Below are 57,671 nucleotides of genomic sequence, written 5' to 3' on the forward strand. Positions count from 1 at the left end.
CCAGTGGCAGTAAACTGTCCTACAGATGTCGCCGTATAAGAGTTATTGTATGCATTCAAACCACTTAAAACAACAGTGTTAGACCCTAAAACACTTTGTCCAAAAGCAGATATTGTACCGCTACCATCAATATTATTTCCTCTTACTTCAGAAAATCTAGTTAAATTATCCGGAGCCGAACCCAGCAATAATGCGCTTCCAACATTAAAACCTATGTATTGATCCTGCGTAGATGGATTTCTGAAACCGGTTTGAAAAGACCCTCTAAAATTATGCCTTCTACTCTGACCCCCTGAGTACACCAGAGAAACTCTTGGAGAAACATTACCATCGAAATTTTTTGATTTATCATAACGAATAGACCCTGTGAACTTCAATCTGTCGTCTACAAACTTTTTGGTCAACTGCGTGTAAGCTCCATATTCGTTGTAGTAAATTGGCCCATCGGCATCCGTATAAATTCTACCATAAGAATTCAGTTGATATTGTCTGTATGACCCTCCTAGTTGAATCTCGGCAAATTTTATAATATCTTTAAAGTTATAATTCGCATCTGAATGGTATATCTTCGAATTGTCTACCAATTTTGAACCTGAAAGCACACTCGCTTCATTTATTACTTTATTAAAAGCCGCTTTAAAATCAGATGTGCCAGGTAAAAACCTAGGCTTTCCAGCTGCTGGTGATAATGGAACATCTCCCGGAATAATATTATAATCTGAATAATTTCTAGCAATAAAATGTGCTTCTGTAGGGTTTTTACCAACTAAAGTAGATTGAACATAAGCATTCGCATATTGCCCAAACCACGTTTTATCATCTTTCCATTGTCTGTTCACATTAATCCCCGTAAAAAGCATGTCGTAGGAATCCCCTCCATCCTCATTAGTAGTATAACCTCTTACAAAAAAGTTTTTTCCTTTTATTTCTAATTTATGTTGTTGCATAAAAAAGTTATTCAAATAATACCTATTCGCCCCTTGGTAAACAGCATTTCCAAAACCAAATTTACTCTGCCAAATCACTTCTAAATTTTCACTACCAAAAGGCCTGTAATGAAGTGAAAAGTCAATTTTAGTATTACTTGCTTTATTATCTGTAAGGTCTGTTTCATTATAACCCGTTCTACTTACATTATAATTAGGAAGAATTCCATCAAAAGCAGCAAACTGAGAAGGTGTTATCACGCCTGCAGCTAACAATCCATCAGCAACGGCGTTTAGATTTGTAGAAACCTCATCTCCATAAACATTAATTCCATCATAATTAAAATGAGTTCTATCCCTACCCACATTGGTTTTATCATCATAGTTTGTCGCATACCAATCTGTCCCTTTCATATAAGTAAAATTGACTTTACCTGCTAATTTTGGACTGAAAGCATGTGCCATTCTTACACCATAATCCACATAATCATTTGTACCGGCAGCCTTTTGAACCGTCTGTCCATATTTAGCGTAAGCAGTAATTCCCTGACTTGTAAACGGGCTTTTACTATTCATGAATAGAATACCATTGAAAGCATTCGCCCCGTAAAGAGCAGAAGACGCGCCCGGCAACAACTCCACACTTTGAACATCAATTTCAGAAATACCAATCATATTTCCCAACACAAAATTCAACAATGGAGAAGAGTTATCCATCCCGTCTACCAATTGCATAAAACGCGTATTGGCTACCGTAGCAAAACCACGAGTATTGATGGATTTAAAAGACAAACTACTAGTATTCATTTGAACTTCTTTTAAGTTTTCTAAACCATCATAAAAACTTGGAGAGGCATTCTTTTTGATATCAGCAATTCCCATACGCTCAATAGTAACAGGAGATTCTAAAACTCGCTCTGGCGTTCTTGAAGCCGAAACTACTATTTCATCAAGTAATGTTTCCTCATCGCTTAGAACAATATTTACTTTCTGATTACTGGATGTAATATTGATTTTCTTCGAAACAAAACCAACACATGAAATTTCAATGACAAAAGGAGGTTTCATCGAGGAAGTCAAAGTAAACTTTCCGTCAGCGTCCGTTATTGCAGTAGCGGCAGTCACTCCAGCAATTTTAATATTAGCTCCAAAAACAGCCTGATTGCCACTATCTACAACCGAACCCGAAATCGAACTCTGAGCAAAACTTATGCTACAAAAAAACAAAGACAAAAAAAGCAAATAAATTCTCATGTGGTTAAATTTTATTGATTTACACCACCAAAATACAATTATTTTCGATATCAATAAAAAAACACAAAAAAAATTTAATTATCATCAGCTTTATTGAATTATTTTAACTTATTATTTATTTTGTATTATTGAATATATCCTTAAAAAGTTGTTAAAAAAATTAATATATATTATGCATACATATAATTTTCATGAGAAAAAAGAGATATATCGTAAAAATATGTTTTTTCGATTATTTCCATAAAAAAAGCGAGGCATAGCCTCGCTTTTCATTATTTATCTCAAAATCACTTATTCAACAGTAACCGACTTTGCTAAGTTACGCGGTTGATCTACATTACAACCTCTCATAACAGCAATATGATATGACAGCAATTGCAATGGAATCGTAGTAATCAACGGAGACAAGGCATCCGAAGTTTCCGGAATTTCAATAACATAATCCGCTAATTCACGAACCTGCATATCTCCTTTGGTAACCACAGCAATAATTCGCCCACTTCGAGATTTTATTTCCTGAATATTACTCACTATCTTATCATAATGCCCCTGTTTTGGCGCAATAATAATTACCGGCATTTGATCATCTATCAAAGCAATTGGACCATGCTTCATTTCTGCTGCCGGATATCCTTCTGCATGAATATAAGAGATCTCTTTTAACTTCAAAGCACCTTCAAGAGCCACCGGGAAATTATATCCTCTACCCAAATACAAACAATTTGGCGCATCTTTAAAAGTAGCTGCAATTTCTTTGGCTCGCTCATTGGTTTCCAAAGCCTCTTTTACCTTTTCAGGAATCAATTCAAGTTCTTGCAAATACCTATGGAAATCCGAATGAGACAAAGTCCCTTTGGCTTTTGCCAAACGCAATGCAATCATCGTCAATACTGTAATTTGAGTTGTGAAGGCTTTCGTAGAAGCAACCCCAATCTCAGGACCAGCATGCGTATATGCTCCCGCATGAGTTTCTCTAGAAATAGATGAACCCACGACATTACAAACACCAAAAACAAAAGCTCCGTTTTCTTTGGCTAACTTAATAGCAGCCATTGTATCTGCTGTTTCGCCAGACTGAGATATCGCAATCACAACGTCTTTACTGTTTATAATAGGATTTCTATATCTAAACTCCGAAGCATATTCTACTTCAACAGATATACGTGCAAACTCTTCAAATATATATTCCGCAACTAAACCGGCATGCCAAGACGTACCACAAGCAACTATAATAATTCGATCTGCATTAAGGAATTTTTCCAAATTATCCTCAACTCCAGCCATTTGAATAATTCCTTCATTAGCATGAAGTCTACCTCTATATGTATCTTTTATTACATTAGGTTGCTCATAAATCTCTTTTAACATAAAGTGATCGTAACCTCCTTTTTCAATCTGCTCCAAATTCATTTGAAGTTCCTGAATATAAGGATCAACCAAAGAATCATCTTTGATTTTTCTTACCTTCATCGCTTTATGTAATCTGACATTAGCCATCTCGCCGTCTTCTAAATAAACAGCATTAGACGTATATTCAATAAATGGAGAAGCATCAGAAGCAATAAAATATTCTCCCTCACCAATTCCAATTGCCAACGGACTTCCTAAACGAGCCGCCACAATTTCATCTGGATTTTTTTTGTCAAAAACAGCAATCGCATAAGCTCCTACTACTTGGTTAAGGGCAATTTGTACCGCCTTACCCAATTTTATATTTTCTTTCTTCTGTATCTCTTCGATAAGATTAACTAATACTTCCGTATCTGTATCTGATTGAAAAACATAACCTCTCTTGATTAGTTCTTCTTTCAGCGGCGCATAGTTTTCAATTATTCCGTTATGAATAATTACCAATTCACCAGAATTAGAAACATGTGGGTGGGAATTCACATCATTAGGCACTCCATGAGTAGCCCAACGCGTATGTCCGATTCCGATATTTCCATTAGTAGTAATTTCTTTAGCTGCTTTAGCTTCCAAATCCACAACCTTACCTTTGGTCTTACAAAGCTTTACGTCTTCACCATCATATATCATGACACCAGCACTATCGTAGCCTCTATATTCCAGTCTTTTTAATCCTTTTATTACAATAGGATAAGCCTCTCGGTGGCCTATATATCCAACAATTCCGCACATATATTAGTTAATTAGATTTCGTATAATACATTTCAAATTTCAGTCTTTTGGCATCCGGAACAGACTGCTTATTACTTCCATGAAGCACTGTTCCTAAAGGACTCATAACAGCAGACCTTGGTACCGCCAACAACGGAGAAGCAGCGTTCTTTAACTTATAGAAATTAACATCCGTAACATCCTCTGTAACTACAAGACCTAACTTTACATTTTTAGCTGTCTTATCTTTAATAAGATTTCTGACATGATTAGTAATTCTGATCTTATAAACTCCGTCCCCTGCCTTTGTGTTATCTAATAAGCCTCCAAATACAACTTGACCATTCTTGCTATTTGAACCTGTAGTCGCATCTGCATAAAAATCAACCAAAGGAGTATTATTGTCCAAATCATATAAGTAAACTCGCATTGGTTCCTTACTTTTTGACATTATCTCGTCAATATGAAAAACAAGATTAGCTTCATTGATCAACTTTCTGGTGCCTGATTGAGGATTACGCAAATCATCTAGCTCATCCGAAATACCATTAGGTCCGGTTAAATTCCCATTAGCATCATAGCCTTTCACATCTGTTTTGTTAAAAAGTTCAATAACAGCCATTGCTCCATCTCCACCTTTCAAATACAATGTCTTATCCCCATTTACATCATCTCCTTTATTTGGCGCAGCACCATAATCAACCCCATTAACAGTAAAATCATTACTCAACAAGCTCACCGTATTTCCGGTCATGTTAATAACGATTTCCTTTTCAACTTTGGTCGCGTCAGTATCTGAAGTATCTTCTTTGTACTTAATGGTAATTTTTCCTTTTTTAAAGTCCAGCATAGCTAAAGCTCCCGCATTACTACCTGACTTCTCTACTTTAAAATATAAACCTCTAAAATAATCTTTAAAAACTTCATTTGTAGCAAGCTTTCCTGAAGTTGCTGCATCTATTATTTTGGTTTTAAAAAAATTAGCGTTAAGATTCAAACGCATTCCAGGTGCAGTTCTGTTCACCGTTTCCTTACCATCAACCGTTGTAGTCACCTTATACTCAGCCGGACTGAAGAAAAATGCATTATTTTGAGCATCATCTGCAGCATCATTTAAAAGAACAGTCCCTTTCAAATTATCAAAATCAGTGTTTTGATCCGTGAAATACTTCTGAGCGTCTTGAAACCCTCCTACAGGATCCAAATTTCTCATAAAATATTTTGACTCATACACACTTAACTTAATCTTAGCATCCGCAGGTCCATAAATTGAATCCAATTCATAAACATGATCTCCTTTCTCATCAGTAGATTTCAAAGTACTGAAATAAGGAATCGTCAAAACAACACTTTCAATAACGGGATTCTTACCAATTGTTGGACTTAACGCCTCTAAAGTAAGCTGAGTAGCAAAATTAGCAGTAGTGGTTCCAAAATTAGCATTATCATAAATTCCCAAAGCATTAATGGGTAAATTATTTGATTGTACTGCTCCCGTTTTCTGACTGTAAGCCAAGACATCGTAAAATTCCTTATTCAGGTCAAAATGATTCTCGCCTAATAAATCACCACCAACTGAATTATAATCTTTATCACAGGAATATAAAAAAAGAACGCTCGCAACTATTAGAATTTTATTGATAAAAGAATTATTGCACATACTTAAAATAAAAGTTTAAAATTTATAGAACCTCGTTGTTATAAAAATTGCTATACGCTTCAGCGAACGCATCTTTTGGCACGAAAGGTAAAAAAGGTTTTCCTGAAGATTCTATATATTTTGTTAAACTTGAAGAAACACCGTTTGAAGCAATGATCACCGCATCAGAATGCTTAATGGTCGCCTTCATAATATTTTCAAAATTAGGCGTTTCAAGATCAGAAACAGCCTCTTCAGGAACGCCGTCCATCTTAACTTTATTGATCATCTCTGGATCTAAATTAGTATCGAAAGACTGACTGTAAACAGAGGTAACAATCTTAGTATCCGAAAAAAGAGCCTCATTTTTATAAAAATGCTTCATATATATTGGTAACATAGCCGCCATCCAACCATGAACATGTATAATATCCGGAACCCAGTTCAATTTCTTAACCGTTTCTACCACCCCTTTAGCGAAGAAAATAGCACGCTCGTCATTATCAGGATACATCACCCCTTCCTCATCAGCAAAAGTTGCTTTTCTTTTGAAATATTCATCATTATCAATAAAATAAACTTGAATTCTTTCCTTTGGAATGGAAGCTACTTTAATAATCAAAGGCATATCTAAGTCATTTACTACCAAATTCATCCCAGAAAGGCGAATCACTTCATGTAATTGATGTCTTCTTTCATTGATATTCCCATATCTTGGCATAAAAATTCTGATTTGGCCACCTTGATCATTAACCATCTTCGGAACATCGTAAGACATTAAAGAAACCTCATTTTCAGCCAAATAAGGCACCACTTCAGATGATACGTATAATATCCTCTTATCTTTCATATTATAATTTACTTAGTTTATTGGTAATAAAAACCACGCAAAATTACAAAAATTTATGCAGTTATTGACTAATATATTATGTTTGCACTTAATTTTAATAAAACGACCATGCCTATTTTCTATGGAAAAGTGGCTTTAATAGATTATTTAAAATCTATTAAAACCAAAAATTCCACTGTTGGATTTATCCCAACCATGGGTGCTCTGCATCAAGGACATCTCTCGTTGATGCAACAATCACTGGCAGAAAACGATTATACAGTAGTAAGTATTTTTGTAAATCCTACCCAGTTCAACAACCCCGAAGATCTGGAAAAATACCCCAGAACTTTAGAGCAAGACACCCAGAAAATAGCACAGCTAAACGATGCCATTATAGTGTACGCACCTTCAGTTGATGATATTTATGAAGGAAAAGTATTATCACAAGATTTTGACTTTGACGGATTAGAAAACCAAATGGAAGGAAAGTTCAGACCAGGGCATTTTAATGGCGTAGGCACCATCGTAAAACGTCTTTTTGAAATTGTAACTCCTACCAATGCTTATTTTGGGGAGAAAGATTTCCAACAGCTCCAAATTATAAAAAAGATGGTTCAAAAGAACAATCTCGAAGTCAACGTAATAGGCTGTCCAATCTTCAGAGAATCCAATGGTCTTGCGATGAGTTCCAGAAACGAACGTTTGACAGAACAACAAAAAAAACAAAGCAGTTTTATTTTCAAAACCTTAACCGAGGCAAAAGAAAAATTTCAAACTGACAGCCCAAAATCGGTAACGGAATGGGTTGAAGAATCCTTTGCCAAAAACCCCACTTTTGAACTAGAATACTTTCAAATCGCAGACGAAGCAACACTTACTCCTTGCACCACAAAAAATAAGGAACAAAAATACCGCGCTTTTATAGCCGTTTTTATCAATAACATCAGATTGATTGATACCATTTCATTAAATTAATTTACTTTTGTAGCATGCAAATTCAAGTTTTAAAATCCAAAATACACAGGGTAAAAGTTACCGGAGCCGATTTAAATTATATCGGCAGCATTACTATAGATGAAACCCTGCTAGAAGCTTCCAATATTATTGAAGGTGAAAAAGTTTCCATTGTAAACATCAATAATGGTGAACGATTTGAAACCTATGCTATAAAAGGTGAAAAAAATTCAGGTGAAATAACCCTGAACGGACCTGCGGCTAGAAAAGTACAAAAAGACGATATCATCATCATCATTTCATACGCTACGATTGATTTTGAAGAAGCAAAGACTTTTACTCCTTGGATTATTTTTCCAAATGAAAAAGACAATTCTTTAACTTAAACAACAATTATTCACCACCACTTTTGCGCTCAATTTACAGCTGTATTTTGAAGGTCATTTCTGTGTCTAATTTTTAATAAAGCAAGAATTCTATTCTCTTGATTCCCATCCTGAGTTTATAACTTCTTCTTTTTTATTAATTTAAAGTATTATATTGGTACTCTATTTACGACTATTCTATTTTTTCTAAAAAACTGAATTATGAAACAGACATTCTTACTACTTTTCTTTTCTATTTGCATGTTTTCACAAAACAAAACCGAATTATTCAATTCCAACAGATTAGGAGAAGCTCGAGAAATCACCATAAGTCTGCCCGCTTCATACGAAAACAATCCAACAAAAAAATACCCCATCCTTGTTTTACTCGATGGCAACTATTTATTCGATCCTTTTTATGGCGCGCTGAGTTACGGTGCTTATTGGGATGATTTACCCGAAACAATTATCATCGGAATCAATCAAAAAAACAGTCGAACAGAGGATTGCCAATACGACGACACCGAAGGCTTGCCTAGAGCAAAAGGAGCCGCTTTTTTTGAATTCATTGGCAGCGAATTATTGCCTTATATTGAAAAAAAATATCGTACGGCACCTTTTCGAATTATAGCGGGACACGACACAACTGCCGGTTTTTTAAACTTTTTTCTCTATAAAGAAAACCCGTTATTTAACGCCTATATTTCCTTAAGCCCGGAAATGGCTCCGGAAATGGAAACTCGTATTCCAGAAAAACTTTCTAAACTAAAGAAGCCAGTCTTCTATTATCAAGCTTCGGCCGATGGCGATATCAAACAACTTCGCGAACCCATAAAAGAACTTGATCAAAATTTAAAATCAATTTCTAACCCCTTAGTTGACTACAAATACGATGAGTTTAAAGACACTTCACATTATTCACTAATCTTGCACGCTATCCCAAATGCGCTTTATCAAATATTTGACAGCTACAAACCCATCTCTTCTGCTGAATTTTCGGAAAAAATTGTAGTGCTCCAAGAAGGATATGTAGATTATTTGATAAAAAAATACGCACTCTTATCCGATAAAATAGGTTTAAAACCCCTCATCAGATTAAATGATTTCAAAGCCATTGAAGCTGCTATCTTAAAAAACAAAGCGTATAGAGAATTGGATAAATTAGCCGAAATAGCCGATAAAAACTATCCAAAATCGATGCTTGCCTCTTATGAATTAGGTTTGATGTATGAAAAAATGGGCGACTCAAAAAGAGCCGCCGCCAAATACCAAAATGCCTCTCAATTAGAAGAAATTGGCGATCTCACTAAGGACATGATGTTCAATAAATATGAAGACATGAAAAGCTTAACCCCAAAAAAATAATGTCAAAAGTTAAAACTTCTTTTTTCTGCCAAAGCTGCGGAACCCAATATGCCAAATGGCAAGGACAATGCAATGCTTGTAAAGAATGGAATACCATTGCCGAAGAAATCATACAAAAACAAGAAAAAGTAGCTTGGAAAAGCGAGCCTTCCCCGAAGAATACAGCTCCAAAACCATTAAAAATAAACGAAATCGATTCGACTCAGGAAATCCGAATGGACACCACTGACGCCGAACTCAATCGTGTACTTGGAGGCGGAATCGTTCCTGGTTCTCTTACCCTTCTAGGCGGTGAACCCGGAATAGGAAAAAGTACGCTTTTACTACAAATTTCACTAAAACTACCCTACAAAACCTTATATGTTTCGGGTGAAGAAAGCCAGAAACAAATCAAAATGCGAGCGGAAAGAATTACGCCAACGAGTGATAATTGCTACATTTTGACCGAAACCAAAACCCAAAATATCTTCAAGCAAATTGAGGCTATCGAACCTGAAATCGTAATTATCGATTCGATTCAAACTTTACATACTGATTATATCGAATCAACTGCCGGGAGTATTTCTCAAATCAGGGAAACCACCGCTGAACTGATCAAATTTGCCAAAGAAACCAACATTCCCGTAATTCTTATTGGTCACATTACCAAAGACGGAAACATTGCCGGACCAAAAATTCTGGAACACATGGTCGATACGGTATTGCAATTTGAAGGCGATCGAAATCATGTCTATCGTATTTTGCGTTCCTTAAAAAACCGTTTTGGTTCCACTGCCGAAATTGGCATTTATGAAATGCTCGGTAGCGGCCTGCGTGAAGTTTCCAATCCTTCGGAAATTTTGATTTCACACAAGGACGAAGAATTATCCGGAACCGCAATTGCCAGCACACTCGAAGGCATGCGCCCGTTGATGATCGAAATTCAATCACTGGTAAGCACCGCCGTTTACGGAACGCCGCAACGCAGCACCACAGGTTATAATGCCAAAAGATTGAATATGATTCTGGCCGTATTAGAAAAAAGAGCCGGTTTTCGCTTGGGAGCCAAGGATGTTTTCCTGAACGTAACAGGCGGAATTTCTGTTGACGATCCCGCGATTGATTTGGCCGTTGTGGCCGCCATTTTATCTTCGAATGAAGATATTCCTGTAAACAAAGATTTTTGTTTTGCTGGCGAAGTAGGTCTTTCGGGAGAAATCCGTCCGGTAAACCGCGTGGATCAACGCATTCAAGAAGCGGAAAAACTAGGATTCTCTACTATTTTCGTATCCAAATACAACAAAATCGCCCTAAAAAACACCGGGATTAAAATTGAATTGGTTGCCAAAATCGAAGATGTGGCTACTATGCTTTTTGGTTGAAAAATTATTCAAATTCAAAAAAGGGAACCAATACACAAGTTCCAAAAAACATTAATTGCTGTAAATTAGTTATTTACATGTTAATTTCAATCCTACGTTAATTTATATTTTGTATTTTTATGATACGAATCTTTTCTTTCATTTAAAGCCTTTAAAAGTAAAAGTATCTGATAAAAATAACGGCTCGTCTCTATTCGTTTCATAGCTGTTTTTAGAGCATTAAAGCTAGATTAACATTCCATAATGATTTTTTCTTTTAAAATTTAAAATTGTCTAATATACTTAAACCATAAAAGATGAAAAAGCAAGCTGGCATTTGGATTGACTCCACAAAAGCAATCATTGTAACTTTGAATGGAGGAAAAGAAACCGTAACCGAAATTCAATCAGATTTAGAAAACCGCGTTTATCATGATAAAGAAGGCGATAAAGGCAGTTTTTTTGGAAATCAGCATATCGATTCCCAAAAAACATTTGACGAGAGGAAAAAACATCAAACCAACGCCTATCTGAAAGACGTTATTTCAAATGTACACGGAGCGGACGAGCTTTATATTTTTGGCCCGGCCGAAACTAAAACAAAATTGGAAAAAAAGATTAATGAAGACAAATCGACTATTGCGGGCAAACTAAAATCCGTTGAAACTGCCGATAACAACATGACTTCCAATCAAATCGTAGCCAAAGTAAAAAAATTCTACAATCAATAAACAGGCTAACCGCAGCAATAAACAAAGACCGCAATGAAAAACGTTGCGGTTTTGTATTTTAGTTAAAAATTAAGAAAACAGATTAGAACTTATTCCTCTAAATTTACTTCCTTAGCGACCGCTAAAAATGCCTTATAATTCATGGAAACCGGAAAACAGAAAATTATTTTACTTTTAAAAGTACTCGCGGCATTTCTCATAATCATAACAATTACTTTTTTCGGCTTTAGAGACTCCCTTTTAAGGCAAGCCATCGCAAGGCTTACAACTAAAATTGAACAGAAATACGACAGCGCTCTCAGCGTAAAAGAAGCCCGATTCGAAGGGATTTCCGGCCTGAGCCTTAACGAAATAACATTATCTCCTAAAAACGCCGACACCCTGTTCAGCATCCAAAAAATGAGAACTTCTGTTAATCTTTGGCACTTATTGCTTGGCGAGGTTCAATTAGGCACCTTAGAAATCAAAAACGGACTGGTACAGCTGACACAAAAAGGTGATGTAAAAAACTTTGCCGCTTTTCTAAAGAAAGACAACGAGCAACCAACAACCAATGACAAAAGAGATTATGCCGATTTTGCCTATAGGATTATTTCAAAAGCTTTGAATCTCGTCCCGACGGACATGAGCATCGAAAATCTGACTTTTAAACTCGATGACAACGGTAAAAAAGCGACGATTGACATCAAAAAATTGCAGCTTTTTGACAAAGAACTTGAAACTTCCATCAACGTACAAACCAATACTTTTGCACAACGATGGAAAATAAAGGGTTTTGCCGATCCCAGAAACAAGAAAGCAGACATCCGTTTTTTCAACATCGATACCGGAGCCATCAAGGTTCCTTATTTTGATGAACGCTACAATCTAATATCCAGTTTTGACTCTATTCGACTGAACATTGAAAACATCGATCGAAGCGGTGGCGAATTGCGCATTGACGGCTTCACTTCTATCGCTAACTTAAAAATAAACCATCCCAAAATTGCCCGCAAAGATGTCGTTATCAAAAACGCCCGATTTGATTATCGCTTTTTGTTAGGCTCTGATTTTATTTCTATAGACAGCAGCTCGACCGTACAATTCAATAAAATTAAATTTCGCCCTTATGTTGCCTACAAAACTTCCGAAGACACTATTTATAAACTCAAAATAGCGCTCCCGAAAATGAAAGCTCAGGATCTTATTTCCTCACTTCCTGACGGGCTTTTCACTCATTTTCAAGGCATGCAAGCCGAAGGAAGTTTTGATTATAATTTGGATTTCGAATACAATAAAAACAAACCGAACGAATTAATTTTTAACAGTAATCTAAAAAAAGAGAACTTAAAAATCACCAAATATGGCGAAGCCAACCTGAACAAAATCAACGGCGAATTCATTTATCGCGCCATCATAAAAGACGTATTGCAACGTCCTGTTTTAGTGGGAAATGCCAACCCTAATTATACACCACTTGAGCAAATTTCCCCTTATCTAAAAAAATGCGTGTTAACCACCGAAGATCCTTCGTTCTTTTCGCATCATGGTTTTATCAATGAAGCCTTTAAACAATCCATCATAAAAAACATAAAAACGAAGAAATTTGCCCGCGGTGCCAGCACCATAAGTATGCAATTAGTCAAAAATGTTTTCCTGACCCGAGAAAAAACGCTGTCGCGAAAACTCGAAGAAATTTTATTGGTTTACATTTTGGAAAATAACCGAATCGTAAGCAAAGAACGCATGTTGGAAGTTTATTTCAATATCATCGAATGGGGACCAAATGTTTATGGAATAGGAGAAGCCAGTCATTTTTATTTCCAAAAAAGTCCCTCTGAACTCAACCTGAATGAATGCTTGTTTCTTGCCCGAATTATCCCTAGTCCCAAAAAATTCATGTATCAATTTAATGATCAGGGTAAACTGAGGGAATTTGCTGTAAAGCAAGAATCTTTCTTGACAAACCTAATGATTCGAAGAGGACTTTTGAATATTGACGACACCATTTATAAATCACAGCCCATGCCTATTTTGGGTCCGGCAAGATCTTATCTTCGAATCAAAGTACTCGATTCGACCGTAGTTGATTCCTTATCGATCAATGAAGAATTTGACTTTTAACTAAAAAAGTCCCCGAAAAAAATATTTTTTTCGGGGACTTCTATAAAACCTAGCGATTTTTTGTCTTTAAATCAAGGAGCCGGATCAGGAATTAAGGCCTGAACAGCGTTTATTTCATTGATAATATCGTCTGATAAAACAACATCTATAGTAGCTATATTTTCTTTTAATTGCTCCAAAGTCGTTGCGCCAATAATGGTACTGGTTACAAATGACTGCTGTTCAATAAATGCCAAAGACAACTCGGTCAAAGTCAATCCATTTTTATTGGCAATTTCGCTGTACAACTTGGTCGCTTCGGTACATTGAGCACTGCTGTATCTGGAATAATTTGGAAACAAATTAATTCTCGCCTTAGGATGGCTTTCGCCAGTTAAAAACTTTCCGGACAATACCCCAAAAGCCATAGGAGAATAAGCTAACAAACCTACATTTTCCCTAAGGCAAACTTCTGCCGAGCCTACTTCAAAAAGCCTGTTCAACAACGAATATGGATTTTGAACCGTTTTTATTTTTGGCAAATTATGGTATTTACTTTCTTCCAGAAAACGCATGATACCCCAAGGTGTTTCATTAGAAAGCCCGATGTGTTTGATCTTTCCTTCTTTGACAAAGCCGTCCAAGGTTTCCAAAACAGCTTGAATATTGTCTTCCCATGCATCTTCCTGAACTTTGAAACCACGTTGTCCAAAATAATTCGTTTTGCGCTCCGGCCAGTGCAATTGGTACAAATCGATATAATCGGTTTGCAGGCGTTGTAAACTATGGTCTAAAGCGTATTTTATGCTTGCAGGAGAAAAATCCAATTGATCGCGCATGTAACCAAAATTAGGATTGGGACCGGCAATTTTAGACGCTAAAACCACCTTATCTCTGTTACCGGATTTTTGAAACCAAGTTCCTATTATCCTTTCGGTACTTCCATAAGTCTCTTGTCTTCCCGGAATCGAATACATTTCGGCGGTATCAAAAAAATTAACTCCTTGTTCAAGTGCATAATCCATTTGGGCATGACCTTCGGCTTCTGTGTTTTGTTCTCCAAAAGTCATTGTGCCAAGGCAAATTTTACTCACTTTCACATCAGTATTGGGTAAAGTAGTATATTTCATAAAGTATAAAAGTTATAAAGTCAAAAGCCATAAAGTCAAAGTAAATTCTTTAAGACTTTATGACTTTCAACTTTGGACAAAATTTAATTAATATCATTCAACATTTCGGCAATTTCATCTAATCTTGGTGTTAAGATGATTTCAATTCTGCGATTTTTAGCTTTTCCTTCTGCAGTGGCATTAGATGCTAGAGGAGAGAATTCACCTCGTCCTGCTGCTGTAAGATTTTGTTTGTTGATTGCACTGTTTTCGCTTAAAATAGCTACAATTGCTGTTGCTCTTTTGGTTGATAAATCCCAGTTATTGGCAATTGGTCCTGCACTAGAAAACCCATCATTATCAGTATGTCCTTCGATTAAAACAGAAATTTCCGGGTTTTCTCCCAATACTTTTCCTAGTTCAACTACCGCTTTTTTTCCTTCTGTTCCTACGGTCCAACTTCCCGAATTGAAAAGCAATTTGTTTTCCATAGAAACATATACTTTTCCATTTTTTTGTTCTACGGTCAATCCTTTTCCTTCAAAACTATTCAAGGCTTTAGAAAGTGTTTCCTTTAGTTTTCTCATGCTTGCTTCCTTCGCAGCAATCAATCCTTCTAATTCTTGCAATCTTTGTGCATTTTTACTCAAACGCTCTTGCTCTATTGCTAAGGCTTTTCCTTTGGCATCTAACTGTGCCAACAAGTCACGATTCTTATTCATATTAGCCTGCAAAGCTTCATTGCTGTTTTTCTCCAAAGCTTTATAAGACTCTTGTAAAACATTCATTTTGTTTTGCAAAGCATCATAATCCGCCAGCAATTTATCTCTTTCTGATTTTACTTTATTCAAATCAACTTTTAATGTTTCACGTTCTAATTCCAATTGATTTTTGGCTTTCAAAAGTTCCGTATTCTCATCAGAAATACTTCTGTTTTCTTTCTTTAAATCCGCAAATTTATTTTCTAAATCATTATAAATTTTCTTTGACACACAAGAGGTCGTCATCATCGCGATCAGTAATCCTAGAGAAATTCTTTTAATCATTTTTATCATTTATAAGGGTTATAACTATTCTACTTCTACCATAACGGGGCAATGGTCAGAATGTTTTGCTTCTGGCAAAATAAGCGCTCTTTTAATCTTTTCTCTCAAAGGTTCACTAACCAGGCAATAATCAATACGCCAACCTTTATTATCGATTCTGGCTGTTGGCACACGTACCGTCCACCAGCTATAATTACCTGGTTCTTTGTTTAAAAATCTAAAACTGTCTATAAATCCATTTTTCAGAAAAGTATCCAGCCAAGCTCTTTCTTCGGGTAAAAATCCGGAAACTTTTTTATTTCGAATGGGATCATGGATATCGATGGCTTCGTGGCAAATATTATAATCTCCGCAAATTACCAGATTAGGAATTTCTTTCTTCAAGTTCGAAATATACTCTTGAAAATCATCCATATACATGAATTTATGATTCAATCTTTCGCTGTTTGTTCCAGAAGGCAAATACAAACTCATCACGGATAAATCGTCAAAATCAACTCGGACATTCCTTCCCTCGAAATCCATATGCTCGATTCCGGTTCCAAAAACAACATTATTGGGTTTTATTTTAGACAAAATTGCCACGCCACTGTATCCTTTTTTAGTAGCCGGAAACCAATAGTGATACGGATAACCCGCCAATTCGAAATCCAACAAAGGAATTTGCTCCGGACTGGCCTTAATTTCCTGAAGACAAATCACATCAGGATTTGCTTGTTGCAACCAATCAATGAATCCTTTAGAAATTGCGGCTCGTATTCCGTTAACATTATAAGAGATAATCTTCATTTTTTACATTTTTTGAGTTTCAAAAGTAAGAAAAATTAAAAAGGATGCCGTAGAAAAAACAGGAAAATCCAATAGCCCCTTAGTCAGATAATCGAGTTTTTTTCTATCTTTGTTTTTCGCTCAAATAAACAGAAAATAAATGGGTTTAGTTACCGCCAAAGAAGTTGCAAAAGTAATAAATGCTGAAAAATATGGAGTTTTCGGAACTTTTTCCGGCTGGTTATTAATGAAAGCACTGAAAATCTCTACTTTAAATAAAGTCTATAACAGAAACAAACATCTAAAAGATCTTCCCTTTTTGAATAACATTTTAGATGATTTGCAGATAAAATTCGAAATTCCGGAAGAGGATTTAAAACGTTTGCCAAAGGATGGCGCTTATATTACCATTTCTAATCATCCCCTTGGAGGAATTGATGGGGTTTTATTATTGAAATTAATGCTCGAAAGAGAACCCAATTTCAAGATTATCGCTAATTTTTTATTACACCGCATCGAGCCATTAAAAAAATACATCATGCCGGTGAATCCTTTTGAAAATCACAAAGACGCTAAATCTAGTGTGGTTGGAATTAAGGAAACTTTACGCCATTTAAGTGATGGAAAACCCCTGGGAATGTTCCCTGCGGGCGAAGTATCCAGTTATAAAGACGGAAAATTAATGGTTGACAAACCTTGGGAAGAAGGCGCTATAAAAGTGATCCGAAAAGCTCAGGTTCCTGTTGTGCCTATTTATTTCCATGCAAAAAACAGTCGATTATTCTATTTGCTTTCCAAAATAAGCGGAACCTTTCGCACGGCCAAATTACCTTCTGAAGTTTTTAGCCAAAAACACCGCGTAATCAAAGTACGTATTGGTAAACCGATTTCGGTAAACGAACAAAATGAGTACAAAACCTTAGATTCTTATTCTGAATTCTTAAGGAGAAAAACATACATGCTTGCCAATCCTTTTGAAAAAGAAAGTAAACTATTGACTACGCCAAGCTTGAAAATTCCTAAAAGCCCAAAAGAAATTGTAACTCCGGCCAATAGCGAAAAAATGATTTCGGAAGTAGCCGCTTTGAGAAAAACAGACTGCCGACTTTTGCAAAGCAAGAATTATGAAGTCTTTTTTGCTGAAGCCGATGCAATTCCAAATGTGCTGCACGAAATAGGCCGATTACGAGAAATCACCTTTAGAGAAGTAGGAGAAGGAACAAATGAGTCTATCGATTTGGATAAATTTGACAAATACTACCACCATTTATTTTTATGGGATGAAGACGCTCAAAAAATTGCCGGAGCTTATAGAATGGGATTGGGATCTGAAATTTATCCAAAATACGGCATAGACGGTTTTTACCTGAATGAACTTTTTCGTTTTGAACCTGAATTACACGACATGATGCACAAATCAATCGAAATGGGTCGTGCTTTTATCATCAAGGAATACCAACAGAAACCAATGCCTCTTTTCTTGCTTTGGAAAGGAATCATTCATACTACGCTGCGTTTCCCAGAACACAAATTCTTACTTGGCGGCGTGAGTATCAGCAATCAATTCTCTGATTTTTCTAAATCTTTGATGATTGAATTCATGAAGTCCAATTATTACGATCCTTATATTGCGCAATACATTCATCCAAAGAAAGCCTACAAGGTAAAACTGAAAGATGCTGACAAAGACTTCATTTTTAACGAAACCGAAGCCGATTTGAATAAATTTGACAAAATCATAGACGAACTGGAACCTGGTATTTTACGTTTGCCTGTTTTGATTAAAAAATACATCAAACAAAATGCGAGAGTTGTTGCCTTTAACGTCGATCCTCTATTCAATAATGCTGTAGATGGCTTAATGTATATCAGAATTGCTGATATACCTGAAAGCACGATGAAGCCCGTTATGGAAGAATTTCAGGCAGAACTGGAAAGAAAATTAGCAGATAAAGAAGATTAACCGAAAACAGTTAAGCTATCAAAAGCCATAAAAAAGTCTCGACAAAATCGAGACTTTTTTAGTATAATTAAAACCAAGCTTTCTTATTAACCTGATAGGTTTGATAAAACTCCTGATCTGATTTGGTCAGATAAATTATCCCTTCTATAAGTCCGAGAACACCTGTAACAATTCCACAAGTACAAAGGCTGATGATTAGCCAAATTATGCCTTCGGTCGTATACCCCAAGAGGAATTTATGTATCCCAAAAGGCGCCAAAAGTATGGCTAATAAACCTGCTGCTATTTTTTTATTGTCTTCCTGAGCCGGTTGTGGATTATTCCAATGTTCGTATTTTGTTTCTTCCATGAATTGCTAGTTATTATATTGGTTTTGAAGAATTAAATATAAAAAAAATTATTTAAAAACAGCATCTACCGGTTCCCAAAGTTCAATTTTATTTCCTTCTACATCCATAATCCACCCGAATTTACCATAATCATAAGACTGCATTTCACCCACAACTGTTACTCCTTCTTGTTTTAATTGAATCAACAATTCCTCCAAATTCTCAACACGGAAGTTTTGCATAAACTGTTTTTCACTTGGAGAAAAATAGCTCGTATCATCTGCAAAGGGTGACCATTGTGTAGAACAGTCGTTCCCTTGCGCATCTTTCCACCAGAAAGTACTTCCATAATCATCTGTTTTTAAACCCAAATGCTTAGCATACCAAGCAACCAGTTCTTTTGGATTTTTGGCTTTAAAAAACACACCACCAAGACCCGTCACCCTTTTCTCAACAGTCTCATTTGGAGTTTTGCCAAAATATTTCTCTTTAATTTTGTCGACAATTACCTGAGCCAATCTTTGATGACTTTCAAATGTCCAGCCGGCAACATGAGGAGACAAGATTACATTATCTGCTTGTAATAAATATTGAAAAGCTTCCGGAGTCCCTTTATCCTGAAAAAGGGTTTCGAACGACAGTTTTTCATATTCCAATACGTCTAATCCTGCCCCTAGAACCTTTCCAGACTTCATTGCATCGACCATATCAGCGGTTACAATATTTTTCCCTCTTGAGGTATTTAAAATCCAAAATGGCTTCGCAAAAGCAGTTATAAAAGCAGCGTCGACCATCTTATTAGTTTCGGCTGTCCATGGAATATGCAAACTCAATACATCTGCTTTTTTTTGCAATTCTTCCAGCGAAACCTGTCTCGCATTGGCATCCCCAACATTATCCAAAATATCATAACACAAAACCTCAACATCAAAACCTCGCAATTTCTTGGCAAAGGATTTTCCCATATTTCCATAACCGATAATCCCAACCGTTTTTCCATCCAGCTCATGCCCTCTATTGCTTTCCCTATTCCATTGCCCCGATCTAATTTCCCTATCAGCAAGATTTAACTTATTGAAAAGAGACAATAGCATTCCCAAAGTGTGCTCGGCAACCGCATTCCTATTTCCTTCAGGAGCAGCAATAAGCGTTATGTTTTTTGACAATGCATATTCACAATCGATACTCTCTAATCCGGCGCCAACACGTGCTATAAATTGTAAATTAACCGCCTTGTCTAAAAAAGTTTTATCTATTTTGAATCGGCTTCTAATAACAATACCCTGATAATCCTTAATTTTTAATTCAATTTCTTCTTTGGAAGAAGTAAAATCTTCGTGGTTTTCAAAACCCAATTCTTGTAATTGTTCCATCAAAATTGGGTTGTTGCTATCGATGTGAAGAATTTTAATATCCATAAAAAAGTATCTAAGTTTAGTAATCAAAATTAACAAAAAAACACGGCTATTGCTATATAAAAAAATAGCCTTCGTTTGTAGTCGATTTAATCATCTGAAACCGAAACACAGCCTATAAAAAAACCATTTCTAAATTGATGTCAATTTAGAAATGGTTTTCTATATAATTTGTTCTAATAAAGTAGTCTTCTTACATACGCTCTCTTTTAAACAATAGCTGTAATTGTGTTAATATCTCATCACTTTTTCGTTTCCAAATAAAAATTTAGAAATTCTGTCGTAAAAACTGTCAAATAATTTTTTCATGATAATGTTTTTTTAAGTTAGAATTAAATTAAACACTTATACGAAAAGTTCAAAGTAGACATAGGTAGGCATTACTAAAATACACCACATTTTTCTTTAATTAAAATATCCTTACCTCTTTTCGATGTAAGGTAACTTTAAATAGATTAAAAGCATGTAAATTACTTATTTTGAATGACTTATATTACATTGATATTTTTATTTTCCACTAAAATCAAACAACTACTAACAAGAGCTATCCTTTTATTTGCTTCAAAGAAGTCTTGATTCCGCGTATTAATGATGAACTAAATCCGTGCATTTCCATATCATTCAATCCTGCGATAGTACAACCTTGAGGTGTAGTAACTCTGTCGATTAATTGTTCCGGATGCACCTGTTCTTCCATTAGCATTTCGGCTGCTCCTTTGACCGTTTGGGCCGAAATCGCCAATGCGGTTTTCCAGTCAAATCCTATTTCGATTCCAGCCTGCATCGAAGCTCGGATATAGCGCAAGGCAAATGCTGTTCCGCTCGCCGCTAATACTGTGGCTGCATCCATTAACTTTTCGTCAATTACAGGTGCTGTCCCTAAATCTTGAAAAAGTGCTATTACATTTTCGGCAGTAGACTTGTCTTTATCCTGAAAAGAAATACAAGTGGCTGATTCCCCAAATTGAGCAGCAATATTAGGCATAATACGAATTATAGTATGCGCACCATTAGTTTTGTCCTGAAGCGCCGCAATATCTACCCCACTTACCGCAGAAGCAATAGTTTTATTGGTGATTTTTGGCAGAATCTCTGTCAAAACTGTATCTACCTGATACGGTTTTACGGTAAGAATAATCAAATCGGCTTCCTGAATTTGAAGTGTATTATCTGTCGAAACTATAATACCTGATTGTTCGAGATGCATAATACTTGAGGTATTCCTTCTGGTTACGGTAATTTGATTGTTTTTAGAAAATTTCGACAGTCCTAAAGCAATCGAAACTCCCAGATTTCCACCTCCAATTATATGTACTTTCATTTTTATTTTTTGGTTTTTTGGTTTTAGTAAATAGTTTATTCGTTATCGGCCTTAGCCTTATTTTAGAAACATGACTGTTTAAGATTAGAATCCCAGAATCAATTTGGCAATAGAGAAATAAATCAGAATTCCGCAAATATCATTACTAGTCGTTATAAACGGACCGGTAGCCAATGCAGGGTCAATTCCAAATTTATCCAGTAATAAGGGCACAAAGGTTCCGATAAGAGAGGCAATTATAATCACCGAAATTAGTGCAATGGTAACAATAACCCCTATAATCACTTCAACATTCAACAGAAAATGACTTCCTAAAAACAAGATTACTGCCAAAATTAATCCATTAAGCAAGCTAAGAGAAACCTCTTTCAGTAAGCGACTGAACAAGGATCCACTCAAGGTGTTATTAGCCAAACCTTGAACGATAATTGCCGAAGATTGCACCCCAACATTTCCTGCCATCGCAGCAATCAAGGGAGTGAAAAAGAATAATTTCCCATGTTCTAACATAGCATCTTCAAACAATCCCAATACTCGCACCGAAATAAAACCTCCTAAAAGAGCCAAAACAAGCCAAGGCAAACGCGCTTTTGTATGTTCTAAAATACTATCATCGGCTTCAATATCTTGAGAGATACCCGCAGCTAATTGATAATCCTGATCGGCTTCATCCCTAATAACATCAATAATATCGTCAATAGTGATTCGGCCTACTAATCTTCCCATTTCGTCCACTACCGGAATAGCTTCCAAATCGTATTTTTGCATGATTCGAGCCACCTCAACATCCTCTGTATCAACATTGACCGAGTTGACTTTTCGAATATAAATATCACTAATATGTGTTTTTGTCGAAGTCGTCAATAAATCCTTTAGTGAAAGTCTTCCTTTCAGTCTGTTTTGATCGTCCACAACATAGATGGAATGCACACGCGAAACGTTTTCGGCTTGAATACGCATTTCCTTAACACAAGTAAGAACATTCCAGTTTTCATTGACTTTCACCAACTCCTTACCCATCAATCCCCCAGCAGAATTCTCATCATAACGCAACAAATCAACGATGTCTTTTGCGTGTTCAACATCATTCAACTCCGAGATTACTTCGGCTTTTAAATCCTGGGAAAGCTCAGCGATAATGTCGGCCGCATCATTCGTATCCAACTCATCAAGCTCTTCTGCAATTTCTTTTGGCGAAAGACGGCTTAATATATTCTCTCGTAAATCATCTTCTAATTCAAGAAGAATCTCGGCCGTTTTATCGCTATCTAATACCTTAAAAATATAGGTCGCCTCATCAAAATCAAGCTCGTCCAGAATCTCAGCGATATCAGCATGGTGCATGTCAGCGAGTAAGGCTTCTAGTTCCTTATCGTTTTTATTGACAATGTGTTGCTCTAATTCGAGTATTAATTCTTTGCTGATTTTAAACTCCATCGGCCTCTATTTTTTGGGTAAGTTCAATAAACTGCGCTACGTCCAATTGTTCCGGACGAAGATCAAAAACAGGATCAGTTCGCAATTCATCGGACAAATTCAAGGTTTTCAAACTGTTACGCAAGGTTTTTCGTCGTTGTTGAAAAGCAGTTTTTACAACCGTAAAAAACAACTTTTCGCCGCAAGGCAAACTAAAATCTTCCTTTCTGCGTAGGCGTAAAACGCCTGATTTTACCTTTGGTGGCGGAATAAAAACATTTTCGTCTACCGTAAATAAATATTCAGCATCGTAAAATGCCTGCGCCAAAACAGACAGTATGCCGTAAGCTTTTGTTCCTTTCTTTTCACAAATACGCTCGGCCACTTCTTTTTGAAACATTCCCGCAAATTCAGGAATTTGATGGCGGTATTCCAATGCTCTAAAAACAATTTGTGTCGAAATATTATACGGAAAATTCCCAATGATGGCAAACTGCTTTCCTTGAAAAGTTTCATTGATATCATACTTCAAAAAATCCTTCGAAATAATCTTATCTTTTAATTTTGGATAGTTTTCATCCAAATAGGTTACCGATTCTGTATCAATTTCGATAACATAAGTATTGATTGGTTTCTCTAACAAATATTTTGTCAAAACACCCATTCCCGGCCCTATTTCCAAAACATCATCGTATCCTTGTAAATTCAGAGTATCCGCAATGTCTTTAGCAATACTTTCGTCCTTCAGGAAATGCTGTCCGAGGTGTTTTTTAGCTTTTACTTTTTCCATTTTTGTCTTTGCGATGCACTACGCCATCTCGCTATATTTTAGGTTTATTTTACTCAGATGGCACTAGCTTTTTCTTTTAAATTGAAGATCACAATTTGCTGCTTCAAGATTGTGATTCAAAACAATAACCAGAATGTGATTGCTTCGTTCCTCGAAATAACTCTAGTGCTCTGAAATCAATTCTAATTCTGTTCTAAAAGCCAACATTTTATCTCCAAATAACCTTTGCCCTTCTTCACGAAAACTAGGCGCATCTTCCTGGTAATATTTTTCCAAAGTTTCCTTACTATCGGTTGTATATTGCACCGAATACGTAGTTCCGCCCATTTCTTCTTCTATCAAAACCTTTACTATTCTCGCCGAGGAAAACTTTCCGGTAGCCAAAATTTCAGGAATGTGTTTTTGCTGCATCCAGTTCAACCATTGCTCGTGAACGCTTTCGTGTATGTTTGTGGTAACGTTGTATATTATCATTTTTATTACTTAAATTATAATTTGATCGAATTAACGATTGAACATTATTTATAAATTTTTATCGCCTCGCAATTCCCTGAATTTTATTCGGGCATCCACAAAGTAAATACTGTCTTCGTGACTAAAAATTATCTTTTCGTATAAAGGCTTTGCTTTATCTGGCATTGCTAATTTCTTATTGTAGATTTCAGCCGAAAAATACAGCGCTTCATCAATATAAATTCCGTCACTGTGATGGTCTATTATTTCTTGATATTGGCTTAAAGCCAAATTGTAATCGGCTGTTTTTTCATAAATTTTCCCAAGTCGCAATAAAGTGACAGCTTCGATTTCCTCTCCTTTGTGTTTCTTCAAAATCATTTGAAATTGAGCGATCGCTTCCTGATTTCTGTTTTGATATAAAAGATAATCTCCTTTGGCAAATGCAGCCAAGGCCGTCTGTGTCGAATCGGCTACTGTATTGTCGTTGATCAAAAGAAAATACTCTAAAGCATCATTAGCAATCAATTGCGTGTTGGCTGATTTTAATTCCTTAAACTGCTTCAATGCCCACTCAAAATCAGTCTTAAAATAACTGGTTTTAGCCGCCTTTAAACTCGCTTCATGCGCCACCACATCGTTTTTCAAATCCATCTGAATCTGGGAATAATACAACAAAGCCTGATTGAATTTTTCTTCGAAGAGTAAAATATCCGCCAATTCCATTTTGACCTGAGCCACTTGGTAGTCATTCAATTGTAAATCGAGTGCTTTTTTTATTATTGTCTTGCCTTCTTCTGGTTTTTTCAAATTAAAAGTCACAAAATGAGCTTGAATCAACTGCAAAGATAAGGTAAAAGGACTTATTTCATATTGTTTCAACAAACTGTCGAGTTCCGCAAGAATTCCGGAATACTCTTTCTCGGTCGCTTTTTTTATTTTCAACTCCATCAAATAGGAATTTGCCTGAATCAGTAATTCTAAATCTTTAGTATTTTCCAGAACAAAACCCAAAATTTCTTTAGCAGTTTCTTCATCGTCATCCTCAATGGTAAGTTGCGCCAGATTGATGATATTAGACAAAGATTCTGAATTTCGCTTATAAATTGCCTTTTCCTGAATAAAAGCTTTTGAAAACTCTCTTTGCTGCACATAAAACCAGCTTAAATAACGATTCCAAAACAGGTCTTGACTTTTTTGAACCCTTAAAATCAATGCCTTTCTCAACAATTCATTAAAGTTAGACTCTCCATCATTCGACATAAATCGAGACAATTGACTTTGAATAAGAATAGAATGTTGTGGACTGTTGAAGGCTTCATCCAGAAAAGTAGAAATCATCATTTCGGCATTGCCAAGCTGTCCGTATAGCAACCCTATTTGATAATTAAAATTATAATTAGGCACTAATTGAGCCGCTGTTTGATACGATTTTAAGGCGTATTCGAGCAGTACTTTTTTTTCAAAAGAATTCGAAATCGCATAGACTTCATTCGGATTTTTTTGGATTCGCTCTAAAGCCTGATCGTAGTAATCTTTAGCTTTAGCATCCTCTTTTTGCAATTGGAAATTATAACCCAACTCGACCAGAAGCGCTCCTTGCTTGTATTTATCAAAACGCTGTTGGATTGCTTTTCCGGCAAAATCAAACTGTGATAGTTGCTGGTAACAATCAATGGTTCGAAGAAAATATTGGTAGTTTTGAGGCACACTTGCCAGCAATTCCTCATAGCTTATTTTGGCTTTTTCAAAATCGCCTTTGTCATAATAATATTGCGCCAATTGCTCGTTTTGAGAAAACGCAAATAGCGAAAATGACAAAGTGATATAGAGAAAAAAAATCTTCATATTAAAAGTGTTCAGCATTCAGTGTTCAGTTTGCTAAACGGTGCGTTATCCAAAAAAACTAACTGAACACCGAGCACTGATGACTGAACACTAATTAATCTATAATATCAAACCCGCAATACGGGCGTAAAACTTCTGGAATTACGATTCCTTCCGGAGTTTGGTAATTTTCTAAAATTCCGGCAAGCACTCTTGGCAAAGCCAATGAACTTCCGTTTAAAGTATGTGCCAATTGGTTTTTCCCGTCTTTATCTTTGAAACGCAATTTCAAACGATTGGCCTGAAAAGTTTCAAAATTAGAAACCGAAGAAATTTCCAACCAGCGATCCTGAGCCGTAGAAAATACTTCAAAATCATAAGTCAATGCCGAAGCAAAGCCCATGTCCCCGCCACAAAGACGCAGGATTCTATAAGGCAATTTCAATTCGTTAAGAATATTTTTTACGTGTTCCACCATGCCGTCCAAAGCTTCATACGATTTATCGGGATGCTCCACGCGTACAATTTCTACTTTGTCAAATTGGTGCAAACGGTTTAATCCGCGTACATGCGCACCATAAGAACCCGCTTCTCTACGGAAACAAGGCGTATAAGCCGTTGCCAAAACCGGCAATTCATTTTCGCTCAAGATAACATCTCTGAACAAGTTTGTCACCGGAACCTCAGCCGTTGGGATTAAATATAAATTATCGGTGGCATCGTGATACATCTGCCCTTCTTTATCCGGCAATTGTCCCGTACCATAAGCCGAAGCTTCATTGACCAAATGAGGCACTTGGTATTCCTGATAACCTGCTTCGGTATTTTTATCCAAGAAATAAGCAATCAAAGCGCGTTGCAATCGAGCACCTTTTCCTTTGTAAACCGGAAAACCTGCTCCGGTAATTTTATTTCCTAATTCGAAATCAATGATGTCGTATTTTTTTACCAATTCCCAATGCGGTTGTGCGCCTTCATGCAAAACAGGAATTTCTCCCGTTTCAAAAACATTCAGGTTTTCCTCCGGAGTTTTTCCTACAGGAACGATATCAGCCGGAAGATTAGGTAAAGTATATAATTTTTCTAAAAGTTCAGCGGCAAGTGCATCAGCTGTTTCCGCAAGTGCTTTGCTTTTCTCTTTGTTTAAAACGGTTTTTTCTTTGAGAATAGCAGCTTTTGATTTCTCGCCACTTTTCATCAGTTCACCTATATCTTTGGCTAATTTATTAGATTCAGATAAGATGCTGTCTAATTCTACCTGCGTAGAACGACGGCGTTCGTCTAATTGTATCACCTCTTCAACAACGGCGGCGGCATCCATATTCTTTTTTGCCAAAGCGCTGATTACTTTCTCCTGATTCTCTCTAATAAATGCAATTTGTAACATAGCTTGATATTTATAACTCTGATGTGTGTATTTCTATATAAAGGAAGCAAATTTAAGGAAATGTTTGATAGAAATGGGACAAAAATTAGTCGAAAGTCGAAAGTCATAAAGTCAAATACTAATGTAAGGATTCAAACGTCCTAATGTTTAATTTATATTGATAACCGGACTTTAATAAAAACAGGACTTTCTAGACTTTATGACCTTGGACTTTTGACTTTAAATTACGCTCTTTTAATCTCGTGACCCACAAATTCTTCCAAAGTGGCAAACATTTCATCTACCGAAAGTACTTCAAAATCAGGATGTGTTTTCAGGAAATTGGCGTTCAACGCAATCAAATTTTCTTCAATTTCGAAAAAAGTGTCGTTGTTGAGCAAATCTCGAATAGGATTTACGCCTTCTAATTTCCCTTTCAGGAATTTATTCAACTTTACGCTGCTCATTAATTTTACTTTTTTGGATTGTTGCTGAAACAATTCCAAATGCTTTTCGGCACCAATTAATGCCAAGCCTTCTTCGATTAATTCGTTTAGTTCTTTATCCCATCCCGAATTATATACAAATTGAGCAAAATTCCCCTCGGTATATTGTGATGTATAATAATCTAAATAATAACTCATTATAGCATCTTCGTGAATCAAATCATCGTTTACACCTTCCTCGCGCATTAAGTTGATCACCGAAATATTAGAGTGAATTACATCTTGGAGATTTTCACTGTTGGCCGCTGTTTCTGAAATAATTATTCTACCGAATTCCATAAGTTTTGTGTTTGAATACTAAAGTGCAAATTTCGGGTAAATAAAAACAGAAATGAAATACAATGCGATTTATATGCTATCCGATTCGTCACTACTCTTTTTCTGATTCATTTTTGTAACCAAAGCTTTCAAACGCAAGGCTTTTTCTTTTTTTTCTTCTTGAAGTTTAGCCTTTTTCCTATTGAGCAATTTGGTATGCAACGCCTTGTTTTTGGTGTTTTTTTCGGGTCCTTTTGCCATGGTTTACAGTCTTCATTAATTATGTATACAAATATAAACAAAGCCATTTTAAAAATCAGGAAAGTATTAAATTCCTAAATAACCTAGCCCCGATAGCAGTGAAAATCCTTTCTATTTTTAAAGAAAAATAGAAAGATTGCAATGGATAGCGGGAAATTGCTTCAAATAAAAATTCTATTGCTTATTTTTGCACTCAATAAAATTGAATCATGATACAGAATCCAAAAAGATATACGATTACAGCGGCATTACCGTATACGAACGGACCGATTCACATTGGCCATTTGGCGGGTGTTTACGTGCCTTCGGACATATATTCCAGATATTTAAGATTGCAGGGAAAAGACGTTTTGTTTGTTTGCGGAAGTGACGAGCACGGCGTGGCGATTTCGATGAAAGCCAAAAAAGAAGGTATTACACCACAGCAAGTAATCGATAAATATGATGGAATTATCCGTAAATCGTTCTCTGATTTTGGAATTTCGTTTGATAATTATTCCAGAACTTCGGCTAAAATACATCACGATACCGCTTCGGAATTTTTTAGAACGCTGTATGACAAAGGTGATTTTATCGAAGAAGTGACCGAGCAATTGTATGATGCAAAAGCAGACCAATTCTTGGCTGACCGTTTTGTAGTGGGAACTTGTCCAAAATGTGGCAATGAAGAAGCCTATGGCGACCAATGCGAAAAATGTGGCTCGACTTTGAATGCTACGGATTTGATTAATCCAAAATCGACCATTACGGGAGAAACGCCTATTTTGAAATCGACGAAACACTGGTTTTTACCTTTGGACCGTTATGAAGATTTCTTGAAAGAGTGGATTCTCGTTGGACATAAAAATGACTGGAAACCGAATGTTTACGGCCAAGTAAAATCTTGGATTGACGGTGGATTAGAACCTCGTGCCGTAACTCGTGATTTAGATTGGGGAATTGACGTTCCGGTTGAAGGTGCCGAAGGAAAAAAATTATACGTTTGGTTTGATGCGCCAATTGGTTACATTTCGTCCACGAAAGAATGGGCAGCGAGAGAAGGAAAAGATTGGGAACCGTACTGGAAAGATCAAGACACTAAACTGGTTCACTTCATCGGGAAAGACAATATTGTTTTTCATTGCATCATTTTCCCTGCGATGTTGAAAGCCGAAGGAAGTTATATTTTGCCGGACAATGTTCCTGCCAATGAGTTCTTGAACTTAGAAGGAAATAAATTGTCTACGTCTAAAAACTGGGCAGTTTGGTTGCACGAATACTTGGAAGAATTCCCAAACCAGCAAGATGTTTTGCGCTATGCTTTGACATCGAATGCGCCGGAAACCAAGGATAATGACTTTACTTGGAAAGATTTTCAGGCGAGAAACAACAATGAATTGGTTGCAATTTACGGTAATTTCATTAATCGTGTCGTGGTGTTGACCAATAAATATTACAACGGAATTGTTCCATCTCCAAACGAACTTTCGGAAGTAGACGAACAAACTCTAGCAGAACTAAAAGCCTATCCTGCGGTGATTTCGAGTTCAATCGAAAGATATAGATTCAGAGAAGCTTTGGGCGAAATGATGAACGTAGCTCGTCTAGGAAATAAATATTTGGCCGACGAAGAGCCTTGGAAAGTGATAAAAGACAATCCGGAGCGCGTGCAAACTCAAATGTATGTGGCCTTGCAAATTGCGGCAGCTTTGAGCTCGCTTTGCGAACCGTTCTTGCCTTTTACTGCTACTAAACTATCTCGTATTCTAAAAATTGAAGACAAAATCGATTGGAACACCGTTGCTGATGATTCTGATTTAATTCCGGCTGGACACCAAATAGGCGAAGCAGAATTGCTTTTTGCCAAAATCGAAGACGAAGAAATTCAAAAACAAATAGACAAACTCGAAGCGACTAAAACCGCCAATACTGCCGAAAACAAAAAAGCAGAACCACAAAAAGAAGCCATTCAATTTGAGGATTTTGCCAAAATGGACATTCGTACAGGAACTATCTTGGAAGCCGAAAAAATGCCAAAAGCCAATAAACTTTTGATTCTAAAAGTAGATACCGGAATTGACGTTCGCACGATAGTTTCGGGAATTGCCGAAAGTTTCAAACCAGAAGATATTATTGGAAAACGAGTTACTGTTTTAGTGAATTTAGCTCCAAGAAATTTGCGCGGTGTAGAAAGCCAAGGAATGATTTTAATGACTACAAATACTGAAGGAAAACTGGTTTTTGTAAACCCAGATACTGACGGTGTTGCCAATGGCGAAACGATAAATTAAAAAAGCCAAAACGCGGATTTAGAAATTAAAATCAATTAATCCTTTAAATCCGTGTTTTAAAAATCATTAAAAATGACCAACGCAAAACCTCGATTAGCTTTAGCTATTGGAATTCTCTGTATTTCGGTTTTTCCAATACTGGTTAAACTCCAGCTGACTGGTGGTTTAATCTCTGCTTTTTACCGAATGGCGATCGCGGGAGCACTACTATTACCTTATGTTTTTATTACTAAAAAATTCAAATTACCCCAATTAAAGATTAGTCTACTAGCGGTTCTTTGTGGTCTTCTATTTGCTGCCGATGTCGCTGTTTGGAATATTTCTATACAGGAATCCAGCGCAACCCAAGCTACATTACTTACTAATCTGTCCCCGGTTTGGGTAGGTATTGGTTCTTTTTTATTTTTAAAAAACAAACCTGCACTTAATTTCTGGATTGGAACATTGATTGCCATTTTCGGAATGATTACACTTGTGGGATTTGAGTTCTTTATCAACTTAGACTTCAACATTGCATTTTCTCTCGCTATATTATCCGGAATTCTATACGCGGTTTATATGCTAGTCAGCAAAAATATACTATCAGATATGGATGTGCTTACCTTTATGTCCATTACACTAATAACCTCAACCCTATTTCTGGGAATTGTCTGCCTAATTTTAAACGAACCTTTTAGTGGTTTTTCTAATGCAGGATGGGGCGTTTTATTCATCCAAGGAATAGTTTGCCAACTCATTGCCTGGCTGCTTATCAGTTATGCTACGCAACATATGCGAGCCACACGTGTTTCCCTGAGCTTACTGGGCCAAGCGGTTTTAGCCACAATTCTTGCCTGGCTATTCTTAGATGAAAAAATAACTTTCCAAATGATTATTGGGGGCTTGATATTACTTTTGGGAATCAGAACTACCTTTTATTCCAAAACAATTTCTATACGAAACTTATTAAATCCTAAAGAACATTCTTCTACAGATATATAAAAGATATGAAAAATATAAAAGTAATCGCTTTTGATGCTGATGACACCTTATTTGTCAATGAAACTTATTTTGCCGAAACTGAAGAAAAATTCTGCAGTTTAATGAGTGATTATCTGTCACATCAGGGAATTTCAAAAGAACTTTTCAAGATCGAAATCGACAATTTAAAATTATACGGTTACGGCATCAAAGGATACATCCTTTCGATGATTGAGGCGGCAATGAAAATCTCTAACAACACTATTTCCATCGAAGCCATCGAAAGAATTATCCAATACGGCAAAGAATTAACCGAAAAACCTATCGTTCTATTAGAAGGTGTCGAAGAAACTTTGGAAGCCTTACATGGAAAATACAAACTGGTTGTTGCCACCAAAGGGGATTTACTAGACCAACGCAGAAAACTTCACAACTCCGGACTTGGGAAATATTTTCACCATATCGAAGTAATGTCAGACAAACAGGAGGTTGATTATTCTGACTTAATTAAGCGATTGGAAATTCAACCCGAAGAATTTTTCATGATTGGAAATTCATTAAAATCGGATGTCTTACCTGTTTTGGCTATTGGCGGACATGCTGTTCATATTCCTTTTCACACTACTTGGGAACATGAAAAAATCAACCATAAAGTGGAGCATAAAAATTTCAGCTCTTTCGAAAAAATTACGGATGTTTTAAGCCAATTCGAAAATTAAGAATATCGTCAACAACAAGTCGTTTTTTTGTTACATTTTTAACATCTGAAACCTTTAGATTGAATTATTACCAATTTTTAATTCAAAAAAACTCATAAATGATTTCATTATCAAAAAATATAGCACTAAAAAATAATTGAATACCCATTAAAAGCCTAAAAAAATTACTTATTTACAAAATAAACAACTAACCTTATATAATTAACTGATTGAAATTTCTTATCAAATAATATATCGTATTTTTGCATAAATTTTAAAAATTACAATAATGAAAAAATTTATGTTCGCATTAGTTTTTGCTTCAGGAGTTTCGGCTGTGAATGCGCAAACTGTTACTGAAAAAAACACAGAAAACAACTTTAATAAATGGTCTGTTGAATTGGCCGGTGGTGTTAATAAAACACAAAGACCAATGACAGCAGGATATTTTACATCTACACCAAGTCCTTATGTAGTTGATCTTGGAGCTAGATACATGTTCAATAATAAATTTGGTTTGAAAGCTGATTTCGGTTACAACAGCTTCCAAGGAAAAAACAACTCTATTGATTTTGACACTAAATACTACAGAGCAGACATTCAAGCGGTAGCTAACTTAGGAAGAATCATGAATTTCGAAACTTGGACTAACACTCTTGGTTTATTAGCACATGCTGGTTTTGGTTTAGCTCAATTAGAAGATCAAAACTCTGCATTGAAAGACAGAATGGGTAACTTTATGGCTGGTGTAACAGGTCAAATCAAATTATCTAACAGAATCGCTTTAACTGGAGATTTTACAACTATCCTTAACGCTTCTCAAAACGCTGCTTTTGACGCTGCAAGTACAGTTTCTTCTAGAGGATTTTCTGGAATCTTATTCAACGGAACTGTTGGTGTAACTGTTTACTTAGGTAAAAACGCTAAACATGCTGACTGGGTTACTCTAGTAGACAAAGATGTATTAGCATTAAAAGACAGAGTTGACACTCTTGAAACTATGTTGATCGATACTGATCAAGATGGTGTTGCTGATTACTTAGACCTAGAAAAAAATACTGTTTCTGGAGTAATGGTTGATTCTAAAGGAAGAGCTATTGATTTAAACAAAAATAACGTTCCAGATGAATTGGAAAGCTATTTATTGGCAAACTACGCAAAAAACACTGGTAACTCAGCAGTTTTAAACAACAACGAATTGATTAAAAACTTAATCAACAGTGGTTACGTAAGTACTTACTTTGATTTCAATAAATCAACTCCTACTGATGTTTCTACTGATGGAATCGATTTTATCTTAACTTATTTAAGAAACAATCCTTCTGCTTCAGTTGACATTATTGGTCATGCTGACGAATTAGGAAAAACTGCTTATAACAACAAATTATCTACTGCAAGAGCAAACAACATAAAAGATGTTTTAGTTAAAGCTAAAATCAATGCTTCAAGATTGAATGTTGTTTCTGCTGGTGAAGACAATTCAGTTGAGAAAAATTCTGATGCTGCTAGAAAACTAGTAAGAAAAGTTACTTTCAAAATAAAATAAGCTATTCTATTTATAGTCCAAAAGGTCCCAAAAGAAATTTCTTTTGGGACCTTTTTATTTTTACCAATTCGTCGAAATCAACAACAAGAAAAACACATCCTTAACACAACGATCTGCACAAATTCAAAGCTTACTTTCTCTAAATCACACATAGATAACGAACTCTTTTTTGTAACTTTACAAGAAACATTTTACCATGCTATCAAAAAACATCGAAACCGCATTAAACAATCAGATTCGCATTGAAGCTGAATCCAGTCAGATTTATCTTGCAATGGCTTCTTGGGCCGAAACACATGGATTAGAAGGTGTATCAAAATTCATGTATCTACAATCTGACGAAGAGCGCATGCACATGCTCAAAATAATTAAATTTTTAAATGAGCGCGGCGGTCATGCCAAAGTCACTGATTTACTGGCCCCAAAAACAAATTACGCCACATTCAAAGAAATGTTTGAAGAAGTGTACCAACATGAAGTTTTCGTTTCCGAATCCATTAACGATTTAGTACATATTTCTCTCACTGAAAAAGATTATGCTACTCATAACTTCTTACAATGGTATGTTGCCGAACAAATTGAAGAAGAGGCCCAAGCCAAAGTTATTTTGGACAAAATCAATTTAATAGGCGATGACAAAGGCGGGCTATATCTATTTGACAGAGACATGCAAGAACTCACACAAAGGAACGCTACCGCTAAATAAAACTAATCTAAGGTCGTCTCCAAAGATTTTCCACCTCTTGATTTAATTCTTTATAAATTGGGCAAAAAGGATAAAAATAAGGCCAAAAAAAAGGATAAAAAAAAACTCCTTGAAAATGATAAGCCCGCCAAAGACTTAAAGAAAGAGTGTTGTGAAAAATATAAAAAAGGAGAAGACAAAAGATGCAAACGCTGCCCTCGATTTGACTTACCCAAAAATAATTAGTCCCGGTTTCCAGTATAAAAGAACTGAACACCGGGACTTAATTTTAACAAATACTGATTTACTTTCCTAATAAAAGAACTTCGTTGACAACCACTTCAGTAACATAACGTTTCTCTCCGTTTTTATCATCATAACTTCGGTGGGCAAGTTTGCCCTCAATGGCAATTTCTTTTCCCTTAGTTACGTATTTTTCAATAATTTCAGCCGTTTTTCCCCAAGCTACTAATCGATGCCACTGGGTTTCTTCGACTTTCTCGCCTTTGTCATTTTTATAGCTCTCGTTTGTGGCGAGTGTAAAATTGGCCAATTTTTTTCCTCCTTCAAAATTTTTAATTGCCGGATCATTCCCTACATGTCCGATTAGCTGTACTTTGTTTCTTAATGCATTCATGGCGTGTAAAATTTAAATGTTGCTGTTCGTTTAAAAACTCTTGCCGATTTCACTTTGATTTCGACGAAGCAAAGATGCGATAAGACCCAAAATCTATTCGGTTAGTATTCAATTACTTTCGATTATAAACATTTGTAAACGTTTGCGAATGAATAAGAATTTAACTACTTTAGCCAATATCAAAAGATCTTATGCAAACGGAAATCAACAAAGTCGAACTTAGAAACCTAAGAATAGAAGACTATAAAGAACTCAAAAACTCTATGATCGAATCCTATCCAGAGATGGTAGGTTCCTATTGGAAAGAATCACACATAGAGAAACTATTACAATTATTTCCTGAAGGACAGTTGGTAATACTAGTAGATGATATTGTAGTAGGTTCTGCCTTATCCTTAATCGTAAACGAAGACCTAGTTGATAAAAAACACGATTATGCCAAAATAACCGGCAATTACTCTTTCTCTACCCATGATCCAAAAGGAGACGTTTTATATGGAATTGATGTTTTCATTGCTCCAAAGTACCGCGGATTGCGTTTAGGGAGAAGAATGTATGATGCCCGAAAAGAAATTTGCGAACAGCTAAATTTAAAATCAATCGTTTTTGCCGGAAGAATTCCAAACTACGGAAAATATGCCGATGAATTAACACCAAAAGAATACATCGAGAAAGTAAAACGAAAAGAACTGCATGACTCCGTTCTTTCCTTTCAACTAAGCAATGACTTCCATGTGATGCGAATCATGAAAAACTACTTGGAAGGTGACAAACAATCCAAAGAGTTTGCCGTTCTACTCGAATGGAACAACATCTATTATGACGAAAGTCCACGGATTATAAATCTGGAAAAAAGTGTCATTCGATTAGGATTAATCCAATGGCAAATGCGCCCATTAAAAGATTTGGAGGCTTTATTTGAACAGTCAGAATTTTTCATTGATGCCGTTTCCGGTTACGGAAGCGATTTTGCCCTTTTTCCGGAACTCTTTATTGCTCCTTTAATGGCCGATTACAACCACCTCTCAGAAGCAGATGCCATTAGAGAATTAGCCCGTTATTCTGAACCTATACGCAAACGATTCCAAGAATTAGCCATATCCTACAACATCAATATCATCACCGGAAGTATGCCACACATTATTGATGGCACCTTATACAATGTTGGTTTTCTTTGTAAAAGAGATGGAACCTATGAGATGTATACTAAAATTCATATCACGCCAAACGAAGTGTTCCACTGGGGAATGAGTGGCGGAAACGAAATAAAAACCTTTGATACCGACTGTGGAAAAATAGGAATCATGATCTGCTATGATGTAGAATTTCCGGAACTTTCAAGATTAATGTCAGACGAAGGAATGAATATATTATTTGTACCTTTTTTAACAGACACCCAAAATGGATACACGAGAGTAAAACATTGTGCCCAAGCCAGAGCTATAGAAAACGAATGCTATGTTGCCGTAGCCGGATGTGTAGGAAACTTGCCCAAAGTAAACAATATGGACATTCAATATGCACAAACGGCCGTTTTTACACCCTCTGATTTTGCTTTTCCAAGCAACGGCATCAAAGCAGAAACAACACCAAATACAGAAATGACACTTATTGTAGATGTAGATTTAAATCTATTAAAGGAGTTGCACGAGCATGGAAGTGTTAGAATTCTAAAAGACCGTAGAACCGACTTGTATCAAATTAAAAAACTAAGATGATGAAAAGCTGTTTAGAATGTGGCGAAAAAATCATAGGTCGCGAAGACAAGAAATTTTGTAGTGACGGTTGCCGTAATGCCTATAACAACAAAATAAACAAAGACAGTAATAATTTCATGCGCAACATCAACAACAAGTTGCGCAAGAATTACCGCATTCTATCTGAACTAAATCCAGAAGGAAAATCCAAAACCACAAGAGCAAAACTCTTGAGTAAGGGATTTGATTTTGAATTCTTTACTAACGTTTTACAAACTAAAACAGGAAATACCTATCATTTCCTCTATGATCAAGGCTACATGCTTTTGGACAACGACTATTATGTACTAGTCAAAAAAGATTTATAATACCACACCCCAAATCCTATTAACCAAAATGAAAAAAGATTACACCTCAATTTTTGCAGTTCTATTCTTCCTCCTTACCCTAGGATTCATATACTTTAGCATGATGCCACAATGGACTTCGAATGAAGAAGGTCCTCTTGCTGATTTTTCTACCAAAAGAGCTTTTGCCCAGGTAGAAGCTATCGCAAAACAACCTCATTATGTAGGTTCGGATAACCATGATCAAGTAGCTGTTTATTTACAAACAGAACTAAGCAAATTAGGCTTACAAACTTCCATTCAAGAAGGTTACACTTTGACCGATTGGGGCAATCTAGTCAAGTCCAAAAACATAATGGCAAAAATAAAAGGAACCAACAATTCCAAGGCATTACTTTTACTTTCTCATTATGACAGTGCTCCTCACTCCTATTCCTATGGTGCCAGCGATGCAGGATCTGGAGTAGCCACAATACTAGAAGGTGTGCGCGCTTTTTTATACGACAAGAAACAACATAAAAACGACATCATTATTCTATTTACCGATGCCGAAGAATTAGGTTTAAACGGAGCTGCTCTTTTTGTAACCCAACACCATTGGGCCAAAGAAATAGGACTGGCGCTTAACTTTGAAGCCCGAGGTTCCTCAGGCCCTAGCTACATGTTAATGGAAACCAATAAAGGAAACGCCGCTCTGGTAAAGGAATTTGCTGCTGCTAAAACTACTTATCCTGTTTCTAATTCTCTAATGTACAGCATCTATAAAATGCTCCCTAACGACACTGATTTGACCGTTTTTAGAGAAAAAGGAAACATTCAAGGCTTTAATTTTGCTTTTATAGACGGTCACTACAATTACCATACAGCTCAGGACAACAGCGCCCACTTGGACAAAAATACCTTGGCACACCAAGGCAGTTATCTGATGCCATTACTTACTTATTTTTCGAATGCTGATTTGAATACCACTCAAGCAAGCGAAGATTACATTTATTTTACAGCCCCTTATTCTTTTATAAAGTATCCCTTCAGCTGGGTTGTTCCTATGGTGATTATTGCAACATTACTGTTCCTAATGCTCATTTTCATCGGAATTGCTAAACGTATTTTGTCCTTCGAAGAAATCATCAAAGGATTTATTCCTTTCTTAGGCTCATTAATCAGCGCTGGATTAATCACTTTTTTAGGCTGGAAACTACTGTTAATTCTTTATCCGCAATACAATGATCTACTCAACGGATTTACCTATAATGGTCATGCGTATATTGCCGCTTTTGTGTTTTTAGCAATGGCCATCAGTTTTGCTTTTTACCATCGGTTTTCAGCCAAAAAAATAAAAATGAACCATTATATTGCGCCCTTATTTATTTGGCTGCTTATAAATGCCTATCTCGCAATCAGCCTGCAAGGAGCCGGTTTTTTAATCATCCCTGTTTATTTTGGATTATTAGCTTTTAGTATTTTTATTGTTACCCAAAAAACAAACAAAATACTCAATCTTTTTCTAAGCATTCCGGCCTTGATCATCATTGCGCCTTTCATACAAATGTTCCCCATAGGATTGGGTCTAAAAGTGCTTTTTGCCAGTGCCCTTCTTACCGTTTTGAGCTTTGGATTATTGCTTCCTACTTTTGGAAGTTTTATCAAAAAAGGATGGTGGTCCCTTGCTTTTTTATTGGCTTCTATCGGATTTTTTGCGAAAGCGCATTATGAATCCGGTTATGAAAAGGGAAAGGCAAAATCAAACAGCCTATTGTATGTATATGATGCCGAAGCCAATACCGCAAATTGGGTTACTTATGACAAAAATCTGGACTATTGGACAAAACAATATTTAGGAGAAAATCCTAAATCACCAATAATTCACAATGAAACTCCCTTGTTCAGCAAATACAACTCCGAATTTACCTTTGCTGCCGAAGCGCCTAAAAAAGATATTCCGCAGCCTACAATCCAGTTTTTGAAAGACAGTATCAGCGGCAATCAACGCTTTTTAAAAATTAGGATTTCTCCGAGTAGAAAAGTGAATCGTTATGATATTTTTGCCAATGAAAAAATGAGCATAAATAACTTTACAGCCAATGGTGTAAAGCATTTAGAACAACAAGGATTGCAATTAAAAAGAAACGGTAAGAAAATCCTAAGCTATTATGTGGTGCATAACGAGCCGCTGGATATGGAATTCAGTATCCTTAAAACCGCCGTTTTTGACATGCAGTTACTGGAAAGTTCTTTTGATCTAATGCGCAATCCATTATTTAACATCAGTAAAAGAGCCTCTTGGATGATGCCCACTCCTTTTGTCCTCACTGATGCCGTAGTTATCAAAAAAAGAATCAAACCGAACCCAAGATTAGTTGAAGAACTCCCTAAAATTCCGATGCAAAAAACATTTAAAAAAGAAAATGCAATAATTAAAGTGGACAGCCTAAAAGTTGAATAATTATGCTGAAATTTGCATTCGATAAAACGATGGCAAAATGGCAAAAATTAGCATTTTAGGTTGTGGCTGGCTTGGATTTCCTTTGGCACAAAAACTATTGGATAAAGGATTCTGCATAAAAGGTTCCACGACATCCGAAGAGAAAATTCCAACATTGGAAAAAGCAGGAATCGAGCCCTTTTTAATTGCACTCGAAAACAACGGTATCTCTGGCAACATTAGTGCTTTTTTGGAAGAAAGTGAAATTTTAATCATTGACATCCCGCCGAAGTTAAGAGGAAATAACCGAGAGGATTTTGTTGGGAAAATAAAAACATTAATGCCTTTTATCGAAAAATCCACAGTCAAAAAACTGCTTTTTGTCAGTTCGACTTCAGTTTATGGGGACAATAATGATTTAGTGACCGAAGAAACCGCTTTGAACCCCGATACCGAGGGCGGAAAACAGCTTGCCATTGTTGAAAAATTATTGCAAAACAATACTCATTTTAAAACTACAATATTGCGTTTTGGCGGATTAATTGGCGAAGACCGACATCCCGTAAAGTTTTTAGCAGCGCGCGAAAATCTGGAGAATCCGGAAGCGCCAATAAATCTGATTAATCAAAAAGACTGCATTGGCATTATCCAAAGAATAATCGAAAAGGACATTTGGGGAAACATTTTTAATGCTGTCGCTCCCTTTCACCCCACGCGCGAAGCTTATTACACCCAAAAAGCTTTGGAATTAAATCTAACGCCTCCAAAGTTCAGCCACAAGAAAGCTTCTATTAAAAAAAATATTTCGGCGCATCACTTGACACAAATTCTCGATTATACATTTACGACAATCCCTCTATAGCGTGAGAACGAAAATTACAACTGCTTTTTCGACCAGAATAAATGCTGTCGGATTGCCTATAATCGCTTTGTGTTGGGTTAGTTTTTTTTGGGGAACTACCTGGCTAGCTTCAAAAGAAGGCGTAAAACACATGCCTGCGCTACAACTCGCCGCCATAAGACAATTTATAGCGGGAATACTTTACATCTCTTTTTTCCTGTTCAAAAAAGCACCTTGGCCAAAGGGAAAACAGTGGAAAACAATCCTGATTCTCAGCATTCTGAACTTTGCTTTAAGCAACGGACTGAGTACCTGGGGAGTGAAATACATCAGTAGCGGACTAGGTGCAATAATAGGAGCGATTGTGCCTTTATGGATTGTCATCATCAGTTTGTTTAGAGGAGAGCGACTAGCTCGATTAGCAATACTGGGGCTAATAGTCAGTTTTGGAGGCGTCTGCGTTATCTTTTACGACCATTTACATGATTTCCTCGAACCTGATTTTAGATTTGGTATTATCCTTTCCTTGATTGCTACGCTAACTTGGGCTTTCGGCACCTTGTATATCAAGAAAAAAGCAGCCAGCTTTAATCCTTATTTTAGTTTGGGTTTGCAAATGTTCATTTCCAGCATTTTCTTGTTTGCTTATACCGGTGCCACCGGAACTTCTATTAGTTTAGATTCGATTCCCGCCATTTCTTGGGGCGCCATTGCGTATTTAGTTATTTTCGGCTCGGTTCTCACTTTTATTGCGTTTATCTATGCTCTACAACATCTACCTGCCGAAATAAGCAGCATTTATTCCTATATCAATCTTATTATCGCTGTGATTTTGGGAGCTATAATCTTTGGAGAGTCCCTTAATGCAGCTATCGCTATAGGCGCAACCGTAACTTTAACTGGATTATACATCGTAAACTATTCGATGAGAAAAACACGCAAACAATCATCCATTTTAACAAAAAAACCTGTCAACTAAGCTGACAGGTCTTTTTTTTCTAGCAATATAATACTACCAGATTTTAACTCTTTTAGAAGGCTCAATATACATCCCATCATTAGGCTGAATACCAAAGGCTTGATAAAACGTATCTATATTTTGTAAAGGAACATAAGCGCGATACATTCCTGGAGAATGCGGATCAGTCTTTACTTGATTTTTGATTGCTTCATCGCGTGATTTTGTACGCCAAATAGTAGACCAAGAAATAAAGAAACGTTGCTCCGGCGTGTAGCCGTCTATTAAGCCCGGATTCCCATTTTCTTTTAGATACAATTGCAATCCATCATAAGCCGCATTAACTCCACCTAAATCTCCTATGTTTTCCCCAAGTGTAAATTTACCGTCAACAAAAGTTCCAGGCAAAGGCTCTAATGCGCTGTACTGGGCCGCTAGCGCTCCAGTCAAGGCAGAAAATTGTTTCAAATCTTCAGCAGTCCACCAGTCTACCAAATTTCCATCGGCATTGTAACGCGCTCCTGAATCATCAAATCCGTGAGAGATTTCATGACCTATAACCGCACCTATTCCTCCATAATTTACCGCTTCGTCTGCCTGATAATTATAGAAAGGCGGCTGCAAAATGGCAGCTGGGAAAACAATTTCATTATAAGAAGGGTTGTAATAAGCATTTACTGTTTGCGGAGACATTCCCCATTTTTCTTTATTAACTGGTTTAGCCAACTCGGCAAGACTTTCATTATAACGCCATTTCGCTAAATTTTTAACATTTTCAAAATAAGATCCACCTTCTTCAGAACCAGCAATAACTAAAGCCGAATAATCTTTCCATTGATCCGGATAACCAATCTTGATTCTCGATTTATGCAGTTTTTCAATCGCGCTAGCCTTAGTCGCTGCCGACATCCAAGTCAAATTTTTGATTCTGTTTTCAAAAGCGACAAAAATATTTTTAATCATTTTTTCTGCTTTAGCTTTAGCTTCTGCAGGGAATTTCTTCTCGACATATAATTTCCCCAAGGCTTCACCCAAAGATCCATTAATAACCTGAAGAGCACCCTCATCTCTTGGTCTTTGTTTTATGGCTCCGGTCAAAGTTTTCCCATAAAATTCCCAATTGGCATTTTCTATCGCAGTAGAAAGCTGGCTAGAAGCTCTATTCAACAAAGTCCATCTCATGTAAGCCTTCCAGTCTTCGACCTTATTTTCTTTGAAAATAGTTTCCAATGCTGCCATGTATTTTGGCTGAGAAACGATCAATGAATCTGTAAGTGGTAAACCAATCTTAGTAAAATAAGAATCCCAATTGATTGACGGAGTCAATTTTTGAAGGTCTTTAACAGTCATAGGATTGTATGATTTTCTTCTGTCTCTTCTTTCAACCCTGTCTAACCGTGGCTTTGACATTGCGGTCTCTAATGCTAATATTTTATTAGCATTCGTTTTTGCTTGTGCTGGTTTTTCGCCGATAAATTGGAGCATTTTGGCCACATGCTCCACATATTTAGCTCGTTTCTCTTTAGAATCGGCATCTTCGGAAACATAATAATCTCTGTCCGGCAAACCCACGCTGCCTAATCCAAGAGTAATCACATTCCTATTACTGTTTTTAGCATCACTCCCTACATTGGCTCCAAAAAAGCCCAAACCACCCAAAGGCTCCATTTCTATCAAAAAGCTCTCTAAATCCTTAGTGTTTTTAATTGCGTTAATTTTTTTCAAATAAGGCTTTAAAGGTGTTACTCCTAGTTTATTTCTACCAACAGTGTCTAAAATAGTTTTGTACAAATTGATCGCTTTCCCTTGATCTGTATTGGACTTGTACACTGGATTTCCCACCGCTTCTTTTAAAATTGCCAGAGCATCGTTATCTGTTCTTTGACGCAACTCATCAAAACTCCCCCAACGCGTTCTATCACCTGGAATCTCTGTATTATCTAACCAGGTTCCATTTACATAGCGAAAGAAATCATTAGAAGGCTTTACCTTTTTATCCATATATTGAATATTAATTCCTGGTTCTTTGGCTGCTGGAACAACTTGGCCATGAACATCAATAAATCCTACGACTGCAGGAATCACAAAAAGTAGCTGCTTATTTAGCTTTATTTTCATATTATAAAATCATTAGGTTAGTCTCACAAAGCTATTGATAATATTTGAAAAAAATGCCAAATGCATCTTGACTATTAATACTTTGATTCCTCCTGTGAAGAAGGCTACTTTTTTGTACTTTTGCAAAAAATTATTTTTATGAAATCACCATTAATAACAAGTTGGGGCAAGCAAGTACCAATAAATAAAAAGGCGATAACATATATAACCTCTAACAAATAAATTTTACATATATGAAATCTATTTTATATAAGTACCGAAAATTTTTTGCTGTTTTTTTACTATTTTCAGCCATAACACTCTATTTGTTTTATGGCGCTTTAAAACCTAGTAAATCACTCCCAATATATAACCCTGCCGACGTAAATCCTGAATTGGTTGATACCGCGGTGCAATACGTTCGAAAATACCATACCATAGCCAACTTCTCTTTTGTGAACCAAAATGGAAAAACCATCACTCAAAAAGATTATGAAGGCAAAATATATGTAGCCGATTTTTTCTTTACCACTTGCGGCTCCATTTGTCCAAAAATGACAACAAACCTAGCCGAGATTCAAAAAGCAATCATCAACAACCCAAAAGTAATGTTGCTTTCCCATACCGTTTTCCCGGAAACGGACAGCGTTCCCGTTTTGAAAGCTTACGCCATAAAAAATGGAGTAAATGATAAAAAATGGAACCTGGTCACTGGTGACAAAAAAGAAATATATACCATGGCCAGAAAATCGTATTTGGCCGTAAAACTGGGTAAACCAAGCGAGTTATATGATATGGTGCATACGGAAAATTTCGTCTTAGTAGACTCCAAAAAAAGAGTTCGCGGCTTTTACGATGGAACCAACAAAGAAGAAGTTCAAAAATTAATCGCTGACATTGCCTTCTTGTCTGAAGAATAATAGTCCAACCCAAACTGACATTCTTTTTCGAGACTGTTAATGTATTGCAAAAAAGCTACAAAAGTGATAATTATCATTTGTATTTGTATTATAATGTGTATTTTTGCAATCTTAATTCAATCTAAATAAGCTTTGCGAACAACCATATTTTCTCTAAAAAAAGGCGAAAAAGCCATTATCAAAGATTTCGATATTGATATTGTACCCTTAAAATTACTTGAAATGGGCTGTTTGCCAGGCAACACGGTCGAATTACTGCAAATAGCTCCTTTTGGAGATCCTTTATATTTGAATATAAACGGTTCTCATTTAGCCATTCGTGTAGAAACGGCTCGTGAAATCGAGGTTGAACCCCTAAAAGAGGATTTCTAATGAGTGGAGAAAATATCAATGTAGCGCTTATAGGCAATCCAAACGTAGGTAAAACTTCGGTTTTCAATCAATTGACCGGATTGAATCAACAAGTAGGAAATTATCCAGGAATCACCGTTGAAAAAAAGATTGGTTTTTGCAAATTACCGAACAATGTCAAAGCAAATATCCTAGACTTACCCGGAACCTATAGCCTCAACGCCTGTTCTATTGATGAGAATGTTGTTATTGAACTGTTGCTAAACAAAAACGATAAATTATATCCTGACGTAGCCCTTGTAGTTACTGACGTAGAGAATCTAAAACGCAATTTACTGCTCTTTACCCAAATAAAAGACCTCGAAATCCCAACGATCTTAGTCATTAATATGGCCGATCGAATGGAACACAAAGGAATTTCATTAGACATTCCTTTTCTGGAAGAACACTTAAAAACTAAGATTGCCTTAATCAGCTCAAGAAAAGGTTTTGGTATAGACGAATTAAAAAAATTAATAGTTACCTACAAATCCATTTCCAGCGAACCTTGTTTGAATGCTTCGAGTATAGATCCTGATTACTTCAATAATCTTCGAAAAGCTTTCCCTAATCAGCTATTATACAAATTGTGGTTAGTGATTACTCAGGATGTAAACTTTCTGAATTTAGAACGAAATGAAATCAGAAGTTCTTTTACCAAATCGCATTCTGATTTAAAACGTTTGCAACAAAAAGAAACGATAAAACGCTATCAATTCATAAATGATGTATTGAAAGAAGGCTTGAAAGTGGACTCTTCTAAAGCCAAAGATTTCCGCAGCAAACTGGACCGCGTACTTACCCACAAAGTATGGGGTTATGCCATCTTCTTTTTGATTTTATTCGTCATTTTTCAATCGATTTTCGAATGGTCCAAAATTCCTATGGATTTTATTGACTCGACTTTTGCGTCTTTGAGCGCACTCGCTGACGAAGAATTACCTGCCGGTGTTTTAACAAATTTACTTTCGCAAGGAATCATACCCGGAATAGGCGGAATCCTTATATTTATTCCTCAAATTGCCTTTCTTTTTATGTTTATTTCCATTCTTGAAGAAAGCGGCTATATGAGCCGAGTAGTTTTCCTGATGGATAAAATCATGCGAAAATTTGGTTTATCCGGAAAAAGTGTTGTGCCACTAATCTCCGGAACTGCCTGTGCAATTCCAGCAATTATGGCTACAAGAAACATCGAAAACTGGAAAGAAAGACTGATTACCATTCTGGTCACACCATTTACAACCTGCTCTGCCAGACTACCGGTATATGCTATCATCATTGCATTAGTAATTCCAGACAATCGAATTTTTGGGGTTTTAAATCTACAAGGTTTAACCTTAATGCTATTGTATCTTTTAGGTTTTGGGATGGCTATATTTTCAGCTTATATTTTGAATAAAATATTGAAGATAAAAGGCAAAACTTTCTTCATCGTTGAAATGCCTAATTACAAGTTACCTATGTTCAAAAACGTAGCGATAAATGTGGTCGAAAAAACAAAAGCCTTTGTCTCTGGCGCTGGAAAAATCATCTTGGCCATATCAATCGTGCTTTGGTTTTTGGCTTCCTACGGACCTGGAGAAAAATTTAAAAATGCCGATGCTATCGTCATCGAAGAAAACATAAACAAACCACTTTCGGAAACTGAATTTGAAGACGCGGTCGCTTCTCAAAAACTAGAAAATTCCTATATTGGAATTATGGGAAAAACCATAGAACCTGTTATTTCACCTCTAGGCTATGACTGGAAAATAGGAATTGCCATCATCAGTTCATTTGCAGCTAGAGAAGTTTTTGTAGGAACCTTAGCTACAATTTACAGTGTAGGTGGTAGCGATAATGAAGTGACTATAAAAAACCGAATGGCTGCCGAGATCAATCCCGTTACTGGAAATAAAATATTCAATTTTGCTTCTGGAATTTCCTTGTTGTTGTTCTATGCTTTTGCCTTGCAATGCGCCAGTACATTAGCCATTACCAAAAAAGAAACGAATTCTTGGAAATGGCCTTTAGGTCAACTCATTTTCATGAGCGGACTAGCCTATATTGTTGCTTTAATCGCTTTTCAAATTTTAAAATAAAGACCTATGTTTCAAGAAATCGTCGCCTTTACTTTACTGGGACTTGCCCTTGCTTTTTTGATTAGAAAGTTTTTTTTCAAAAATAAAAAAAAAAAGAAAAACTGCGGAACAGATGATTGTGGCTGTCATTAAAAGCGCATTTCATAACATTCAAACAAACCCACTTTTAGAAACCACATTGCCTTTGTCCATCTTTTGAAACGAATAAAAAAGCGGCTAGTATTTGAAGTTAATTGATTAAAATTGACTAAATTTACATATTACAAATCTAGCCCTAACCAATTATTATCAGGCTGTTATTTTTATAAAGTTGCTGAATTAAAATCGGTTCTTTATTTTTTTAAAAAAAATTGATTTATTCAAAATACGATTTCAATTTTCAAAAAATGCCAACACAGAGTTAAGATTATTCCCCCAAATCTTATACAGTGTTAGTCCATGAGTCTATTTTTATTTTTATAATTCAAAAAAGAGAATAACTCTACAACTTACATTCCGTTTTCTAGCTGTTACAATAACTGCTTTTTCTACCAAAAACACCTAAAGCAGTAAGATAAAAGCTTCTTGCAACTATTATGTTGCTATTGCTTTAAAGTCAAACGAACATCAACTTATTATGAAAAAGTTTTTGTTAATATTGTTTCTAATAAACGTGACTTTTCTTTTCGCCCAAAAAGAGGTTTCTGGCTTTGTCTTCGATAACGCCGGCAGCCCTTTGTCAGGTGTCAACATAACCGAAAAAGGCACCAGCAATAGTGTTTCGACAGACATTAACGGAGCTTATTCTATTCAAGTCAAAGAAGCCGCTATATTGATTTTCAGTTATTTTGGATTTTCAAAACAAGAACATGAAACCAAAGAAGCTGTTTTAAATGTTTTCCTGTCTGAAGAAGGAGGCCAAATTCTTAATGAAATCATAGTCACAGGAACTAGAGCAGCTCCACGAAGCAACACAGCAACAGCCCTTCCTATAGATATCATATCCGCCAACGAATTGGCTTCAACAGGACAACTCACTTTTGACAAGGCATTACAATACCGTATCCCATCTTTTAACACGGTTCAAACACCGGTAAACGATGCCACTTCATTACTTGATCCTTATGAAATCAGGAATCTGGGTCCCAGCAGAACCTTAGTGCTTATCAATGGAAAACGCAAAAACCTAAGCTCTTTACTTTATATCCAACCTTCACCCGGAAGAGGAGAAACGGCAGCCGATATTTCAGCTATACCGATTGATGCCATCGACAGAATAGAAATTTTACGTGACGGTGCCTCTGCTCAATACGGATCGGACGCTATAGCCGGAGTGATCAACATTATATTAAAAAAAAGCCCTGATGATGGTTCGATAACCCTAAGAACCGGTATCACTTCTAAAGGAGACGGAGAACTCTTGAACATAAGTATAAACAACGGTTCTACTATAGGCAACAAAGGATTTCTAAACTACACTGTAGACTTCTCTAAAATAAACCTGACAAATCGTGCCGGTAAAGTAGATGCCGAAGGAGATTTTAATGATTTTGTGAGACTGCTACCAAATAATCCTTTGAATTATGTAAACGATGACAATACTCTTGGCAATACAACTCTGACTGATGCTATGACCGAGGCACAAATTAACAGCCTTTTTGAACAATACAAAGTCAACTTCCCAGCAGATTATAATGCAAAACTAGCCACTATAAACCAAGGAAACATCGCTGGAAAGCAAGCCGTAGACTCGTTTTTAAAAGACCAACCATACGCAGCAAATACCAACGGAACACCCGAAACTGCAGCTGCAAAATTTTTAATCAATGGAGGATTGAATCTATCCAATGAAACTGAATTGTATTATAATGCCGCCTATACTTATAAAAAAGTGAATTCGTTTGCTAATTACAGAGCTCCTTATTGGATGTCAATCAAAAATCCATTTGAAAACCCCTCTATTCCTAATTGGCGAATCGCTACTGCTTACCCAACCTATTTGAAGGATTTTTTTGGGAACGGCACTGTCGCTTCTTATAAAGGCTATCAACCTACTTTTACCGGAGATTTAACCGATTATAATGCCAGCTTAGGTTTTAAATCCATAAAAAATGGCTGGAATGCCGATGCCAGCATAACCATCGGCGGAAATTCACAAATCTATACCTTAGACAATACCCAAAATAGATCACCGCTGAAAGATTCCAATGGAAATCCTATTTATCAGGAAAACAGCCCAATTTCGTTCAAACCTGGAGGATCTAATTTCAATCATGTTATAGGGAATCTGGATGTGTTCAAAATACTATCTGACAAAATTAGTATTAGTTTTGGTTCTGAATTTCGATCCGAAAATTTTGAGACAATCGAAGGCGACAAAGCTTCTTGGGAAGGAGCTGGTGCAGATTCCTTTGCCGGAACCACTCCTAAGGAAGCCGGAAAATGGAATAGATACAACTGGGGAGCTTATTTTGACTTGGCCTATGATCTAACAAAAGATTTTCTTGTAAACGCAACACTTCGTCAGGAAGAATACAGTGATTTTGGCAGTGCCACCGTCTGGAAAATAAGTAGCCGTTATAAATTCCTCGACGATAAAATCACCCTGCGAGCTTCTGTTTCTACTGGTTTCAGAGCACCTACGCTACATCAAATTTACACTCAAAAATCCCAATATACGTTTAATGCTGGAGGCGGAATTGAAGTTACCCGAATCATTAATAATGTTTCTCCAGAAGCACACATTTTAGGCATTACAAAATTAACTCCAGAAAAATCGACAAACACAACCATAGGAATTGGAGCCAGACCCCTCAAATATTTCAACATCACCATTGACTATTACAACATTGCAATAACTGACCGGATCGCTTTAGGAGATGTGGTCAATACTCCACAATTTGGAAAAGTGGCTTGGTTCGAGAACTCTTTTGATTCTAAAACATCTGGACTCGACTTGGTTATGAATTACAGCAACCTAGGACTTGGAAACGGACAACTGGCATTCAACTTATCGGGAAACATCACATTCGAAAATAAAAGAATCTCTGATGTAGCCAGTGATAACTTTGGCGCAACAATTGAAGCATTGACTTTCACCTCCAGACCCAAAACCAAATGGATTTTGGGAACAAATTATAAAGTAAAAAAATTAGATTTCTACCTTAACAACAGCTATTTTGGCAAAACAACTTTTAAACAATCCGGCTTAGATTCGAATTTAAGAACTGAATTCAGCCCTAAAATCGTTACCGATCTAGGAATTAATTTTCTTGTAACAACTAAATTAACGCTGGCTCTAAACATAGACAATGCATTTAACATTTTGCCAAAATGGAAATTCAAGTCCGAAAATGCAGCTGGAGCCGCGATATTAAACGACCCCGCTCAAATAAAAAACCAATTTAACCTGATTACTTTCAACGGACGCTATTCGCAAATGACTTATGGCGGATCACAATTTAGTCAATTAGGCACCCAGTTTAGTTTGTCTTTAAATTACAAACTATAACTCCTTGACAATCAAATAATATAGATTTAAATTTTTCTTAAAGCAACCCAAACAGCCTCTATAATTCGTTAAATTTATACTATCAAAACAAATAATTAAAACCAAAACACACCGAAAATAACACGAAACTATTCGACCAATAAACGATACTCTTCCTATAAAAAACAAAATATAATGACCATCAAAAGTTATATCTATATTTTAAGCTTAATCACCATATTCACGGGCGCAAATCCACTAACTGCCCAAGAGGATATGACAGATAACGCCTATGCTATGAAAGCCGATTTCCTGTACCGTTTTATAGATTATGTACGCTGGAAAGACAACCCAAAAAATCAAGCTTTCAAGATTGCTGTTCTGGAATCAAGTCCAATTACTCCATTATTAATTAGCAATGCTAAAAACAAAAAAACAGAAATCAAAGAATACAAAGATATCGCTCAAGTAGGTAGCTGCAATATCTTATTTGTTCCCTATAACTGCAGCATCCCAATTGAAACAATCATTTCTAAATTTTCAGATCGATCCGTATTGATTGTAACGGAGCGAAACGGATTTGGAAAAAAAGGCGCACACCTAAATTTCATTATAATTGAAAATAAATTAAAATTTGAAATCAATCTTAAGGCAATAAACAAATCAGGAATTGGAGTTAGCTCTTTCTTATTGCAACATGCCATTATTGTACAGTGACACCTTTAAACCTTATTTAGCCTAAACTTAAAAAGCCAAATTGCCTTTGACATAAAAACTGCCTTAAATACCGCCAACAATGATAAATTTAAAAAACATATCAATCAAAAATAAACTTGTATTGATGCAAGTTTTCACCTCAGCACTTGTACTAGGCATATGTATTACCGCCTTTGTATTGATCGACATCAAAGGATTTAAAGACCGAAAAGAAACCACTTCCATTGCCATTGCCCAAATGATAGGTTTCAACAGCATTTCGGCTCTAGAATTCTTGGACAATACTGCCGCAAACAAAAGTTTGTCTGAATTAAAGGGACAAACAGATATATTAAATGCAAGTATTTTAGACAAAAACGGAAAAGTTTTTGCTTCATACACAAAAAAGGGTTCCGATCCCAAATTTCAATTTGTAATTCCAAATGAGAGACAAAAAAACATTCAGTTTACAGATCAAAATCTCCTTGTTTACCATAAAATCCTTAAAGACAATCAAACCGTAGGACACGTCGTAATGCGCTTTGAACTCTCAGAATTGAATAAAATAAAAATGGATGTTTTACGATTAGGAATCGTGTTGCTGCTTGTAGGAACTGTGCTTGCGTTTTTAATTGCCATGATCATCAAAATGTATATTTCAAAACCCTTACTGAACTTGGTTACTGTGATACAAAAAATTAAGGATACCGCCGATTATGGAATGCGCATAACTGTAGACGGAAAAGATGAAATTAGCATTTTGGCAACTGGACTTAATGATATGCTTTCCACAATCGAAAAAAGAGATAATGAAGTCGCGCTGTCCAAGGAACAATTAAACAAACAAAATACCCTTTTACAGTCCGTAATACAGAATATGGGAGACGGCTTAGTAGTGGTTGATGAAAAAGGAAAATTCATTCTTTGGAATCCAGCCAGTGAAAAAATAATTGGAATTGGTCTTCTGGATATCTCTCAAGAGAAATGGAGCGAAACTTATGGCGTTTTTTGGCCCGAAACCAAAAACCTTTTTAAAACCGATGAACTTCCTTTGGTTAGAGCCTTAAATGGAGAAGAGCTTGATAATTTGGAAATTTTTATCCAAAATTATAAAAAAACGATAGGCAATTTTATAGTAATGTCTGCCAGTCCATTAAAAGATGAACTCGGTAATATTACTGGCGCTGTAGCTGTTTTTCATGACATCACGGAAAGAAAAAACTCAGAAAATGAAATTAAAAAACTAAACGAGGAACTCGAACAAAAAGTCATCGAACGCACTGACCAACTCGCAAAAGCCATCGAAACCCTTCGAAAAAGTGAAGAGAAATACCGAGAAATTGTCGAAAATACCAGCGATGTGCTCCACACAACCGATTATAAAGGAAATTTCACTTACATCAATCCTGCCTGTAAAAAATTAACCGGCTATAGCCAAGAAGAACTCATTGGAGAAAATATCTCAGAACTCGTAGCCCCGGAATGGAGAGAACGTGTCGCTGAATTTTATCTGAATCAATACAAACATAAGATTGATGAAACACTTTATTCCTTCCCTATCATTACAAAAACAAGAGATCAAAAATGGATTGAACAAACCGTAACCCAATTGAGAGAAGGAAATAGGATAACTGGTCATAAATCTATTATGAGAGATATTACCGAAAGGAAAGCTGCCGAACAAAAATTAAAAGAAAGCGAAGATCAATTACAAACCATCTTTAACGAAGCTCCAGATGCATTAATTGTAATTAATGAAGAAGGAAATATCCTCAGATGGAACCCACAGGCCGAAAAAATATTCGGCTGGCCCATTGAAGAGGTATTAGGAAAAAAAATGAGGGACCTAATCATTCCGGAACAGTACAAAGAAAGTCACATGAAAGGTTTTCAACATTTCCTTGAAACCTCAGAAGGACCTTACATCAACAAAACGGTAGAAATTACCGCACTCAACAAAAAAAACATCGAATTTGATATTGAATTAACTGTTTCTACAGCTAGCATTCTGGGAAAACATATTTTTATCGCCTTTATCAAAGATATCTCTTTAAGTAAAAAACTGGAAAATGAAAAAATAGAAGCCGACAGATTGGTGCGCCTTAATGAAATGAAATTAAAACTAATTCTGGAAAATATAGGTGAGGGAATTATTGTTACTGACACCCAGAAAAGAATTGTACTCTCTAATCACATGGCCGAAGAAATAATAGGCATCAAACAAGATAGCGAAACCCACAACACCCTGGATTGGTCAGCTAAATACGATCTTTATTATCCTGATGAACAAACCATTTTCCCTTCCCAAAACCTTCCTTTGGAAAAAGCCCTAAAAGGAGAATCAACGGATGATGTTGAAATTATCATTGCGGATTCAGAAACCAAAAACAAAAAAAGGGTCATCATCAGTGGCAGACCCATCGTTGATGAAAACAATTACATTATTGCCGCTGTGGCTAATATAAAAGACATTACGTATTACAAACAGCTCGAGAGCGCTTTAGAGGAAAGTGAACAGAAATACCGAAAACTAATTGGTTTTAAAAGCGGAAAATAGAATTATTTTTCGCTAGGTTAACTTCACAAAAAGATTACTCGCAATTTTATTGGAAATAGTCAAGTCAACAGCATCTACTTTTATTTTTAAGGATAAATCAAAACTTTCTTTTCCAATAATTTCAATTTTGGAGCCCAACGCAATTCCTTGCTTGTCGAGATATTTCAAAAATTCAGAAGAAGTATCTTTCACCCCAACGCAGATTCCTTTTTGATTTTCTAACAACTCGGAAAGCAATTGTTTTTCTACTTTCAAAATTTGTCCATCGGCATTAGGAATGGGATCACCATGAGGATCTTCGGTTGGATTTCCTAAGAAATCATCCAGCTTATTGATCAATTTTTCTGATTTTATGTGTTCCAATTGTTCTGCAATATCATGTACCTCATCCCAGGAAAAATCTAATTTTTCGACCAAAAAAACTTCCCAAAGACGGTGCTTTCTCACAATCATTTTGGCGGCCAACTTTCCTTTTTCGGTCAAAGAAACCCCTTGGTATTTTTTATAATTAACTAAATCTTTCTCGGCCAATTTCTTGATCATATCCGTGACCGAGGACGCCTTCGTTTCCATCATTTCAGCAATAGCATTAGTACTCACCTCTGAATTGGAGGCCAGCGTCAGATGATAAATACCTTTGAGATAATTTTCTTCAGAAAAAGTCATTTGATTTTAAATTTTAGAATATTGATTTTAGATTTAGAGAAGAGCTTTATCTTTCTAAGAAACCTAATTTTTAACAATCAACAAAGGTATAGAAATTTTATGGCGCAACTTGTCAACGGTTGTCCCAAAAATCAAATCCCTAAAACCGGTATGCCCGTGAGTTCCCATAACCAAAACATCAAAATTTCCTTTATTTATAATCTCAGGAATTGCTTTATCAGGATTCCCAAATCCCAATTTAGTCTCTACAGCAAACCCTTTCTCAGAAAGCATTTCCTTGTACTCTTTCAATATTTTTTCATCGATCAAGGTTTCGTGATCTTCTATATTTTCACCATAAATCATAGCCCCTACCGATTCTTGCACATGAATTAAGGTGTATTTTGCATCTACTCCGCCTAATTCAAAAGCGCTATTCAAAGCCACTTCATCAGCACTGGAAAAATCCAATGCCACAGCAACATTTTTCTTATCTCCTTTTACGGACTTAGAAAACTCTAACTTTAAATTATGTGGCGAATGATTTTGAATATCAATCTTAGCTTTCGAAATAAATGGTTTAAAAACGATGTACAACAACAAAACCAAGAAAGCTATTGCCAAGGGAACCACCGTAAGCCATAGCAACAAAGGATTTTGAGAAGTTTCGAGCCAACCTTTTATTTCGTCAAAAACCAATTTTGCATTTAGAATAACGATAATTGTAGCAACAACCCAAGAAGCAATTTGGGTTACTTTACCAATATGAAAACCTTTCATTTTTGATTTATCACTCACAAAATGAATCAGCGGAATAATAGCAAATCCCAATTGCAAACTCAAAATCACCTGACTTAAAATCAATAACTTTCCCGTTACTCCTTCTCCAAAAATACTGATCACAATTACGGCTGGTACTATAGCAATTAAACGGGTAATAATTCTGCGTACCCAAGGCTGAATCCTTAGATTCAGATAGCCTTCCATAATAATCTGGCCTGCCAATGTTCCTGTTATTGTTGAACTTTGCCCTGCGGCAATCAAAGCTACGGCAAATAAAACAGGCGCCCATTTGGTTCCCAAAAGCGGTTCTAAAAACTGATGTGCATCCTGAATTTCGGCCACTTGAAACATCCCGTTTCTATAGAATGTGGCTGCCGCCAAAATTAAAATCGCAGCGTTTACAAAAAAAGCTAAGTTTAAGGCAATGGTCGAGTCGATAAAATTATATTTCAATGCCTGTTTGATTCCCGCATTGCTTCTGTCAAATGTTCTGGTTTGTACCAAAGAGGAATGCAGGTACAAATTATGAGGCATAACCGTAGCTCCAATAATTCCAATGGCAATGTACAATGCAGCTTCATTAGGCATTGACGGAATCAATCCAAGAAGTACCTTATCCATCTCCGGTTGAGCGAAAATCATTTCGAAAATAAACGAAATCCCAATAACGGCAACCAAAGCAATAATAAATGCTTCCATTTTTCGGATGCCTTTATTGATCAAAAACAATAATAAAAAAGTGTCTAATACTGTAATCATTACCCCCTCAATCATGGGAATACCAAACAAAAGGTTTATACCTATGGCCATTCCTAACACTTCGGCAAGATCACAGGCCGCAATGGCAATTTCGGCCAAAAAATAAAGAATATAATTGATAAATTTAGAATAAGTCTCCCGAGATGCCTGCGCTAAATCACGCTGGGTAACAATTCCCAATCGCGCACTCAAACTTTGCAACAACAAAGCCATGATATTACTCATCAATAATACCCAAAGCAAGGAATACCCAAACTGACTCCCTCCGGCAATGTCAGTCGCCCAATTCCCCGGATCCATATAACCTACACTAATCAGATAAGCGGGGCCAAAAAAAGCTAATATTTTTCTGAAAACTGATTTTTTGTTTTGTGTAGCAACTGATCCATGAACCTCTTCTAATGACTTACCCATGTTTTAACTATTTGAAGCAAATATAATTGTATTTTTTTGCTTTATGAAATATAATTTTTAGATTTGTCTAAATTTAAAATATAAATTAATCTAAAAATATAGTCGTGAGAAATCTAATTTTGCTTTTCTTTATTCAAATCACTATTGCGTCATTTGCTCAAACCAGTATAAAAGGAAAGGTTTCTTCGGATGGAATGCCATTACAGCACGCCAACATTGTATTAAAAAACACCAAAAAAACTACCATCACAAATCAAGAGGGCGACTTTGTTTTTACAGGCCTTAACATTGGACACTATGAAATCATTGCTTCTTACGCTGGTCTAAAATCCCTAACAAAAACCATCATGGTCAACGATACCACGACGATTGTTTTGGATTTTGATCTAAAAGAAAACAATACCTTAGACGAAGTAGTCATAACAGGAACCCTGAAACCGGTATCCCGAATAGAGAGCCCCGTTCCTGTTGAAGTCTATAAACCCACATTCTTCAAGAAAAACCCAACGGCAAATATTTTTGAAGCCTTGCAAAACGTCAACGGAGTGCGCCCACAATTGAATTGTAATGTTTGCAACACCGGTGACATCCACATCAATGGCCTTGAAGGACCTTACACCTTAGTTTTAATAGACGGAATGCCCATTGTGAGCGGGCTATCAACCGTTTATGGTTTGTCTGGAATTCCTAATTCTTTATTGGAACGTATCGAAATCGTCAAAGGCCCTGCTTCGTCTTTATACGGAAGCGAAGCCGTAGGCGGGTTAATCAATATAATCACTAAAAACCCGAAAAATGCTCCTCTTTTTTCAGCTGATTCCTTCCTCACCGATTGGGGAGAACTCAATGTTGATTTGGGTTTCAAAACCAATATTGGCAAAACCGCATCCTTGCTAACCGGAATTAATTATTTCAACTACAGCAACCCGATTGACAATAACAACGACAACTTTACCGATCTGACCTTGCAGGACAGAATCTCCGTTTTCCAAAAATGGAATTTTAACCGCAAAAACAACAAATTATTCTCTCTGGCTGGACGCTATTTCTATGAAGACCGTTGGGGCGGCGAACTCCAATGGCAGAAAAAAAACCGTGGCGGAAATGAAGTATATGGCGAAAGCATTTATACCAAACGCTGGGAATTACTTGGAGCCTATGAATTGCCAATTGCAGAGAAAATGCTCTTCTCTTTTTCTTATACCGATCACGACCAAAACTCCGTTTATGGCGAGATTCCATACTTGGCAAAGCAGCGCATCGGTTTCGGTCAATTGACTTGGGATAAAAAAATGAATAATCACGATTTACTTTTTGGCACTGCTCTTCGCTATCAATATTACGATGATAATACCGCCGCTACTC

44 protein-coding genes and 1 pseudogene (2 of these 45 running past the window's edge) are annotated in these 57,671 nt (G+C 36.3%); 24 read left to right on the forward strand and 21 right to left on the reverse strand.

Annotated elements, in window-relative coordinates; all coding sequences use genetic code 11:
* From BUB25_RS03500 to BUB25_RS03515, 4 genes are all read right to left on the reverse strand, one after another.
* Positions 1 to 2,180 carry the 5' portion of a TonB-dependent receptor domain-containing protein gene (locus tag BUB25_RS03500; RefSeq protein WP_072940053.1) on the reverse strand. 718 nt of this gene lie to the left of the window's left edge, so the window shows 2,180 of its 2,898 coding nt (coding positions 1-2,180); it begins with the start codon at positions 2,178 to 2,180; its stop codon lies off the left edge, out of view.
* 291 nt (positions 2,181 to 2,471) lie between these two features.
* Positions 2,472 to 4,319, reverse strand: coding sequence for a glutamine--fructose-6-phosphate transaminase (isomerizing) (gene glmS, locus BUB25_RS03505; RefSeq protein ID WP_072940056.1), 1,848 nt, complete (start codon positions 4,317 to 4,319; stop codon positions 2,472 to 2,474).
* A gap of 7 nt (positions 4,320 to 4,326) precedes the next feature.
* Positions 4,327 to 5,958, reverse strand: a complete 1,632-nt coding sequence (locus tag BUB25_RS03510) for a BamH family beta-barrel-assembly machinery protein (protein WP_072940060.1) — start codon at positions 5,956 to 5,958, stop codon at positions 4,327 to 4,329.
* A 22-nt stretch (positions 5,959 to 5,980) separates the two neighbouring features.
* Positions 5,981 to 6,787: a glycogen/starch synthase gene (locus tag BUB25_RS03515; protein WP_072940063.1), complete on the reverse strand. Its 807-nt coding sequence runs from the start codon at positions 6,785 to 6,787 to the stop codon at positions 5,981 to 5,983.
* Between the two features lie 78 nt (positions 6,788 to 6,865).
* Here BUB25_RS03515 and panC point away from each other — a divergent pair, with 78 nt between their 5' ends.
* The 6 genes from panC (at position 6,866) to BUB25_RS03545 (ending at position 13,627) form a co-directional block, all read left to right on the forward strand.
* Positions 6,866 to 7,744: a pantoate--beta-alanine ligase gene (panC, locus tag BUB25_RS03520; RefSeq protein ID WP_072940066.1), complete on the forward strand. Its 879-nt coding sequence runs from the start codon at positions 6,866 to 6,868 to the stop codon at positions 7,742 to 7,744.
* 14 nt (positions 7,745 to 7,758) lie between these two features.
* On the forward strand, positions 7,759 to 8,109 hold the full coding sequence (gene panD, locus BUB25_RS03525; RefSeq protein ID WP_072940070.1) for an aspartate 1-decarboxylase: 351 nt from the start codon (positions 7,759 to 7,761) through the stop codon (positions 8,107 to 8,109).
* Positions 8,110 to 8,310: 201 nt separating this feature from the next.
* Complete coding sequence (locus BUB25_RS03530) at positions 8,311 to 9,453, forward strand: alpha/beta hydrolase (protein ID WP_072940073.1); 1,143 nt, start codon at positions 8,311 to 8,313, stop codon at positions 9,451 to 9,453.
* Positions 9,453 to 10,814, forward strand: coding sequence for a DNA repair protein RadA (radA, locus tag BUB25_RS03535; protein ID WP_072940076.1), 1,362 nt, complete (start codon positions 9,453 to 9,455; stop codon positions 10,812 to 10,814). Before BUB25_RS03530 ends, radA begins: the two co-directional genes overlap by 1 nt.
* 296 nt (positions 10,815 to 11,110) lie before the next feature.
* Complete coding sequence (locus BUB25_RS03540; RefSeq protein ID WP_072940079.1) at positions 11,111 to 11,524, forward strand: hypothetical protein; 414 nt, start codon at positions 11,111 to 11,113, stop codon at positions 11,522 to 11,524.
* Positions 11,525 to 11,665: 141 nt separating this feature from the next.
* Positions 11,666 to 13,627, forward strand: a complete 1,962-nt coding sequence (locus BUB25_RS03545) for a transglycosylase domain-containing protein (protein ID WP_072940082.1) — start codon at positions 11,666 to 11,668, stop codon at positions 13,625 to 13,627.
* 71 nt (positions 13,628 to 13,698) lie between these two features.
* Here the strand turns inward: BUB25_RS03545 and BUB25_RS03550 are convergent, their stop codons facing one another.
* The 3 genes from BUB25_RS03550 to BUB25_RS03560 form a co-directional block, all read right to left on the reverse strand.
* The gene (locus tag BUB25_RS03550; RefSeq protein ID WP_072940085.1) at positions 13,699 to 14,736 is read right to left on the reverse strand and encodes an aldo/keto reductase; all 1,038 of its coding nucleotides are present in this window, start codon (positions 14,734 to 14,736) and stop codon (positions 13,699 to 13,701) included.
* Between the two features lie 83 nt (positions 14,737 to 14,819).
* Complete coding sequence (locus BUB25_RS03555; protein WP_072940991.1) at positions 14,820 to 15,761, reverse strand: OmpA/MotB family protein; 942 nt, start codon at positions 15,759 to 15,761, stop codon at positions 14,820 to 14,822.
* Positions 15,762 to 15,785: 24 nt separating this feature from the next.
* The gene (locus tag BUB25_RS03560; RefSeq protein WP_072940087.1) at positions 15,786 to 16,550 is read right to left on the reverse strand and encodes an exodeoxyribonuclease III; all 765 of its coding nucleotides are present in this window, start codon (positions 16,548 to 16,550) and stop codon (positions 15,786 to 15,788) included.
* 139 nt (positions 16,551 to 16,689) lie between these two features.
* On the opposite strand from BUB25_RS03560, the gene BUB25_RS03565 reads away from it, so the two are divergent.
* A complete protein-coding gene (locus BUB25_RS03565) occupies positions 16,690 to 18,492 on the forward strand; it encodes a GNAT family N-acyltransferase (protein WP_072940090.1) in 1,803 nt (600 codons plus the stop codon).
* A 67-nt stretch (positions 18,493 to 18,559) separates the two neighbouring features.
* Here BUB25_RS03565 and BUB25_RS03570 read toward each other — a convergent pair whose 3' ends face one another.
* The 10 genes and pseudogenes from BUB25_RS03570 to BUB25_RS16560 form a co-directional block, all read right to left on the reverse strand.
* Complete coding sequence (locus BUB25_RS03570) at positions 18,560 to 18,841, reverse strand: TM2 domain-containing protein (protein ID WP_072940093.1); 282 nt, start codon at positions 18,839 to 18,841, stop codon at positions 18,560 to 18,562.
* Between the two features lie 426 nt (positions 18,842 to 19,267).
* Positions 19,268 to 20,239: pseudogene (locus tag BUB25_RS03575) on the reverse strand (2-hydroxyacid dehydrogenase); the annotation flags it as partial.
* Between the two features lie 541 nt (positions 20,240 to 20,780).
* Positions 20,781 to 21,557: a pyrroline-5-carboxylate reductase gene (gene proC / locus BUB25_RS03580; protein WP_072940096.1), complete on the reverse strand. Its 777-nt coding sequence runs from the start codon at positions 21,555 to 21,557 to the stop codon at positions 20,781 to 20,783.
* Between the two features lie 84 nt (positions 21,558 to 21,641).
* Positions 21,642 to 22,994: a magnesium transporter gene (mgtE, locus tag BUB25_RS03585; RefSeq protein WP_072940099.1), complete on the reverse strand. Its 1,353-nt coding sequence runs from the start codon at positions 22,992 to 22,994 to the stop codon at positions 21,642 to 21,644.
* Entirely contained in the window at positions 22,984 to 23,763 is a 780-nt protein-coding gene (gene rsmA / locus BUB25_RS03590) for a 16S rRNA (adenine(1518)-N(6)/adenine(1519)-N(6))-dimethyltransferase RsmA (RefSeq protein ID WP_072940102.1), read from the reverse strand. Before rsmA ends, mgtE begins: the two co-directional genes overlap by 11 nt.
* Before the next feature lie 162 nt (positions 23,764 to 23,925).
* Positions 23,926 to 24,237, reverse strand: coding sequence for a DUF4286 family protein (locus tag BUB25_RS03595; RefSeq protein WP_072940106.1), 312 nt, complete (start codon positions 24,235 to 24,237; stop codon positions 23,926 to 23,928).
* 48 nt (positions 24,238 to 24,285) lie between these two features.
* Positions 24,286 to 26,064, reverse strand: a complete 1,779-nt coding sequence (locus BUB25_RS03600) for a tetratricopeptide repeat protein (protein WP_072940994.1) — start codon at positions 26,062 to 26,064, stop codon at positions 24,286 to 24,288.
* Between the two features lie 94 nt (positions 26,065 to 26,158).
* The gene (gene serS / locus BUB25_RS03605; protein WP_072940110.1) at positions 26,159 to 27,430 is read right to left on the reverse strand and encodes a serine--tRNA ligase; all 1,272 of its coding nucleotides are present in this window, start codon (positions 27,428 to 27,430) and stop codon (positions 26,159 to 26,161) included.
* Positions 27,431 to 27,654: 224 nt separating this feature from the next.
* The gene (locus BUB25_RS03610; RefSeq protein WP_072940113.1) at positions 27,655 to 28,194 is read right to left on the reverse strand and encodes a DMP19 family protein; all 540 of its coding nucleotides are present in this window, start codon (positions 28,192 to 28,194) and stop codon (positions 27,655 to 27,657) included.
* A 69-nt stretch (positions 28,195 to 28,263) separates the two neighbouring features.
* Positions 28,264 to 28,434: a hypothetical protein gene (locus BUB25_RS16560; protein WP_170066883.1), complete on the reverse strand. Its 171-nt coding sequence runs from the start codon at positions 28,432 to 28,434 to the stop codon at positions 28,264 to 28,266.
* A 209-nt stretch (positions 28,435 to 28,643) separates the two neighbouring features.
* On the opposite strand from BUB25_RS16560, the gene metG reads away from it, so the two are divergent.
* From metG to BUB25_RS03635, 5 genes are all read left to right on the forward strand, one after another.
* Positions 28,644 to 30,704 carry a methionine--tRNA ligase gene (gene metG / locus BUB25_RS03615; RefSeq protein ID WP_072940116.1) on the forward strand — a complete coding sequence of 687 codons (2,061 nt, stop codon included), beginning with the start codon at positions 28,644 to 28,646 and terminating at the stop codon, positions 30,702 to 30,704.
* Between the two features lie 72 nt (positions 30,705 to 30,776).
* Positions 30,777 to 31,685: a DMT family transporter gene (locus tag BUB25_RS03620; RefSeq protein ID WP_072940119.1), complete on the forward strand. Its 909-nt coding sequence runs from the start codon at positions 30,777 to 30,779 to the stop codon at positions 31,683 to 31,685.
* A 5-nt stretch (positions 31,686 to 31,690) separates the two neighbouring features.
* Positions 31,691 to 32,383 (forward strand): HAD family hydrolase, encoded by a 693-nt coding sequence (locus BUB25_RS03625; RefSeq protein ID WP_072940122.1) that lies wholly within the window; start codon positions 31,691 to 31,693, stop codon positions 32,381 to 32,383.
* 268 nt (positions 32,384 to 32,651) lie between these two features.
* Complete coding sequence (locus BUB25_RS03630; RefSeq protein ID WP_072940126.1) at positions 32,652 to 33,908, forward strand: OmpA family protein; 1,257 nt, start codon at positions 32,652 to 32,654, stop codon at positions 33,906 to 33,908.
* Positions 33,909 to 34,104: 196 nt separating this feature from the next.
* Positions 34,105 to 34,614 carry a ferritin gene (locus BUB25_RS03635; RefSeq protein ID WP_072940129.1) on the forward strand — a complete coding sequence of 170 codons (510 nt, stop codon included), beginning with the start codon at positions 34,105 to 34,107 and terminating at the stop codon, positions 34,612 to 34,614.
* Positions 34,615 to 34,897: 283 nt separating this feature from the next.
* Here BUB25_RS03635 and BUB25_RS03640 read toward each other — a convergent pair whose 3' ends face one another.
* Positions 34,898 to 35,230 carry a single-stranded DNA-binding protein gene (locus tag BUB25_RS03640; RefSeq protein WP_072940131.1) on the reverse strand — a complete coding sequence of 111 codons (333 nt, stop codon included), beginning with the start codon at positions 35,228 to 35,230 and terminating at the stop codon, positions 34,898 to 34,900.
* Positions 35,231 to 35,421: 191 nt separating this feature from the next.
* On the opposite strand from BUB25_RS03640, the gene BUB25_RS03645 reads away from it, so the two are divergent.
* From BUB25_RS03645 to BUB25_RS03665, 5 genes are read left to right on the forward strand one after another with little or no spacing between them, the layout of a single operon-like run.
* Complete coding sequence (locus BUB25_RS03645) at positions 35,422 to 36,948, forward strand: carbon-nitrogen hydrolase family protein (protein ID WP_072940134.1); 1,527 nt, start codon at positions 35,422 to 35,424, stop codon at positions 36,946 to 36,948.
* Complete coding sequence (locus BUB25_RS03650) at positions 36,948 to 37,295, forward strand: hypothetical protein (protein WP_072940137.1); 348 nt, start codon at positions 36,948 to 36,950, stop codon at positions 37,293 to 37,295. Before BUB25_RS03645 ends, BUB25_RS03650 begins: the two co-directional genes overlap by 1 nt.
* Before the next feature lie 28 nt (positions 37,296 to 37,323).
* The gene (locus tag BUB25_RS03655; RefSeq protein WP_072940139.1) at positions 37,324 to 39,717 is read left to right on the forward strand and encodes a M28 family peptidase; all 2,394 of its coding nucleotides are present in this window, start codon (positions 37,324 to 37,326) and stop codon (positions 39,715 to 39,717) included.
* 37 nt (positions 39,718 to 39,754) lie between these two features.
* The gene (locus tag BUB25_RS03660; protein WP_072940142.1) at positions 39,755 to 40,558 is read left to right on the forward strand and encodes a Rossmann-fold NAD(P)-binding domain-containing protein; all 804 of its coding nucleotides are present in this window, start codon (positions 39,755 to 39,757) and stop codon (positions 40,556 to 40,558) included.
* Between the two features lies 1 nt (position 40,559).
* Positions 40,560 to 41,516 (forward strand): DMT family transporter, encoded by a 957-nt coding sequence (locus tag BUB25_RS03665; protein WP_244533805.1) that lies wholly within the window; start codon positions 40,560 to 40,562, stop codon positions 41,514 to 41,516.
* 33 nt (positions 41,517 to 41,549) lie between these two features.
* On the opposite strand, the gene BUB25_RS03670 is transcribed toward BUB25_RS03665, so the two are convergent.
* On the reverse strand, positions 41,550 to 43,613 hold the full coding sequence (locus tag BUB25_RS03670; RefSeq protein ID WP_072940145.1) for a M13 family metallopeptidase: 2,064 nt from the start codon (positions 43,611 to 43,613) through the stop codon (positions 41,550 to 41,552).
* A 233-nt stretch (positions 43,614 to 43,846) separates the two neighbouring features.
* Between BUB25_RS03670 and BUB25_RS03675 the strand changes: the two genes are divergently transcribed.
* The 6 genes from BUB25_RS03675 to BUB25_RS03700 all read left to right on the forward strand — a co-directional run bounded on the left by BUB25_RS03675 (position 43,847) and on the right by BUB25_RS03700 (position 53,705).
* Entirely contained in the window at positions 43,847 to 44,512 is a 666-nt protein-coding gene (locus BUB25_RS03675) for an SCO family protein (RefSeq protein ID WP_072940148.1), read from the forward strand.
* A gap of 132 nt (positions 44,513 to 44,644) precedes the next feature.
* The gene (locus BUB25_RS03680; protein WP_072940151.1) at positions 44,645 to 44,884 is read left to right on the forward strand and encodes a FeoA family protein; all 240 of its coding nucleotides are present in this window, start codon (positions 44,645 to 44,647) and stop codon (positions 44,882 to 44,884) included.
* Complete coding sequence (feoB, locus tag BUB25_RS03685; protein ID WP_072940154.1) at positions 44,884 to 46,983, forward strand: ferrous iron transport protein B; 2,100 nt, start codon at positions 44,884 to 44,886, stop codon at positions 46,981 to 46,983. The genes BUB25_RS03680 and feoB overlap by 1 nt, the downstream gene beginning before the upstream one ends.
* A gap of 616 nt (positions 46,984 to 47,599) precedes the next feature.
* Positions 47,600 to 50,473, forward strand: coding sequence for a TonB-dependent receptor (locus BUB25_RS03690; RefSeq protein WP_072940157.1), 2,874 nt, complete (start codon positions 47,600 to 47,602; stop codon positions 50,471 to 50,473).
* Between the two features lie 174 nt (positions 50,474 to 50,647).
* Positions 50,648 to 51,169, forward strand: a complete 522-nt coding sequence (locus BUB25_RS03695) for a YfiR family protein (RefSeq protein WP_072940160.1) — start codon at positions 50,648 to 50,650, stop codon at positions 51,167 to 51,169.
* A 79-nt stretch (positions 51,170 to 51,248) separates the two neighbouring features.
* Positions 51,249 to 53,705: a PAS domain S-box protein gene (locus tag BUB25_RS03700; protein WP_072940162.1), complete on the forward strand. Its 2,457-nt coding sequence runs from the start codon at positions 51,249 to 51,251 to the stop codon at positions 53,703 to 53,705.
* Between the two features lie 12 nt (positions 53,706 to 53,717).
* Here the strand turns inward: BUB25_RS03700 and BUB25_RS03705 are convergent, their stop codons facing one another.
* Both BUB25_RS03705 and BUB25_RS03710 read right to left on the reverse strand, forming a co-directional pair.
* Positions 53,718 to 54,371, reverse strand: a complete 654-nt coding sequence (locus tag BUB25_RS03705) for a metal-dependent transcriptional regulator (protein ID WP_072940165.1) — start codon at positions 54,369 to 54,371, stop codon at positions 53,718 to 53,720.
* Positions 54,372 to 54,434: 63 nt separating this feature from the next.
* Positions 54,435 to 56,306, reverse strand: coding sequence for an Nramp family divalent metal transporter (locus BUB25_RS03710; RefSeq protein WP_072940168.1), 1,872 nt, complete (start codon positions 56,304 to 56,306; stop codon positions 54,435 to 54,437).
* A gap of 104 nt (positions 56,307 to 56,410) precedes the next feature.
* Between BUB25_RS03710 and BUB25_RS03715 the strand changes: the two genes are divergently transcribed.
* Positions 56,411 to 57,671, forward strand: the 5' portion of a protein-coding gene (locus BUB25_RS03715; protein WP_072940171.1) for a TonB-dependent receptor. The gene runs 992 nt beyond the window's last position; only the first 1,261 of its 2,253 coding nucleotides appear in the window; the start codon lies at positions 56,411 to 56,413; its stop codon lies off the right edge, out of view.

The sequence above is a fragment of the Flavobacterium granuli genome, from assembly GCF_900129705.1.
Taxonomy (GTDB): Bacteria; Bacteroidota; Bacteroidia; order Flavobacteriales; family Flavobacteriaceae; genus Flavobacterium; species Flavobacterium granuli.

Bases quoted from the DNA above. Each gene is read 5' to 3' on its own strand.
- glmS (WP_072940056.1), bottom strand. From the start codon at position 4,319: ATGTGCGGAATTGTTGGATATATAGGCCACCGAGAGGCTTATCCTATT.
- BUB25_RS03510 (WP_072940060.1), bottom strand. From the start codon at position 5,958: ATGTGCAATAATTCTTTTATCAATAAAATTCTAATAGTTGCGAGCGTT.
- BUB25_RS03515 (WP_072940063.1), bottom strand. From the start codon at position 6,787: ATGAAAGATAAGAGGATATTATACGTATCATCTGAAGTGGTGCCTTAT.
- panC (WP_072940066.1), top strand. From the start codon at position 6,866: ATGTTTGCACTTAATTTTAATAAAACGACCATGCCTATTTTCTATGGA.
- panD (WP_072940070.1), top strand. From the start codon at position 7,759: ATGCAAATTCAAGTTTTAAAATCCAAAATACACAGGGTAAAAGTTACC.
- BUB25_RS03530 (WP_072940073.1), top strand. From the start codon at position 8,311: ATGAAACAGACATTCTTACTACTTTTCTTTTCTATTTGCATGTTTTCA.
- radA (WP_072940076.1), top strand. From the start codon at position 9,453: ATGTCAAAAGTTAAAACTTCTTTTTTCTGCCAAAGCTGCGGAACCCAA.
- BUB25_RS03540 (WP_072940079.1), top strand. From the start codon at position 11,111: ATGAAAAAGCAAGCTGGCATTTGGATTGACTCCACAAAAGCAATCATT.
- BUB25_RS03545 (WP_072940082.1), top strand. From the start codon at position 11,666: ATGGAAACCGGAAAACAGAAAATTATTTTACTTTTAAAAGTACTCGCG.
- BUB25_RS03550 (WP_072940085.1), bottom strand. From the start codon at position 14,736: ATGAAATATACTACTTTACCCAATACTGATGTGAAAGTGAGTAAAATT.
- BUB25_RS03555 (WP_072940991.1), bottom strand. From the start codon at position 15,761: ATGATTAAAAGAATTTCTCTAGGATTACTGATCGCGATGATGACGACC.
- BUB25_RS03560 (WP_072940087.1), bottom strand. From the start codon at position 16,550: ATGAAGATTATCTCTTATAATGTTAACGGAATACGAGCCGCAATTTCT.
- BUB25_RS03565 (WP_072940090.1), top strand. From the start codon at position 16,690: ATGGGTTTAGTTACCGCCAAAGAAGTTGCAAAAGTAATAAATGCTGAA.
- BUB25_RS03570 (WP_072940093.1), bottom strand. From the start codon at position 18,841: ATGGAAGAAACAAAATACGAACATTGGAATAATCCACAACCGGCTCAG.
- proC (WP_072940096.1), bottom strand. From the start codon at position 21,557: ATGAAAGTACATATAATTGGAGGTGGAAATCTGGGAGTTTCGATTGCT.
- mgtE (WP_072940099.1), bottom strand. From the start codon at position 22,994: ATGGAGTTTAAAATCAGCAAAGAATTAATACTCGAATTAGAGCAACAC.
- rsmA (WP_072940102.1), bottom strand. From the start codon at position 23,763: ATGGAAAAAGTAAAAGCTAAAAAACACCTCGGACAGCATTTCCTGAAG.
- BUB25_RS03595 (WP_072940106.1), bottom strand. From the start codon at position 24,237: ATGATAATATACAACGTTACCACAAACATACACGAAAGCGTTCACGAG.
- BUB25_RS03600 (WP_072940994.1), bottom strand. From the start codon at position 26,064: ATGAAGATTTTTTTTCTCTATATCACTTTGTCATTTTCGCTATTTGCG.
- serS (WP_072940110.1), bottom strand. From the start codon at position 27,430: ATGTTACAAATTGCATTTATTAGAGAGAATCAGGAGAAAGTAATCAGC.
- BUB25_RS03610 (WP_072940113.1), bottom strand. From the start codon at position 28,194: ATGGAATTCGGTAGAATAATTATTTCAGAAACAGCGGCCAACAGTGAA.
- BUB25_RS16560 (WP_170066883.1), bottom strand. From the start codon at position 28,434: ATGGCAAAAGGACCCGAAAAAAACACCAAAAACAAGGCGTTGCATACC.
- metG (WP_072940116.1), top strand. From the start codon at position 28,644: ATGATACAGAATCCAAAAAGATATACGATTACAGCGGCATTACCGTAT.
- BUB25_RS03620 (WP_072940119.1), top strand. From the start codon at position 30,777: ATGACCAACGCAAAACCTCGATTAGCTTTAGCTATTGGAATTCTCTGT.
- BUB25_RS03625 (WP_072940122.1), top strand. From the start codon at position 31,691: ATGAAAAATATAAAAGTAATCGCTTTTGATGCTGATGACACCTTATTT.
- BUB25_RS03630 (WP_072940126.1), top strand. From the start codon at position 32,652: ATGAAAAAATTTATGTTCGCATTAGTTTTTGCTTCAGGAGTTTCGGCT.
- BUB25_RS03635 (WP_072940129.1), top strand. From the start codon at position 34,105: ATGCTATCAAAAAACATCGAAACCGCATTAAACAATCAGATTCGCATT.
- BUB25_RS03640 (WP_072940131.1), bottom strand. From the start codon at position 35,230: ATGAATGCATTAAGAAACAAAGTACAGCTAATCGGACATGTAGGGAAT.
- BUB25_RS03645 (WP_072940134.1), top strand. From the start codon at position 35,422: ATGCAAACGGAAATCAACAAAGTCGAACTTAGAAACCTAAGAATAGAA.
- BUB25_RS03650 (WP_072940137.1), top strand. From the start codon at position 36,948: ATGAAAAGCTGTTTAGAATGTGGCGAAAAAATCATAGGTCGCGAAGAC.
- BUB25_RS03655 (WP_072940139.1), top strand. From the start codon at position 37,324: ATGAAAAAAGATTACACCTCAATTTTTGCAGTTCTATTCTTCCTCCTT.
- BUB25_RS03660 (WP_072940142.1), top strand. From the start codon at position 39,755: ATGGCAAAAATTAGCATTTTAGGTTGTGGCTGGCTTGGATTTCCTTTG.
- BUB25_RS03670 (WP_072940145.1), bottom strand. From the start codon at position 43,613: ATGAAAATAAAGCTAAATAAGCAGCTACTTTTTGTGATTCCTGCAGTC.
- BUB25_RS03675 (WP_072940148.1), top strand. From the start codon at position 43,847: ATGAAATCTATTTTATATAAGTACCGAAAATTTTTTGCTGTTTTTTTA.
- feoB (WP_072940154.1), top strand. From the start codon at position 44,884: ATGAGTGGAGAAAATATCAATGTAGCGCTTATAGGCAATCCAAACGTA.
- BUB25_RS03690 (WP_072940157.1), top strand. From the start codon at position 47,600: ATGAAAAAGTTTTTGTTAATATTGTTTCTAATAAACGTGACTTTTCTT.
- BUB25_RS03695 (WP_072940160.1), top strand. From the start codon at position 50,648: ATGACCATCAAAAGTTATATCTATATTTTAAGCTTAATCACCATATTC.
- BUB25_RS03700 (WP_072940162.1), top strand. From the start codon at position 51,249: ATGATAAATTTAAAAAACATATCAATCAAAAATAAACTTGTATTGATG.
- BUB25_RS03705 (WP_072940165.1), bottom strand. From the start codon at position 54,371: ATGACTTTTTCTGAAGAAAATTATCTCAAAGGTATTTATCATCTGACG.
- BUB25_RS03710 (WP_072940168.1), bottom strand. From the start codon at position 56,306: ATGGGTAAGTCATTAGAAGAGGTTCATGGATCAGTTGCTACACAAAAC.